The sequence below is a fragment of the Streptomyces sp. NPDC020490 genome, from assembly GCF_044335305.1.
Classification (GTDB): Bacteria; Actinomycetota; Actinomycetes; order Streptomycetales; family Streptomycetaceae; genus Streptomyces.
In genome coordinates this window covers 113,927-159,710 of sequence record NZ_JBIRUY010000018.1, presented here as the reverse complement: position 1 = coordinate 159,710, position 45,784 = coordinate 113,927, and the positions used below count along the sequence as shown (strand labels likewise).

General features: G+C 72.5%; 47 protein-coding genes and 1 pseudogene (1 of these 48 only partly in view). 32 read left to right on the top strand and 16 right to left on the bottom strand.

Features of this window, described 5'->3' with window-relative positions:
- Positions 1-105 precede the first annotated feature (105 nt).
- On the bottom strand, positions 106-1,089 hold the full coding sequence (locus ACH4ZX_RS20520) for a helix-turn-helix transcriptional regulator (protein WP_398274378.1): 984 nt from the start codon (positions 1,087-1,089) through the stop codon (positions 106-108).
- 154 nt (positions 1,090-1,243) lie between these two features.
- On the opposite strand from ACH4ZX_RS20520, the gene ACH4ZX_RS20515 reads away from it, so the two are divergent.
- Both ACH4ZX_RS20515 and ACH4ZX_RS20510 read left to right on the top strand, forming a co-directional pair.
- On the top strand, positions 1,244-1,456 hold the full coding sequence (locus tag ACH4ZX_RS20515) for a hypothetical protein (RefSeq protein WP_351889120.1): 213 nt from the start codon (positions 1,244-1,246) through the stop codon (positions 1,454-1,456).
- Positions 1,453-1,788: a hypothetical protein gene (locus ACH4ZX_RS20510; protein ID WP_398274375.1), complete on the top strand. Its 336-nt coding sequence runs from the start codon at positions 1,453-1,455 to the stop codon at positions 1,786-1,788. The genes ACH4ZX_RS20515 and ACH4ZX_RS20510 overlap by 4 nt, the downstream gene beginning before the upstream one ends.
- 147 nt (positions 1,789-1,935) lie before the next feature.
- On the opposite strand, the gene ACH4ZX_RS20505 is transcribed toward ACH4ZX_RS20510, so the two are convergent.
- A complete protein-coding gene (locus ACH4ZX_RS20505) occupies positions 1,936-2,358 on the bottom strand; it encodes a pyridoxamine 5'-phosphate oxidase family protein (RefSeq protein ID WP_398274372.1) in 423 nt (140 codons plus the stop codon).
- A gap of 127 nt (positions 2,359-2,485) precedes the next feature.
- Between ACH4ZX_RS20505 and clpB the strand changes: the two genes are divergently transcribed.
- Positions 2,486-5,107, top strand: a complete 2,622-nt coding sequence (gene clpB, locus ACH4ZX_RS20500) for an ATP-dependent chaperone ClpB (protein WP_398274369.1) — start codon at positions 2,486-2,488, stop codon at positions 5,105-5,107.
- A gap of 586 nt (positions 5,108-5,693) precedes the next feature.
- Here the strand turns inward: clpB and ACH4ZX_RS20495 are convergent.
- Positions 5,694-5,879 (bottom strand): DUF3817 domain-containing protein, encoded by a 186-nt coding sequence (locus ACH4ZX_RS20495; RefSeq protein ID WP_398274415.1) that lies wholly within the window; start codon positions 5,877-5,879, stop codon positions 5,694-5,696.
- A gap of 23 nt (positions 5,880-5,902) precedes the next feature.
- On the opposite strand from ACH4ZX_RS20495, the gene ACH4ZX_RS20490 reads away from it, so the two are divergent.
- Complete coding sequence (locus ACH4ZX_RS20490; RefSeq protein ID WP_398274365.1) at positions 5,903-6,067, top strand: hypothetical protein; 165 nt, start codon at positions 5,903-5,905, stop codon at positions 6,065-6,067.
- An 18-nt stretch (positions 6,068-6,085) separates the two neighbouring features.
- Here the strand turns inward: ACH4ZX_RS20490 and ACH4ZX_RS20485 are convergent, their stop codons facing one another.
- Both ACH4ZX_RS20485 and ACH4ZX_RS20480 read right to left on the bottom strand, forming a co-directional pair.
- A complete protein-coding gene (locus tag ACH4ZX_RS20485; RefSeq protein ID WP_398274362.1) occupies positions 6,086-6,772 on the bottom strand; it encodes an ABC transporter ATP-binding protein in 687 nt (228 codons plus the stop codon).
- Entirely contained in the window at positions 6,769-7,857 is a 1,089-nt protein-coding gene (locus tag ACH4ZX_RS20480; protein ID WP_398274359.1) for an ABC transporter permease, read from the bottom strand. Before ACH4ZX_RS20480 ends, ACH4ZX_RS20485 begins: the two co-directional genes overlap by 4 nt.
- Positions 7,858-8,029: 172 nt before the next feature.
- Between ACH4ZX_RS20480 and ACH4ZX_RS20475 the strand changes: the two genes are divergently transcribed.
- On the top strand, positions 8,030-9,244 hold the full coding sequence (locus ACH4ZX_RS20475; protein WP_398274356.1) for a sensor histidine kinase: 1,215 nt from the start codon (positions 8,030-8,032) through the stop codon (positions 9,242-9,244).
- Complete coding sequence (locus ACH4ZX_RS20470) at positions 9,241-9,879, top strand: response regulator (protein WP_398274353.1); 639 nt, start codon at positions 9,241-9,243, stop codon at positions 9,877-9,879. Before ACH4ZX_RS20475 ends, ACH4ZX_RS20470 begins: the two co-directional genes overlap by 4 nt.
- A 43-nt stretch (positions 9,880-9,922) precedes the next feature.
- Here the strand turns inward: ACH4ZX_RS20470 and ACH4ZX_RS20465 are convergent, their stop codons facing one another.
- Complete coding sequence (locus ACH4ZX_RS20465) at positions 9,923-10,273, bottom strand: hypothetical protein (protein WP_398274350.1); 351 nt, start codon at positions 10,271-10,273, stop codon at positions 9,923-9,925.
- A 264-nt stretch (positions 10,274-10,537) separates the two neighbouring features.
- Between ACH4ZX_RS20465 and ACH4ZX_RS20460 the strand changes: the two genes are divergently transcribed.
- The gene (locus tag ACH4ZX_RS20460; protein ID WP_398274347.1) at positions 10,538-11,728 is read left to right on the top strand and encodes a pyridoxal phosphate-dependent aminotransferase; all 1,191 of its coding nucleotides are present in this window, start codon (positions 10,538-10,540) and stop codon (positions 11,726-11,728) included.
- Here the strand turns inward: ACH4ZX_RS20460 and ACH4ZX_RS20455 are convergent.
- Entirely contained in the window at positions 11,725-12,279 is a 555-nt protein-coding gene (locus ACH4ZX_RS20455; RefSeq protein WP_398274344.1) for a Uma2 family endonuclease, read from the bottom strand. The two genes, ACH4ZX_RS20460 and ACH4ZX_RS20455, sit on opposite strands and share 4 nt — an antisense overlap.
- A gap of 154 nt (positions 12,280-12,433) precedes the next feature.
- Here ACH4ZX_RS20455 and ACH4ZX_RS20450 point away from each other — a divergent pair, with 154 nt between their 5' ends.
- Positions 12,434-13,621: a hypothetical protein gene (locus ACH4ZX_RS20450; protein ID WP_398274341.1), complete on the top strand. Its 1,188-nt coding sequence runs from the start codon at positions 12,434-12,436 to the stop codon at positions 13,619-13,621.
- A gap of 18 nt (positions 13,622-13,639) precedes the next feature.
- Here ACH4ZX_RS20450 and ACH4ZX_RS20445 read toward each other — a convergent pair whose 3' ends face one another.
- Positions 13,640-14,182 carry a YbjN domain-containing protein gene (locus ACH4ZX_RS20445; RefSeq protein ID WP_398274338.1) on the bottom strand — a complete coding sequence of 181 codons (543 nt, stop codon included), beginning with the start codon at positions 14,180-14,182 and terminating at the stop codon, positions 13,640-13,642.
- Between the two features lie 437 nt (positions 14,183-14,619).
- Between ACH4ZX_RS20445 and ACH4ZX_RS20440 the strand changes: the two genes are divergently transcribed.
- Together ACH4ZX_RS20440 and ACH4ZX_RS20435 are read left to right on the top strand one after the other, a co-directional pair.
- Complete coding sequence (locus tag ACH4ZX_RS20440) at positions 14,620-15,177, top strand: DUF2617 family protein (RefSeq protein ID WP_398274335.1); 558 nt, start codon at positions 14,620-14,622, stop codon at positions 15,175-15,177.
- 188 nt (positions 15,178-15,365) lie between these two features.
- Positions 15,366-17,180 carry a polyamine aminopropyltransferase gene (locus tag ACH4ZX_RS20435; protein WP_398274332.1) on the top strand — a complete coding sequence of 605 codons (1,815 nt, stop codon included), beginning with the start codon at positions 15,366-15,368 and terminating at the stop codon, positions 17,178-17,180.
- Positions 17,181-17,258: 78 nt separating this feature from the next.
- Here ACH4ZX_RS20435 and ACH4ZX_RS20430 read toward each other — a convergent pair whose 3' ends face one another.
- Entirely contained in the window at positions 17,259-17,801 is a 543-nt protein-coding gene (locus tag ACH4ZX_RS20430) for a peptidoglycan-binding protein (RefSeq protein WP_398274329.1), read from the bottom strand.
- Positions 17,802-18,016: 215 nt separating this feature from the next.
- On the opposite strand from ACH4ZX_RS20430, the gene ACH4ZX_RS20425 reads away from it, so the two are divergent.
- From ACH4ZX_RS20425 to ACH4ZX_RS20365, 13 genes are all read left to right on the top strand, one after another.
- Positions 18,017-19,171 (top strand): sensor histidine kinase, encoded by a 1,155-nt coding sequence (locus ACH4ZX_RS20425; protein WP_398274326.1) that lies wholly within the window; start codon positions 18,017-18,019, stop codon positions 19,169-19,171.
- Positions 19,168-19,872: a response regulator gene (locus tag ACH4ZX_RS20420; RefSeq protein WP_398274323.1), complete on the top strand. Its 705-nt coding sequence runs from the start codon at positions 19,168-19,170 to the stop codon at positions 19,870-19,872. The genes ACH4ZX_RS20425 and ACH4ZX_RS20420 overlap by 4 nt, the downstream gene beginning before the upstream one ends.
- A 73-nt stretch (positions 19,873-19,945) precedes the next feature.
- Positions 19,946-20,824 carry an SRPBCC domain-containing protein gene (locus ACH4ZX_RS20415; RefSeq protein ID WP_398274320.1) on the top strand — a complete coding sequence of 293 codons (879 nt, stop codon included), beginning with the start codon at positions 19,946-19,948 and terminating at the stop codon, positions 20,822-20,824.
- A 41-nt stretch (positions 20,825-20,865) separates the two neighbouring features.
- Positions 20,866-21,654: an aldose 1-epimerase gene (locus ACH4ZX_RS20410; RefSeq protein WP_398274317.1), complete on the top strand. Its 789-nt coding sequence runs from the start codon at positions 20,866-20,868 to the stop codon at positions 21,652-21,654.
- A 10-nt stretch (positions 21,655-21,664) separates the two neighbouring features.
- Positions 21,665-22,213, top strand: a complete 549-nt coding sequence (gene pyrE, locus ACH4ZX_RS20405) for an orotate phosphoribosyltransferase (RefSeq protein ID WP_398274314.1) — start codon at positions 21,665-21,667, stop codon at positions 22,211-22,213.
- Between the two features lie 167 nt (positions 22,214-22,380).
- Positions 22,381-23,403: a class II fructose-bisphosphate aldolase gene (gene fbaA, locus ACH4ZX_RS20400; RefSeq protein ID WP_398274311.1), complete on the top strand. Its 1,023-nt coding sequence runs from the start codon at positions 22,381-22,383 to the stop codon at positions 23,401-23,403.
- A gap of 1,039 nt (positions 23,404-24,442) precedes the next feature.
- The gene (locus ACH4ZX_RS20395) at positions 24,443-24,856 is read left to right on the top strand and encodes a DUF3151 domain-containing protein (protein ID WP_398274308.1); all 414 of its coding nucleotides are present in this window, start codon (positions 24,443-24,445) and stop codon (positions 24,854-24,856) included.
- A gap of 151 nt (positions 24,857-25,007) precedes the next feature.
- Positions 25,008-25,838: a tryptophan 2,3-dioxygenase family protein gene (locus tag ACH4ZX_RS20390; protein WP_398274305.1), complete on the top strand. Its 831-nt coding sequence runs from the start codon at positions 25,008-25,010 to the stop codon at positions 25,836-25,838.
- Positions 25,831-27,072 carry a kynureninase gene (kynU, locus tag ACH4ZX_RS20385; RefSeq protein ID WP_398274302.1) on the top strand — a complete coding sequence of 414 codons (1,242 nt, stop codon included), beginning with the start codon at positions 25,831-25,833 and terminating at the stop codon, positions 27,070-27,072. Before ACH4ZX_RS20390 ends, kynU begins: the two co-directional genes overlap by 8 nt.
- Before the next feature lie 277 nt (positions 27,073-27,349).
- Positions 27,350-28,219 (top strand): alpha/beta hydrolase, encoded by an 870-nt coding sequence (locus tag ACH4ZX_RS20380; RefSeq protein WP_398274299.1) that lies wholly within the window; start codon positions 27,350-27,352, stop codon positions 28,217-28,219.
- Positions 28,220-28,325: 106 nt separating this feature from the next.
- A complete protein-coding gene (locus ACH4ZX_RS20375) occupies positions 28,326-29,681 on the top strand; it encodes a sensor histidine kinase (RefSeq protein WP_398274296.1) in 1,356 nt (451 codons plus the stop codon).
- Positions 29,678-30,343 (top strand): response regulator, encoded by a 666-nt coding sequence (locus ACH4ZX_RS20370; protein ID WP_398274293.1) that lies wholly within the window; start codon positions 29,678-29,680, stop codon positions 30,341-30,343. The genes ACH4ZX_RS20375 and ACH4ZX_RS20370 overlap by 4 nt, the downstream gene beginning before the upstream one ends.
- A gap of 65 nt (positions 30,344-30,408) precedes the next feature.
- Complete coding sequence (locus ACH4ZX_RS20365; protein ID WP_398274290.1) at positions 30,409-31,620, top strand: cytochrome P450; 1,212 nt, start codon at positions 30,409-30,411, stop codon at positions 31,618-31,620.
- A gap of 168 nt (positions 31,621-31,788) precedes the next feature.
- On the opposite strand, the gene ACH4ZX_RS20360 is transcribed toward ACH4ZX_RS20365, so the two are convergent.
- Positions 31,789-32,283, bottom strand: a complete 495-nt coding sequence (locus tag ACH4ZX_RS20360) for an RNA-guided endonuclease InsQ/TnpB family protein (protein WP_398274288.1) — start codon at positions 32,281-32,283, stop codon at positions 31,789-31,791.
- A 93-nt stretch (positions 32,284-32,376) separates the two neighbouring features.
- The gene (locus ACH4ZX_RS20355) at positions 32,377-32,898 is read right to left on the bottom strand and encodes a GbsR/MarR family transcriptional regulator (RefSeq protein ID WP_398274285.1); all 522 of its coding nucleotides are present in this window, start codon (positions 32,896-32,898) and stop codon (positions 32,377-32,379) included.
- 73 nt (positions 32,899-32,971) lie between these two features.
- Here ACH4ZX_RS20355 and ACH4ZX_RS20350 point away from each other — a divergent pair, with 73 nt between their 5' ends.
- The 3 genes and pseudogenes from ACH4ZX_RS20350 to ACH4ZX_RS20340 form a co-directional block, all read left to right on the top strand.
- On the top strand, positions 32,972-33,865 hold the full coding sequence (locus ACH4ZX_RS20350; protein ID WP_398274282.1) for an ATP-binding cassette domain-containing protein: 894 nt from the start codon (positions 32,972-32,974) through the stop codon (positions 33,863-33,865).
- Positions 33,862-35,466 (top strand): ABC transporter permease, encoded by a 1,605-nt coding sequence (locus tag ACH4ZX_RS20345; RefSeq protein WP_398274279.1) that lies wholly within the window; start codon positions 33,862-33,864, stop codon positions 35,464-35,466. The genes ACH4ZX_RS20350 and ACH4ZX_RS20345 overlap by 4 nt, the downstream gene beginning before the upstream one ends.
- Before the next feature lie 325 nt (positions 35,467-35,791).
- Positions 35,792-36,004 (top strand): annotated as a pseudogene (locus tag ACH4ZX_RS20340) (Uma2 family endonuclease); the annotation flags it as partial.
- Here ACH4ZX_RS20340 and ACH4ZX_RS20335 read toward each other — a convergent pair.
- The gene (locus ACH4ZX_RS20335; protein WP_398274276.1) at positions 35,979-36,821 is read right to left on the bottom strand and encodes a diacylglycerol kinase; all 843 of its coding nucleotides are present in this window, start codon (positions 36,819-36,821) and stop codon (positions 35,979-35,981) included. The pseudogene ACH4ZX_RS20340 and the gene ACH4ZX_RS20335 overlap by 26 nt on opposite strands.
- Before the next feature lie 196 nt (positions 36,822-37,017).
- Between ACH4ZX_RS20335 and ACH4ZX_RS20330 the strand changes: the two genes are divergently transcribed.
- The 3 genes from ACH4ZX_RS20330 to ACH4ZX_RS20320 all read left to right on the top strand — a co-directional run bounded on the left by ACH4ZX_RS20330 (position 37,018) and on the right by ACH4ZX_RS20320 (position 40,485).
- Positions 37,018-38,301, top strand: a complete 1,284-nt coding sequence (locus tag ACH4ZX_RS20330) for an adenylosuccinate synthase (RefSeq protein WP_360745625.1) — start codon at positions 37,018-37,020, stop codon at positions 38,299-38,301.
- A gap of 129 nt (positions 38,302-38,430) precedes the next feature.
- On the top strand, positions 38,431-39,732 hold the full coding sequence (locus tag ACH4ZX_RS20325) for an ATP/GTP-binding protein (protein ID WP_398274273.1): 1,302 nt from the start codon (positions 38,431-38,433) through the stop codon (positions 39,730-39,732).
- 156 nt (positions 39,733-39,888) lie between these two features.
- Entirely contained in the window at positions 39,889-40,485 is a 597-nt protein-coding gene (locus tag ACH4ZX_RS20320) for an RloB family protein (protein WP_398274270.1), read from the top strand.
- Between the two features lie 20 nt (positions 40,486-40,505).
- Here ACH4ZX_RS20320 and ACH4ZX_RS20315 read toward each other — a convergent pair whose 3' ends face one another.
- Positions 40,506-41,540: a GNAT family N-acetyltransferase gene (locus tag ACH4ZX_RS20315; RefSeq protein ID WP_398274267.1), complete on the bottom strand. Its 1,035-nt coding sequence runs from the start codon at positions 41,538-41,540 to the stop codon at positions 40,506-40,508.
- A 161-nt stretch (positions 41,541-41,701) separates the two neighbouring features.
- On the opposite strand from ACH4ZX_RS20315, the gene ACH4ZX_RS20310 reads away from it, so the two are divergent.
- Both ACH4ZX_RS20310 and ACH4ZX_RS20305 read left to right on the top strand, forming a co-directional pair.
- A complete protein-coding gene (locus ACH4ZX_RS20310; protein WP_398274264.1) occupies positions 41,702-42,505 on the top strand; it encodes an SMI1/KNR4 family protein in 804 nt (267 codons plus the stop codon).
- 28 nt (positions 42,506-42,533) lie between these two features.
- Entirely contained in the window at positions 42,534-43,265 is a 732-nt protein-coding gene (locus ACH4ZX_RS20305) for a dienelactone hydrolase family protein (protein WP_398274261.1), read from the top strand.
- 59 nt (positions 43,266-43,324) lie between these two features.
- Here ACH4ZX_RS20305 and ACH4ZX_RS20300 read toward each other — a convergent pair whose 3' ends face one another.
- Positions 43,325-43,690, bottom strand: coding sequence for a hypothetical protein (locus ACH4ZX_RS20300; RefSeq protein WP_398274258.1), 366 nt, complete (start codon positions 43,688-43,690; stop codon positions 43,325-43,327).
- A gap of 1 nt (position 43,691) precedes the next feature.
- Complete coding sequence (locus ACH4ZX_RS20295) at positions 43,692-44,177, bottom strand: TetR/AcrR family transcriptional regulator (protein WP_398274255.1); 486 nt, start codon at positions 44,175-44,177, stop codon at positions 43,692-43,694.
- 677 nt (positions 44,178-44,854) lie between these two features.
- On the opposite strand from ACH4ZX_RS20295, the gene ACH4ZX_RS20290 reads away from it, so the two are divergent.
- The gene (locus ACH4ZX_RS20290) at positions 44,855-45,700 is read left to right on the top strand and encodes a hypothetical protein (RefSeq protein WP_398274252.1); all 846 of its coding nucleotides are present in this window, start codon (positions 44,855-44,857) and stop codon (positions 45,698-45,700) included.
- Here ACH4ZX_RS20290 and ACH4ZX_RS20285 read toward each other — a convergent pair.
- Positions 45,687-45,784 carry the end of a DUF397 domain-containing protein gene (locus ACH4ZX_RS20285; RefSeq protein ID WP_398274249.1) on the bottom strand. It continues 154 nt past the right edge of the window, so 98 of the gene's 252 nt are visible here — the last part of the coding sequence; its start codon lies off the right edge, out of view; it ends in the stop codon at positions 45,687-45,689. The two genes, ACH4ZX_RS20290 and ACH4ZX_RS20285, sit on opposite strands and share 14 nt — an antisense overlap.

Here is a 45,784-nt window from a genome sequence, read left to right as displayed (position 1 = left end):
CGCATGGTCACTATGGCGAAGAAGAAGCCAAGCACGAGCCCGCATCAGTCATTACCAACGCAGAGGGCATCACGGAGTGTCGTTGCAGTACTAGGCGGTAGGTGGTCAGCTGTCGCGGTCCAGGATCCCCGCCTGGGCGATCAGGAAGCCGAGCTGCGCCCGGCTGCCGCTGCCGAGCGCGGCCGCCAGCTTGGCGATGTGGGCCCGGCAGGTGCGGACGTTCATACCGAGCCGGCGGGCGATCGCCTCGTCGACGTGCCCCTCGATGAGCAGTTTGGCTATGGACCGCTGGACGCCGGTGATGCCTTCCGGGGTGGACTCGTAGGGCACCTCCTCCAGCAGCGGCGTGGCCCGCTGCCAGAGCTGTTCGAAGACCCTGATGAGGTACTGCACGAGGCCGGGGTGGCGCAGTTCCAGGGCGACCTGGCGGTCGTCCTGGGCCGGGATGAAGGCCACGGTGGTGTCGCAGATGATGAGCCGTTCGATGAGCTCCTCGAGGGTGCGGATCTCGACCTTGGCGCCGGCCATCTGGTCCATGTACGCGTAGGTGCTCTGGCTGTGCCGCACGGTGTGCTGGTAGAGGGTGCGCATGGAGATGCCCCGCTCTATCAGCGGCTTGCTGCGCTTGAGGGCCTGACTGAGGATGTGCTCCGGCCGGCTGCCGCCGGGCTGTACCGTCAGGACCTCGGTACGGGCCTCGGCGATCGCCACGTCGAGCGCCGCGTGGATGCGGTCGATGCCCTCCAGCACGGTGATCGCGTGGGTGGTCGCCGGTTTCTGGGCACTGATGTCCAGGAACGGCTGGAAGGTGTCCGCCAGGTCCAGGGTGAGGCGCCGTCGGTCCTGTATCTCCCGTTCCAGGGGCTGCAGTTGCTGGGCGAGCACGACGGAGGGCGGAACCGGGCGCAACCAGCTCGCGTCGTCCGGATCGGGGTGGAGCAGGGCGAACTCGAGCAGACAGGGGGCGCTTTCGACCTCGCCGCGGGCGATACGTCCGGAACTGAGAGCACTGGCGTAGAGACGGGAGCCGTCGGCACACAGATCGGTGATGCCATGAGGATGTGTCGGTTTTGTGCTCTTTGTTGGCAAATCTCCACCCCCCAGGGTCCTGAACGTGCAGGAACATGATGCATCTCCTGTGTGGCATTGACGTGCCTGAATGAGCCATCGTCTTGTTTCACGGGGGAGAGGAAGCCATCAAGTGAGGACGAAGCCGACCATGAATAAGAGAATGCTTCGCTCAGTGCTTGCCACTGCCTTCGTAGTCGCGCTGGCCAGCGGTGCGGCCGGTCCTCTTGACGTCGGCTGGTCGAGCCCCGCCGGCGCGAAGACCGCCGCGCTGGATGTCGGTTGGGACATCTCGGCCGCCGGCCCGGGGGACGTCGGCTGGGTGGTCACCGGCGGTGACGGCGCCCAGGACGTCGGCTGGTCGACCCCGGCGGGCGCGGACGCATGACCACGCCACCCGACGACCGGTCCTTCCGGCGCGAAATGGCCACCGCCTATCGCTCGGGGTGGCACTTCATCGACCTGGTCACCGCGATTCCGCATCCTGGTGACTCGCTGATGGTGACCGTCTTCGGGGAGCCGGTCGTCGTCACGCGGGACGAGGACGAGGACGTGAGGGCGTACCTGTGTCTGCGGCGGCCTCGGGGGGCGCCGCAGCCCGTACGGTGTGCCATCCGGTACGGAATGATCTTTGTGAACCTCGACCGACGAGACCATCGGCTGGTGGAACCGGATACCCCCAATCCACGGACCATCTCAGCCACCCCCCGCAGTGCCTGACGCGATTCCCCCGTCGTAACAGATCGCTCAGGTGCTTCCCCCCGCAGCGGCGTCACCGTGACCTGAACACGGTGACGCCGCTGCAGTTTTCGGCACTTCTCCCGGTACCGCCGGGTTTGGAAGAGGCCGACTTGTGGCCGAAAACAGTCAGTCGCGGCCCGCGTTCCCCATCGCCCGCGTCAGCTCGATCTCGATGACCACGCGCGCCGGATTCGGCCTCGGCGCCCGCTCGTAGCGCTCGGCGAAACGCCGCTCCGCCTCCGCGACCCGCTCCGGCTCGGTCCGTACGAAGGCCCGGCCCTCCAGCGTCGCCCAGCGCCGCCCGTCCACCTGGCACACGGCCACCCGTGCCCCCTCCGGGCCGGCCGCCAGTACGTTGCGCACCTTCGCGCTCGTCCTGCTCGTGATCACCCGGGCCAGCCGTGCCCCGGGGTCGTAGGTCACGCAGACCGGCACCACGTGCGGGCTGCCGTCGGGGCGGGGCGTCGTCAGCGTGCACAGGTGCCGCTCGCGCCAGAAGCTGAGGTACGACGCGTCGGGAGCGCCCGGATCCTGCGGGTACGAGGTCATGGCCGGAACTTAACCGCTCGGGTCTCCCGGACACCCCCTTGAGTGGAATAGACTCAACTTTGTAGACGTTGACCGAGTCAGCACTGGGAGACGTGGCGACAGCTGACGCCAGGAGGAGAAAGCGAACGTGGACGCCGAGCTGACCAACCGGAGCCGGGACGCCATCAACGCGGCCGGCAACCGGGCCGTGACGGAGGGGCACCCCGACCTCACCCCCGCCCATCTGCTGCTGGCTCTGCTCCAGGGGCAGGAGAACGAGAACATCACCGACCTGCTGGCGGCTGTCGAGGCCGACCAGGCGGCGGTGCGCGCCGGCGCGGAGAAGATCCTCGCCGGGCTGCCCAGCGTGACGGGGTCCACCGTCGCCCCGCCGCAGCCCAACCGGGAACTGCTCGCCGTGATCGCGGACGCGTCCGAGCGGGCCGGGGAGCTCGGGGACGAGTACCTGTCCACCGAGCACCTGCTCATCGGCATCGCCGCGAAGGGCGGCGCGGCCGGGGACGTGCTCACCGGCCGGGGTGCCAGTGCGAAGAAGCTGTCGGACGCCTTCAAGAAGGCGAGGGGAGGACGCAGGGTGACCACCGCAGACCCGGAGGGCCAGTACAAGGCCCTGGAGAAGTTCGGCACCGACTTCACCGCCGCGGCGCGGGAGGGGAAGCTCGACCCGGTGATCGGCCGGGACCAGGAGATCCGCCGCGTGGTGCAGGTGCTGTCGCGCCGCACGAAGAACAACCCGGTCCTCATCGGCGAGCCCGGCGTCGGCAAGACCGCCGTCGTCGAGGGGCTCGCCCAGCGGATCGTCAAGGGCGACGTGCCCGAGTCCCTGAAGGACAAGCGGCTCGTCGCGCTGGACCTGGGCGCGATGGTCGCCGGGGCCAAGTACCGCGGTGAGTTCGAGGAGCGCCTGAAGGCCGTCCTGGCCGAGATCAAGGACTCCGACGGGCAGATCATCACCTTCATCGACGAGCTGCACACCGTCGTCGGCGCGGGAGCCGGCGGCGACTCCGCGATGGACGCCGGCAACATGCTCAAGCCGATGCTGGCGCGCGGCGAGCTGCGCATGGTCGGCGCCACCACCCTCGACGAGTACCGCGAGCGCATCGAGAAGGACCCGGCGCTGGAGCGCCGCTTCCAGCAGGTGCTGGTCGCCGAGCCGACCGTCGAGGACACCATCGCGATCCTGCGCGGGCTCAAGGGCCGCTACGAGGCCCACCACAAGGTGCAGATCGCGGACAGCGCGCTGGTCGCCGCCGCCACCCTCTCCGACCGGTACATCACCTCCCGCTTCCTGCCCGACAAGGCCATCGACCTCGTCGACGAGGCGGCCTCCCGGCTGCGCATGGAGATCGACTCCTCGCCCGTCGAGATCGACGAACTCCAGCGCGCCGTCGACCGGTTGCGCATGGAGGAGCTGGCCATCGGCAAGGAGACCGACCCGGCCTCCCGCGAACGCCTGGAGAAGCTGCGCCGCGACCTCGCCGACAAGGAGGAGGAACTGCGCGGCCTGACCGCCCGCTGGGAGAAGGAGAAGCAGTCCCTCAACCGCGTCGGCGAGCTGAAGGAGCGGCTCGACGACCTGCGCGGCCAGGCCGAACGCGCCCAGCGCGACGGCGACTTCGACACCGCCTCCAAGCTGCTGTACGGCGAGATCCCGACCCTGGAACGGGACTTGCAGGCCGCCTCCCAGGCCGAGGAGGAGGCCGCCAAGGACACCATGGTCAAGGAGGAGGTCGGCTCCGACGACATCGCGGACGTCGTCGCCGCCTGGACCGGCATCCCCGCCGGCCGTCTGCTGGAGGGCGAGACGCAGAAGCTGCTGCGCATGGAGGAGGAGCTGGGCAAGCGCCTGATCGGCCAGGAGGAGGCCGTGCGCGCGGTGTCCGACGCGGTGCGGCGCTCCCGGGCCGGCATCGCCGACCCCGACCGCCCGACCGGCTCGTTCCTCTTCCTGGGCCCCACCGGCGTCGGCAAGACCGAACTCGCCAAGGCGCTCGCCGACTTCCTCTTCGACGACGAGCGGGCCATGGTCCGCATCGACATGTCGGAGTACGGCGAGAAGCACAGCGTGGCCCGGCTGGTCGGCGCCCCGCCCGGGTACGTCGGCTACGAGGAGGGCGGCCAGCTCACCGAGGCCGTCCGCCGCCGCCCGTACACCGTCGTACTGCTCGACGAGGTCGAGAAGGCCCACCCCGAGGTCTTCGACGTGCTGCTGCAGGTGCTGGACGACGGCCGCCTGACGGACGGTCAGGGCCGCACGGTCGACTTCCGCAACGCCATCCTGGTGCTGACCTCGAACCTGGGCAGCCAGTTCCTGGTCGACCCGATCAGCTCGGAGGAGGAGAAGAAGGAGCAGGTCCTGGAGGTCGTGCGGGCCTCCTTCAAGCCGGAGTTCCTCAACCGGCTCGACGACCTGGTCGTCTTCTCGGCGCTGACCAAGCCGGAGCTGGAGCGCATCGCGAAGCTCCAGATCGACCGCCTGGCCAAGCGGCTCACCGAACGCCGCCTGACCCTGGAGGTCACCGGCGAGGCCCTGTCCTGGCTCGCCACGGAGGGCCTGGACCCGGCGTACGGCGCCCGGCCGCTGCGCCGCCTGATCCAGACCGCCATCGGCGACCGGCTGGCCAAGGAGATCCTGGCCGGCGAGGTCAAGGACGGCGACACCGTCCGCGTCGACGCCTTCGGCGACGGCCTCCTGGTGGGACCGGCGACCGGCGAGAAGGCCGGCGGGACGGCCGGCAAGACGCTGTAGCCCCCCGACGGCTCGGGCCCGTCACCCCGGTGGGTGGCGGGCCCGTCCGTGTCCGTCGCCGGGCTCCCGGAGGACCCCGGCGACGGAGTGGGCAGGACGGATGCGGCTCCCCCTGCGGGAGCTCAGCTGCCCCGTGTCAGCTGCCTCCACCGCATCCGCCGCCCCCGCCGCACGACGACCCGCCTCCGCAGGACGACCCGCCTCCGCAGGACGACCCGCCGCCGCACGAATGGCCGCCACCGCAGGAGTGACCCCCGTGGTGGCCCCCGTGGTGCCCGCCGTCCGTGCCGCTGCCGCTGTCGCCCCCGCCGGCCCACCAGCTGCTGTCCCCGCCGTACGAGCGTCCGCCCGACCCGCGGGCCGGCCGGACCCGGCCGCCCCTGCGTGCCGCGCTGACGAGGACCGCCACGCAGACGATCCCGGCGATCACGATGATGCCGGTCATGGCGTCACCGTCCTCTCGATGCCCCCGAAGCAGCCCCCCGTGGGTGCCTCGCCGTGTTGCGTGCCCGGGGGATGCCCGGCCCGGCCGTCGGCCAAAGCAGAGTTGAGCGAATTCTGAGCCTCGGCAGCTGGAAGGGCTCCCTCACCGGGAGGCGGTGGGGCGTGAGGCCGCGGCCGCGCTCGGGAGCCGGCCGGTGCGGCGGGCCCACATCTCGAATGCCACGGTCACGAAGGGCAGTACGGCGGCCAGCAGGGCGAAGAAGGCCGTCCGGCCCAGCCGCCACCCGAGCCGGATCGCCACCAGGGCCGTCAGGAGCACGTAGGCGATGAACGAACAGGAGCACGTAGGCGATGAACGAACTCGTCGTCACCCGTGAGTTCCCCGCCTGGATCGAGGCCGTGGAGCGGGCCGTCGCGGCCGAGGCCACCCCCGAGGAGCAGGCGGTCGCCTACGTCAGGGCCAACCTCGAACAGGCCGCGCGCGGCGCCCACGGCTGGCGGGCCTCGTCTCCCTGAAGCCCCGCTCCGGCTGCTCTAGAGGTGCTGCGCGGCCGGAATGCGCAGGCGTCCGTCCTGGACTTCGGCGATCCGGTCGACGGCGGTGAGGTGGGCGCGGTCGTGGGTGACCAGGACGGTGGCGGTGGTCTGCTGGTGGGTGAGGCCGGTGATGAGGTCGATGACGGCGGCGCCGCGTTCGTGGTCGAGGGCGCTGGTGGGTTCGTCGACCAGGAGGACGGTGGGGTCGTTCATCAGGGCGCGGGCGATGTTGACGCGCTGGCGCTCGCCGCCGGAGAGCTGGTGGGGACGGCGGCCGGCCCGGTCGGCGAGACCGACGGCGTCGAGGAGTTCCAGCGCCCGGGTGCGGGCGGTGCGGGGTTTGCGGCCGTCGATCCGGGCCATGACCTGGAGTTGTTCGACGGCGGTGAGGGAGGGCAGCAGGTTGGGCTGCTGGAAGACGATCCCGATCTTGTGGCGGCGCAGTTCGGTGAGTTCGCCGCGGGTGAGGCCGGTGGTGGTCCGGCCGTCGACGGTGACGGTGCCGGTGTCGGGGGTGATCAGGGTGGCGGCGACGGCGAGGAGGCTGGACTTGCCGGAGCCGGAGGGGCCGACCACGGCGGTCAGGCTGCCCCGGGGCACATCGAGGGTGACGTGGTCGAGGGCGGTCAGGCGGGTGTCGCCGTCGGGATAGGTGAGGGTGACGTCGGTCAGTCTCAGGCTCATCGGGCGCTCCCCAGGGCGGTCAGCGGGTCGACGGAGGTGATGCGGCGGATGGACAGGGCGGCGCCGAGCACGCCGAGGAGGACGATCACGACGGCCGGGACCAGCACGGTGCTGGGGGTGAGGAGGAACGGCACGGCACTGCCGGACACCAGGGCGCCGAGGGTGGCGGCCAGGCCGGTGCCGATCAGGGTGCCGCCGGTGAGCAGGACGACGGCCTGGCCGAGGGCGTCCTCGAGCAGGCCCGCGGTGGAGGCGCCCAGCGCCTTGAGGACGGCGACGTCGCCGCTGCGCTGGATGGTCCAGACGGTGAAGAAGGCCCCGATGACGAGGGCGGAGATGGCGAACAGGAAGCCGCGCATCAGCTGCAGGGAGCCGTTCTCGGACGTGTAGGAGCCGATCGCGGACAGCGAGTCCCCGGTGGTGACCGTTCTGGTGCCGGCCTGGTGGTCGAGGGCGGTCACATCGGCCTCGGCGGTGGTGTTCAGGGCGATGACGGTGGCCCACGGGCCCTCCCCGCCGCCGGTGGGCGGCGCGGTCCGCCGCCAGGTGTCCAGACCGGTCCAGATCACCGGGGTGTGGCTGAAGTGGGCGTCGCCCTCGACGGCGGCCACCTTCAGCCGCCGGCCTGCCAGGGTGAGGGAGTCGCCGGCCCGCACGCCGAGGCCGTCGGCGGCCGCGGTGGACAGCACCACCGCGCTGTCGGTGATCTTGTCGCCGGCCGGCGCGAGGCGGGAGTCGGGCTCGACGCCGAAGGCCGAGACCCCGGTGCTCCGGTCCCCGGCGGTGGCCCTGGTCGTGGTGATCCCCAGCGGCTCGGCGTTCTCGACGCCGGGCGCCCCGGACCACCGCTGCCACTGCCGCTCGGTGACGGTGGAGCTGGAGTACGACAGGTCCTGCCCGCCGGTGGGCGCCTGGAAGGCGATCCTGTCGGCGGGCAGGGACGTGATCGCGGAGATGTTCTGCTGCCCCAGTCCGGCCGTCAGCCCGGACAGCAGCCCGACCAGCAGGGTGATCAGCACGATGACGGTCCCCATCAGGGCAAAGCGCCCCTTGGCGAACTTCAGGTCTCTCCAGGCGACGAACACGGCCCCGGCCTGTCCCTTCCGGCGGTGGAATCGGTACGACTCCACCGTCGCCGCCGGCCCCCGGTGCGCGCGTCCGGCGCAGGACGGCACTTGGCGGGCCGAAAGACGGCGCACGGCTTCTAACTTTCGATGGAGGCCGCCGGGCGCCGGCCTTCGTAACCTGGGACGCACTGTGAACACCGCCGCCCCCGCCCTGACCCCGACCACCCGGGCCCTGGCCTGGTGCCTGCACCTGCTGATCATCGGCCTGCTCGCGCTGGCCGCCGGACGGGCCGTGGCCGACGGCCGGCCCCACGCCGGGTGGATCGTCGCCGCGTCGGCGGCGTGCGGCCTGGTGTACGCGGCCGGACCCGCGCTGCCGGGCGTCGGCCGCTCGCGGCGGGCCGCCGCGCTGTGGCTGGCCGCCGTGGGCACCTGTTGGCTGACGGTGCTCGCGCTGTCTCCCGACGCCGTGTGGGTGGCCTTCCCGCTGTACTTCCTCCAGCTGCACCTGCTGCCCCGCCGCGCCGGACTGGCGGCCGTGGCCGCCACCGCCGCCGCGGCCGTCGCGGGCTTCGCGGCGCACCAGCACTCCTTCAGCCCCGCCATGGCCATCGGCCCCGCGCTCGGCGCCGCCGTGGCGGTCGCGGTGGTGTGGGGGTACCAGGCCCTGTACCGGGAGAGCGAAGACCGCCGCCGGCTGATCGAGGAGCTCACCGCCACCCGCGCCGACCTGGCCGCAGCCCAGCACACCGCCGGCGTACTGGCCGAACGCGACCGCCTGGCCCGCGAGATCCACGACACCCTCGCCCAGGGCCTGTCCAGCATCCAACTGCTGCTGTGCGCCGCCGAACGAGCACTGCCCGACGCGCCGCAGAACGCAGCCCGCCACGTCGACCAGGCACGGCAGGCCGCCGTCGACAACCTCGCCGAGGCGCGCCGCTTCGTCGCGGCCCTCACCCCGCCCACGCTGGAAGGCACCACCCTGGCCGGCGCCCTGGAACGCCTGTGCACCACCACGTCCGCCCGGCACCGGCTCACCGCGCGCTTCCACCTCACCGGCGACCCCGCCCCGCTCGCCACCGCCCACGAGGTCGCGCTGCTGCGCATCGCCCAGTCCGCCCTGGCCAACACCGTTCACCACGCCGAGGCCGGCACCGCGGACGTGACCCTCCGCTACGTCGGTGACCACGTCGTGCTCGACGTCGTCGACGACGGCCGCGGCTTCGACCCTGCCCGGCTGCCCGCCCCAGACCCCGAGGCCGGCGGGTTCGGACTGGCCGCCATGCGCGCCCGTGTCCAGGCCCTCGGAGGTACCCTCACCATCGAATCCGCCCCCGGCCACGGAACCGCCCTGGCCGCCCGGCTGCCCCTCGCCCCGCCGGCCGAGACCGAGGTCCGCCCGTGACCGACAGCGCCCCCATCCGCCTGCTCCTGGCCGACGACCACCCCGTGGTACGGGCCGGGCTGCGCGCCGTGCTGGAGACCGAACCCGGCCTCGTCGTCATGGCCGAAGCCGCCACCGCCGAGGACGCGGTCACCCGCGCCGCCGCGGGCGACATCGACGTCGTGCTGATGGATCTGCAGTTCGGGAAGGGCATGGGCGGCGCCGAGGCCACCGCCCGGATCACCGCCCGGCCGGGAGCCCCCCGGGTGCTGATCGTCACCACCTACGACTCCGACGCCGACACCCTGCCCGCCATCGAGGCCGGCGCCACCGGCTACCTCCTCAAGGACGCCTCGCCCGAGGACCTGGCCGCCGCCGTACGCACCGCGGCAGCCGGACGCACCACGCTGGCACCCACGGTCGCCGACCGGCTGATGAACCGGCTGCGCGCGCCGGGCGCCGCCCTGACCCGGCGCGAGACCGAAGTCCTCGCCCTGGTCGCCGACGGCCTTTCCAACCAGGCCATCGGCGACCGCCTCCACCTGACCGAAGGAACGGTCAAGTCCCACCTGGCCCGCATCTACGCCAAGCTCGACGTCGACTCACGCACCGCCGCCGTCGCCACCGCCACCGACCTCGGCCTCATCCGCCGCTGACCCGGGCCCGCGCGGACGCCCGGAGCGGAGCGGTCGCGCGGGTTCAGCAGTGAGCGGTGACGTTGCCGCAGTAGATCCAGCCGTAGAAGTCGTGCGGCCTGCCGTTGCCGGTCGTGTACCGGACGTAGTACCAGAGGTTTCCGGCCGGGTTGCGAGCGTTGTGGTGCCAGTACAGCGACTCGCCGGCGTAGGTCTGCATGACCACGTCGCAACTGGCCCGGTAGCACTCCCTGACCGGGCCCCCGCGCGAGGTGGTCCGGGTCCACGAGGCGGCGGAGACGTCGCTGCCGCCGGGGCCGGCGGCGCTGTTCCCGGCGGCGGCCGGGGTGGCGGCGAGCCCGGTGCCGAGCGCGGCGGAGACGGCGGCGACGGCGAGTGCGCGTCGGATGAGCATGGTGTTTCCCCCTTTGCTGGTCTTCGCCCAGGCTGCCGGTGAACGGCGGGCTTGTCGTTGGCGCTGCGCGCCAAGTACTGGGCGGTGCGCGCCAGGTGCTGGGCGGTGCGCGCTGCTCGAAGTTCCGCGCCAAGTGCTCTGCGGCGCGCGCCAGGTGCCCGGTGATCCGCGCCGGATGCCCGGTGAACCGCGCCGGGCCGGGGCCCCGCCGCGGCTCGCCCGGAGGCGACGGCAGGTTGAGGAAATCCGCGGCTTCGGCGCACGATGACCGGCATGACCTCCACCACCCGCCCGCCGCTCAACCGCCGGCTCGCCGAGTTCGGGACGACGATCTTCGCCGAGATGTCGGCGCTCGCCCTGCGGACCGGGGCGATCAACCTGGGCCAGGGCTTCCCCGACACGGACGGCCCCGAGGAGATCCGCGAGGCGGCCGTGCGGGCGCTGCGCGACGGCCGCGGCAACCAGTACCCGCCCGGCCCGGGCGTCCCCGAGCTGCGCGCCGCCGTCGCCGCCCACCAGCAGCGGCGGTACGGGTCGGCCTACGACCCCGACACCGAGGTCCTGGTCACGGCGGGCGCCACGGAGGCCATCGCCGCCTCGCTGCTCGCCCTCCTGGAGCCCGGCGACGAGGTGATCGCCCTCGAGCCGTACTACGACTCCTACGCCGCCTGCATCGCGATGGCGGGCGGCACCCGCGTCCCGGTCACCCTGCACCCGCACGAGGGAAGCTTCCGGCTGGACCTCGACGAGCTGCGCGCCGCCGTCACCGGCCGCACCCGCCTGCTGCTGATCAACACCCCGCACAACCCCACCGGCACCGTTCTCACCCGCGAGGAACTCGCCGCGATCGCCGAGCTGGCCGTCGAGCGGGACCTCCTCGTGGTGACCGACGAGGTCTACGAGCACCTGGTCTTCGACGACGCCGAACACCTGCCGCTGGCCGGTTTCCCCGGCATGCGGGAACGGACGGTGACCATCGGATCGGCCGGCAAGACCTTCTCCTTCACCGGCTGGAAGGTCGGCTGGGTGACCGCGGCCCCCGGCCTGGTCGCCGCCGTCCGCTCGGCCAAGCAGTTCCTGACCTACGTCGCCTCCGGGCCGTTCCAGTACGCCGTCGCCGAGGCGCTGGCGCTGCCGGACGCCTACTTCGCCGCGTTCCGCGCGGACATGCTCGCCAAGCGCGACCTGCTGGCGGCCGGGCTGACCAAGGCCGGGTTCCAGGTGTTCAAGCCCGCCGGGACCTACTTCATCACCACCGACATCCGTCCCCTCGGCGAGAAGGACGGCTTCGCCTTCTGCCGCGCCCTGCCCGAGCGGGCCGGCGTCGTCGCCATCCCCAACGCCGTCTTCTACGACCACCGCGAGGCGGGAGCGCCGTTCGTCCGCTTCGCGTTCTGCAAACGCACCGAGGTCCTCCAGGAAGCCGTGGAGCGACTCATGGGCCTCGGAGGTTAGCGGGCGTCCGTCTCGGGCTCCGGGCGCGGGAGCTCGTCGAGGTCGAGGGTGAAGGTGCGGCCGTCGGCCAGCGGGATGGGGAGCTTGCCCGTGCCGTACTTGTGGGTGTGCGCCGCGATGTAACCGGTGGTGGTCGGCTGCGTGTGGACGACGACTTCCTGGGCGTAGGGGTCCACGACCAGGTAGACGGGGATGCCGTAGCGGCCGTACTTCGCGGTGCAGTCGTCGTAGTCCTTGCGCGCGGAGCAGGTCGAGACGACCTCCGAGATCAGCAGGACGTCCTCGAAGCCGTAGCGCTTGCCCTCCCGGCGGGCGTCCTCGCGAAGGATCGCCAGATCGGGGGCCGAGTTCTCGTCGGCGGGGAAGTCGATGCAGACGTCGGAGGCGGTCTTCGCATGGCGTCCGAGGGACACGATCGTGTCGTACTGCATCGACTTGATCGTGCTGGAGTGCTCGAAGCTCTGCGGAGTCATGATCACCTTTCCGTCGGCTCCGAACAGGACCGTGTATCCCTTGGGGAACTCGGTGTGCACGATCGCGTCGACGCTCATGGACCGCTCCTTCCCGTGTGCGGTCAGGATACGACGGAGAGGGGCGCGGCCCGGAGCCGTCACGTCGCCGTGCCGGGCGGGCGGACGGGCCGGGGCGTACCCGGCCGGACGCACACCGGTCGCGGGGTTCGCGGGCGGGCTGCACTGTGCCGGTGTGACCCACGCCAGCACGCTCGCCCGACCGTCCGTCACCCGGCCCGGCGCCCGGGGCCGCGCCCACCTGCCGACGGCGGCGGCGCTGGCCGGTGCCGTCGGCCTGTTCGCCGCCGCCCGGCTGCTCGGCGTCGCCGTGCTGGCGCTCGCCGCACGGGCGACCGGGCAGCAGCCACTCGCGCTGCTCGGACGGTCCTGGGACTCGGTGTGGTACCTGGGGATCGCCGCCCACGGGTACGGCCGCACCCTGCACTTCGGGGACGGCACCGTCCAGAGCGACCTGGCGTTCTTCCCGCTCTACCCGGCGCTCGTGCGGGCCGTGACCGCCGTCAGCCCGCTCGGCTGGGGCGCGGCCGGCCTGGCGGTGTCGTGGCTGGCGGCGGTCGTGGCCGCGGGCGGCATCCACGCGCTCGGCGACCGGCTGTACGGCCGGACGCCGGCCACCGTGCTGGTGCTGCTGTGGGGCCTGCTGCCGCACTCGGTGGTGCTGTCGATGGCGTACACCGAACCCGTGCTCACCGCGTTCGCCGCCTGGTCGCTGTACGCGGTGCTCACCGGGCGCTGGGTGTGGGCGGGGGCGCTGGCCGCCCTCGCCGGGCTGTCGAGGCCCAACGGGCTGGCGGTCGCGGCGGCGGTGCTGGCCGCCGCGGGGCACGAGGCGTGGCGGCGGCGCGGGAAAACCGTCCACAGGCTGTGGACGGGCGCCGCGCTCGCGCCGCTCGGCTGGACGGCGTACGTGCTGTGGGTCGGCCTGCGCACGGGCGACGTGCCCGGCGGCTACTTCCGCGTCCAGCGGCTGTGGGGCTCCCGCTTCGACCTGGGGCGCGGCTCGCTGCGGTTCGTGCGGCACCTGCTGCTGCACGGCGACCGCTTCGTCTTCCCCGTGGCGCTGCTGACCGTCGCGGCGGCGGCCGTGCTGTACGCCCTCCTGCTGGCCGACCGCGCCCCGCTGCCGCTGCTGGTGTACGCCGGCGTCCTGCTGCTGATCGCGTTCGGCGGCTCGGGGTTCTTCGAGTCCAAGCCGCGCTTCCTGCTGCCGGCCTTCCCGCTGCTGCTGCCGCTCGCCCGGGCCCTGGCGCGCACGGCGAGAGCCCGGCCGTGGCACGCGACCGTGGTGGTCGGCGCCCTGGCCGGGCTCTCGTTCGGCTACGGGGCGTACCTGGTGGTACTGGCCCGGGTGCCCCTGTAGGGCGAGGCGGCGGGAGGACTACTCCTCGTCGTCGCCGGGCTCGTCGCCGGGCTCGTCCGCGTCGTCGATCTCCTGCTCGAGGCCGAGCTGCTCCACGAGCCACCGGTCGAACTCGATGGCGGCCCGCACCCAGCTGACCGTGGAGGAGACGAAGTGCTCCAGGCTCACCCCGGTGCCGATCAGCATCTGCGCCTCGCCGATCAGGCGGACGGTGCCGTCGTCGTGGGTGTGGCTGTACACCTTGGGCCAAAGGGTCCGGCGGTTCCAGTCGTCGATGGACTCCAGCAGCTGGGCCTTCTCCTCGATGCCGTGCGGCCGGTCGTAGAACGTCCGCACCGAGAAGACCTGCTGGTCGCCCTCGCCGCGGAACATGAAGTACGTGCGGAACTGCTCCCACGGAGCCGCGAGGTCACCCTCTTCGTCGACGACGTACTTGAGCTCCATCTGGTCGAGGAGCTGCTTCACGAGGTCCTGATCCGGGATGACGGGGCCCGCCGGTCCCTGGTTCTGCGGCTCGGGCTGGCCCCCGAAGTTCGGAATCGAGGACGGGTCGATGGACATACTTGGACACTCCTGCGGTCGTCTGGCTCGTCCGGCCGTCGCTGAGACCAGACGTACTGCCCACCCTCTCTCTCTTGGCACGTGACCGGCAACCTTGCCTGGCGGGCGGCGCCGCCCGCCAGGCAAGGTTGCCGGGCCCACGGCGCTCGGGCCGCCGCGCGGGGCCCGCGGGCGCGCTCCTCGCGCGCTCCGGCGCGCGCCATGGTTGAACAGTTGAGCTGTGCAGCCCTCTCAGGGATGGAAACGCCACGAAGTTGGGTAAAAACGCTGTGGCGGCGCCACAGTTCATGATTCCCTCTAAAACACCAACGCGGCCCCCGGACGTCCCGTGCACATCCTCCCGACGTCCCGACCGGGCCGGCCGGTCCGGTCTCCCGGTGCCGACCGGCATGCGCCGGACCCAGACCTCCTTGTTTGCGTGCTTGCGGAGCCGATCCATGCTCACGACCCTGAACACCGCCTACACCGACACGTCCGCGGCCGACCTCGCCTGGGCCCTGGGGCGCGAGCCGCTTCCGGCGCTGGCCACACTCGATCTCGAACTGACGGGCGCCAAGCTGCAGTTGAGGCTCCTCGGCGCGTCGCACCAGGTGCTCCTTGAGGAGGCGCGGGGCACCTGCTCGGAGACGGTCGCCTGCATCGCGGGCAGCAGCACCCCGCTGCCGCTGGGCGTCGCCAAGCGCGTCGACGACTGGGAGTACGAGTTCGCCGCCCGGGTCGAGGTCCTCTCGCCCGGCTCCTTCGCGGGCCGCGCCCAGGAGTTGCTGGCCCTGGTCTCCGACCACCCGCACGGCCTGGCCGGCGTCTTCCCGGGCAGTCCGCACGCGTTCACCGCGATGCTCGCCCACCACCACGAGGGGCAGGTGCACTGGCGGACCTGGCACGCCTATCCGCAGGACGGGCAACTGGTGGCGACCCGCACCCGGGTCGGGGTGCGGACGCCGGCCGCCCGGCTCGCCGCCCGCCGGGCCGACCGCAGCCCGTCCTGGGTCTGACGCGAAGGTCCTACGCGAAGGTCCTACGCGAAGGTCCGACGCGGAGGTCCGACGCGAAGGCCCGACGCGAAGGCCCGACGCGAAGGCCCGACGCGAAGGTCCGACGCGAACGTGTGAATCCCGGCGGACGGTGGTTCCACACGTGTGGGTGACAAAACGTGACCGCTCCGTGACGTAACGTCGCAGTCGTGATCGAACAGCACGCCCCGGCCCCGCCCCGCCGCCCGCTCCCGCGCCCGCTTCCCTGGGCGGCGCCGGCGCGGCTGCCCGTCCCGCCGCGGACGGGACGGTTCCTGGTCCTGGCGTGCGCCTTCGTCTGCGCGGCCTGCGGGCTCGTGTACGAACTCGAACTCGTCGCCCTCGCCTCCTACCTGACCGGGGACTCGGTCACCCAGGCGTCCGTGGTGCTGTCGGTCATGGTCTTCGCGATGGGCGTCGGCTCGCTCGTGGCGAAGAGACTGCGCCGGCACGCCGCGGCCGGCTTCGGCGCGATCGAGGCCGTGCTCGCCCTCGTCGGCGGCTGCAGCGCGATGGCGCTGTACGCCGTCTTCGCCTGGACCGGCGCCTGGGGCGGGCTGTGGGCGAGCGGACCCCGCTGCCTCCTGGTCGCCTTTTCCCTCACCATCGGCCTGCTGATCGGCGCCGAGGTCCCGCTGCTGATGGAGCTGATCCAGCGCATCCGGCGGCAGGACCCGGGCGGCGCGGTGGCCGACCTGTTCGCCGCCGACTACGTCGGCGCCCTCGTCGGCGGCCTGGCCTTTCCGTTCCTGCTGCTGCCGCTGCTGGGCCAGCTGACCGGCGCCCTGATCACCGGCACGGTCAACGCCGTCGCCGGCGGCGCCCTGGTCCTCGGTCTGTTCCGCGGCGACCTCAGCCGCCGCGCCCGCCGGCTGCTGCTGGCCGCCAACGTCGCCGTGCTGGGCGTCCTCGCCTCCGCGGCCGTACTCGTCGGCGACTTCGAGACCGCCGCCCGGCACGCGGTGTACGGCGACGACGTGCGCGTGGCCCTGCGGACCGGCAGCCAGGAACTCGTCCTCACCGGCGGCACCCATGGCCGCCCCCTCGCCCTCTTCCTCGACGGCCGGCTGCGGGCCGGCGGCCGCGACGAGCGGCGCTACCACGAGGCACTGGTCCACCCCGCGATGAACGGCCCCCACGCGCGCGTGCTCGTCCTCGGCGGCGGCGACGGACTGGCCGCGCGCGAGGTGCTGCGCCATCCGGGCGTGCGCCGGGTGGACGTCGTCGAACCCGACGCCGACGTCGTGCGGCTGGCCCGCCACGACCCGGCCCTGTCGGCCCTCAACGGCCACGTCTACGACGATCCGCGGGTGCACGCGCGCGCCGCGGACGCCTTCCGCCGCCTGCGCGGCGCGCCCCGGGCGGCGTACGACGTGGTGATCTGCGACCTGCCCGACCCGGACATCACGGCGAGCACGAAGCTGTACTCGCAGGAGTTCTACGGGCTGGCCCGCCGGGTGCTCGCGCCCGGCGGCCGACTGGTGGTCCACGCCGGCCCGGTCGCCACCCGGCCGCGCGTGTTCTGGACGGTGGACGCCACGGTCCGCGCCGCCGGACTGCGCACCGCCGCCTACCGCGTCGTCGGCCACGACCCCGGCCTCACCGCGGGCCCCGGCCTCACCGCGGGCCCCGGCCTCACCGCGGGCCCCGGCCTCACCGCGGGCCCCGGCCTCACCGCGGGCCCCGGCCTCACCGCGGGCCCTGGCCTCACCGCGGGCCCCGGCCTCACCGCAGGACCCGACGGCTCCACGGGACCCGCCCGCTCCACGGGCCCCGCCCGCTCCACCGGCGCCTCCCGCGCCCCGCGCGACTGGGGTTTCGTGCTGGCCGCCCGCGCGGCCCCGCGGCTCGGCCTGGATCCCGGCGCCCCGCGCCCGCGCACCCTCACCCCCGCACGCCTGGCGGCGGACGCGCGGGCGGCGGCCCGCACCCGGGTCGGCGGCCTGCGCCCGTCGACGCTGGTGCATCCCCGGTACGCGTACTGAGCGGCACGCGCGTGGGCGGTCCGTCCCTCCCCCGTACAGGGACGGACCGCCGCGCTTCCCCCGCCCCCCGTCCGTGGGTCAGACGACGTTCAGCGTGTTGTACGAGGCGACCTTCCAGCCGCGGCTGTTGTTCACCTTCAGCGAGTACTTGCCGCCGCCGCGCTTGAACGTCACGGAGTGCTTGTCGCCGATGTAGGTGACCGTGCCGTTGCCGTTGTCGGCGAGGAAGAAATCGGCGGCGCCGAGCGTCTTCGGGCCCGCCTTGCCGTCCACGGTCAGGCGCGCCCCGAGGACACTGTTCAGCATCTTCTGGAGCTGCTTGACCGCGTAGGTCGTGTTGGGGCCGTACTTCCCGTCGATGTCGGACCAGTCGAACGCCGTGCCGTTCTGCTCCTTGACGCCCTCGGCCCACAGGATCTGCTGCACCAGCGCGGTGGCGTTGCTGTGCGAGTGGCTGGAGGCGGAGAGGGTGCCCTCGTCGCCCCAGTCGTTCATCGTGTCGCCCGCCCCGGAGACGTAGCCCTGGGCGATGCTGGCCGACGCCGGCGAGGCGGTGAGGGCGAGAGCCCCGCCCACGGCGGCGACGACGGCGAGCGAGACGGCCTTCGTGCGCAGTGCCATGTCAGATGTCCCTTCCGGCCGCAAGGCGGGGCTCCCCCGTTGGTCACCCCTCTTTGCGACCCGCACCGAGAAGCTACGGGCCCGCGGTCCCCGGCCGAATCCCGCCGAAGGTGGATCCGCGGGCCAACTCCTGCGGTAACCGCGCGGTTCCTACGACTTCCGCGGTACCCCGGCAGACTGACGCCCCGTCCGCACCCCGCGGCTACCCTGCGGCAATGCGGATCCGCCCCTTCGTGGCCGACGGCCTGATCGCCACGGCCCTGACCACCGTGGCCGTCCTGCTCGGCAGGGAGGCCGTCGCCCAGGGGTGGGACGCGCTCGACCCGCTCGCCTGGACGCTCGTCGCCCTGGCCAACCTGCCCCTCGTCTGGCGTACCAGGGCCCCGCTGGCCCTCTGCCTCTTCGTCCACGCGGTCATGGCCGTCTACGTCTCCCTCGGCTACTGGCCCGTGGTCGGCTCCTTCGGCCCCATGCTCGCCCTCTACACCGTGGCGTCCCTGCGCCCCACCCGCACCACCGCGTCCTGCGCCGCGCTGATGGCCGGCCTCTGGATCTACGCAGGGCTGGTGACCGACGGCAGCTCCATGGCGTCCGTCGTGGCCCAGGCCGTCGCCTGGCCCCTGGTGCTGTGGCGCTTCGGCTACCTCGCCCGCAGGTCGGCCGACCTGACCCGGCACCTGCGCGCCGAACAGGCCGAACGGGCCCGCCGCGAGGTCGCCGAGGAGCGGGTGCGCATCGCCCGCGAACTGCACGACGTCGTCGCCCACCACATGGCCGTCATCAACGTCCAGGCGGGCCTGGCCCGCTTCGTCTTCACCTCCGACGCCCGCACCGCGCGCGAGGCCCTCGACACCATCGAGGGCGCGAGCGGCGAGGCACTGGCCGAATTGCGCCGCATGCTGGGCCTGTTGCGCGCCGACGGCGTCCAGGGCGCCGACCGCGGGCCCGCCCCCGGCCTGGACCAACTGGCCGACATGGTGGACCGGATGCGCGCGGGCGGCGTCCCGGTGGACCTCCGCGTCACGGGCGAGCCGCGGTCGCTGCCCCCCGGCGTGCAGCTCTGCCTCTACCGCGTGGTCCAGAAGGCCCTGACCAACGTCCTCAAGCACGCGCCCGGCGCCCGGGCCGGCGTCGAACTCGCCTACCGCTCGGGCGAGGTGGCGGTGTCGGTCACCGACGACGGGAGGGGGGTGGATCCGGCCACATCGAGCGAGCAGGGCGGCCACGGCTTGATCGGGATGCGGGAGCGGGCCAAGCTCTACGGCGGGACGATCGTCGTCGGCCCGCGCAGCGAGGGGGGATTCGGCGTGCACCTGACCCTGCCGACGCCGGCACGCACCGCACGCCGTGGGGACGCCGTCGCGGAATGACCGACACCTTCACCGGTGACGAGGCCCGCCCGATCAGGGTGCTCGTCGTCGACGACCAGTTCCTGGTGCGCAGCGGACTGGTCGCCCTGCTGCGGGCAGCCCCCGGCATGGAGGTCGTGGGCGAGGCCGCCGACGGGACGGAGGCGGTCGCGCTGGCCGCGAAGACCCGCCCCGACGTGGTGCTGATGGACATCCGCATGCCCGGCACGAACGGCATCGAGGCGACCCGGCGCATCCTCGCCGAGGCGTCCGACCCGGCCCCCCGCGTCCTCGTCCTGACCACCTTCGACCTCGACGACTACGTCTACGGCGCCCTGCGCGCCGGCGCCTCCGGCTTCCTGCTGAAGGACGCCGGGCCCGAGCGCCTCCTCGCGGCGGTGACCGCGGTGCACGGCGGCGACGCCCTGTTCGCCCCCGCCGTCACCCGGCGCCTGGTGGAGGCGTTCACCCGCACGGCCGACGGCCCGCCCGGCGCGGCGACGCCCGGCCTGGGAGCCCTCACGGCGCGCGAACAGGAGGTGCTCCGGCTCGTCGCCCGGGGCCTGACCAACGCGGAGGCCGCCGACCGGCTGTTCATCAGCGAGGCCACGGTCAAGACCCACCTCAACCGCACGATGACCAAGCTGGGCCTGGCCAGCAGGGCGCAGGCGGTCGTCGTGGCCTACGAGACGGGTCTGGTGACGCCGGGGAGCACCTCCTAGAGGTCTCCCGGAGGGCGGTCGTTTTCGCTCGACGGGGGTGCAGGATCCGGCCTCCTGGGTAGGCTCCGCTTCCATGGAGCATGAGGTGTTCGTTCCGGTTCCGGCCCAGCGGCTGAGGGACGCCCTCGCTGATCCCGCGCAGGTGGCCCGGGCGGTTCCCGGGCTCCAGCAGGACGCCGGCAGCGAGCTCGTCGCCGGGCGGCTGAAGGTGCGCGTCGGCAGCCACTCCGTCACCTACCGCGGCTCCGTGCGCGTCACCGCGCGGGACGACGGTTCCTACGCCGCCGAGGGCGAGGCCACCGAGAGCCGCGGCACCGGCTCGGTCAAGCTCGCCCTCACCCTCCGCGTCCGGGACGCGGACGGCGGCTCGACGCTGTCCTTCGAGGGGACGGCCGCCGCGGACGGCCGCGTCACGGAACTGCCGGCCGAGTCGGTCGCCGCCGCCGTGACCCGGCTGCTGAACCGTTTCGCGGAGAACCTGGCCGCGGCGGAGGAGGAGCCCCGGCCGTCCGTCTTCGACGTCGAGGTCCCGCCGCCCTCCCTCGCCCCCGACGAGGACGAGGAGGGCGACGAGGGCGAGGGGCGTGAGGCGAAGGGCGAGGGGCGTGAGGCGGAGGGCGAGGGGCGTGAGCCGGAGAGCGCGGCCGGGGACACGGACGCGGACATGGACGCGGACCTCCCCCTGCCCGCCCCCGCCCCCGACGCGTCCGAGGTGTCCGGCGAGTTCGCCGACGCCGCCGAGCCCCCCGCCGAGGCGGCCCACGCCCGCCGGACGATGATCGGCCGCAGCGCGGAGGAGGTCGACCACGCGCCGCCCCGCGGCCGCTACGCCCCCGTGCCCGCCCCGCAGACCGTCACCGAGGGCTCGGCCCTGCGCTGGGCGGCCCCCGCGGCGGCCGTCGTGCTGGCGTCGGCCATCGTGCTGGGCCGGGCGCTGCGCAGGCGTCACTGAGACGCCCACGGGGGCGCGATCACCCCAGTAGGGTCGTGGTCGTGAGCAACGACGACATCACGCTGACCGCGGGCGACGCGGAGGTGACCGTGCAGCCGGCCAACGGCGGCCGGGTCGGGGGACTGCGCGTGGGCGGGACGGAACTGCTCCGCCAGGGCGAGCGCTACGGCTGCTTCCCGATGGTCCCCTGGTGCGGCCGGATCAGGGACGGCCGGTTCCGGGACGGCGCCACCGTCCACCAGATGCCGCTCAACGCCCCGCCGAACGCCATCCACGGCACCGCACGCGACGGCGCCTGGCGCACCGCCCGCGTCACGCAGGACGAGGCCGTCCTCACCTACGACCTGACCGAGCCGTGGCCCTACCCCGGCCGCGTCACCCAGGTGATCGCCCTCGCCCCCGACGCCCTGACGCTGACCATGTCCGTCGAGACCTACGAGTCGTCCTTCCCCGCCCAGATCGGCTGGCACCCGTGGTTCAACCGCAGCCTGGACGGCGCGGACGTGCGCATCGGCTGCACGCCCGCCTGGCAGGAGGAGCGCGGCCCCGACCACCTGCCCACCGGCAACCGCGTCGAGCCGCGCCCGGGCCCGTGGGACGACTGCTTCGGGATGCCCGGCGGCGTCGACGTCACCCTCACCTGGCCCGGCCGACTGGAGCTGAAGGTGACCAGCCGGGAGGAATGGGTCGTGCTCTACGACGAGCAGGAGGCCGCCGTCTGCGTCGAGCCGCAGACCGGGCCGCCGAACGGGCTGAACACCCTGCCCCGCCTGGTCACCCCGCTCCAGCCGCTGGAAGCCGCGACCACCTGGACCTGGCGCCCCGCTTAAGCTGGCCGGCATGAGCGATGTGAGAGCCGCGCTGTTGCAGCAGATCAAGGACAAGGCCGTGGTGCACGGCAAGGTGACCCTGTCGTCGGGTCTGGAGGCCGACTACTACGTCGACCTGCGCCGCGTCACCCTCGACGGCGAGGCCGCCCCGCTGGTCGGCCAGGTGCTGCTGGACCTGACCGCGGACCTCGACTTCGACGCGGTGGGCGGCCTGACCATGGGCGCCGACCCGGTCGCGGGCGCCATGCTGCACGCGGCCGCCGCGCGCGGCAGGCGGCTGGACGCCTTCGTGGTCCGCAAGGCGGCCAAGGCGCACGGTCTGCAGCGGCGCGTGGAGGGCCCGGACATCGCGGGCCGCCGGGTCCTGGTCGTGGAGGACACCTCCACCACCGGCGGCTCCCCGCTGGCCGCGGTCGAGGCGGTGCGTGAGGCGGGCGCCGAGGTCGTCGCCGTCGCCACGATCGTCGACCGGGCGACCGGCGCCGCCGAGAAGATCCAGGAGGGTGCGGGCGTGCCGTACCTCTTCGCCTACTCCAAGGACGAGCTGGGGCTGGACTGACGGCTGGACCGGCCCCGCCCGGTGGCGCCCGGCCGGTGCGCCCGGCGTCCGGGGCTGGATCACCGGCTCATGTCTGGAAAGATGGGGACGACGACGACGTCACCCCCTAGGTCTAGGTCAGGGCCGTAGTACGCAGAACACAACCCGCACAGTCAAGGAGCGGACACATGCCCATCGCAACTCCCGAGGTCTACAACGAGATGCTGGACCGGGCGAAGGCAGGCAAGTTCGCCTACCCGGCCATCAACGTGACCTCCTCCCAGACCCTGCACGCGGCCCTGCGCGGTTTCGCGGAGGCGGAGAGCGACGGCATCATCCAGATCTCCACGGGTGGCGCCGAGTTCCTGGGCGGCCAGCACAGCAAGGACATGGTCACCGGCGCGGTGGCCCTGGCCGAGTTCGCGCACATCGTCGCCAAGAAGTACGACGTCACGGTGGCCCTGCACACCGACCACTGCCCCAAGGACAAGCTCGACGGGTACGTGCGTCCGCTGCTGGCGATCTCCGAGGAGCGGGTCAAGGCCGGCCAGAACCCGCTGTTCCAGTCCCACATGTGGGACGGCTCCGCGGAGACCCTCGCCGACAACCTGGCCATCGCCCAGGAGCTGCTGGAGCGCGCCCGCGCCGCGAAGATCATCCTCGAGGTCGAGATCACCCCGACCGGCGGCGAGGAGGACGGCGTCTCCCACGAGATCAACGACTCCCTCTACACCACGGTCGACGACGCGATCCGCACCGCCGAGGCGCTGGGCCTGGGCGAGAAGGGCCGCTACCTGCTGGCCGCCTCCTTCGGCAACGTGCACGGCGTGTACAAGCCGGGCAACGTGGTGCTGCGTCCCGAGCTGCTGAAGGAGCTGGCCGACGGCGTCGCCGCCAAGTTCGGCAAGGCGTCGCCGTTCGACTTCGTCTTCCACGGCGGCTCCGGCTCCACCGAGCAGGAGATCGCGACCGCGCTGGAGAACGGCGTCGTGAAGATGAACATCGACACGGACACCCAGTACGCCTTCACGCGCCCGGTCGTGGACCACATGTTCCGCAACTACGACGGCGTCCTGAAGGTCGACGGCGAGGTCGGCTCCAAGAAGACCTACGACCCGCGCACCTGGGGCAAGCTGGCCGAGGCCGGCATGGCGGCGCGCGTCGTCGAGGCCTGCGCCAACCTGCGCTCGACCGGCACCAAGATCAAGTAACCGCTCGTAGTACCTCCCCAAGAGCCCGGCGCCCACCCACGGCGCCGGGCTCTCGCACGCCCGGCCGGCCTCACCGGGGCCGTGGACGCCGCGGGCGAACGGACCCGGCGGACGGCGTCGGCTGTCCGCCGACAGGCGTCCGTCCACGTGGCCGGACGGATCGCAGGCGCCGCGGTGCTCGTCGGCGGCACCTGTCCGGGAGCCGAGCGCCTGCCCACGGTGCGGGGCTCCTGCGTGCCCGGGCGGTGGCCGTTGTCCGGCGGGCCTCACCGGCGGGCTGGCCTCACCGGTGTGGCCGTGGACGCCGCGGGTGGACCCGGCGGGCGGTGTCGGCTGTCCGCCGGCAGCCGTCTGTCTGCGGTCCGTCCGACGGGCGGCGTCCGCGCGGCCGGGCGGATGCAGGGGCCGCCGTGCCGTCGGCGGTACTTTGCCGAGAGCCGGGCGTCCGCGCACGGCGTCTGGCTCCCGCGTGCCCGGGCGGTGCCTGCCGGTCGCCCCACAGTGGTGCCGGCCTCACCCCGGGAGGTCGTGGACGCCGCTGGTGGGCCCGGCGGGCGGTGTCGGCTGTGGGCCGGCAGCCGTCCGTCCGGGGTCCGTTGAAGCGTGGTCGTCCGCGCGGCCGGACGACTGGCAGCCGTCCGTCCATGGTCCGTTGAAGTGTGGTCGTCCGTGCGGCCGGACGACTGGCAGCCGTCCGTCCGGGGTCCGTCGAAGTGTGGTCGTCCGCGTGGCCGGACGGATCGCTGGGGGGCGCGCCGTGCTCGTCGGCGGTGCCTGGCCGTGAGCCGGGTGCCCGGCCACGGCGTCGGGCTCCTGCGTGCCCGGGCGATGGCCGTTGTCCGGCCGGCCTCCCGCGGTGTGTCCGCGGCGTGGCGGCCCGCGCGGCCGGACGGATCGCCGGGGCCGTCGTGGCGGCGGCCGCCGGGCCGGACGGTGTCGTCGCGGCTCCGCCCGTGGTGGGCGGGCGGGGGCGCAGGCACTTGTGGCGGGCGTGGTGGGCGCTGGGGTCCGCCGGAGGCGGATGGCGCAGACTGGGGGCATGGCCATTCACGAGAACCTTCTCGGGGGTCCGCCCCCGACCCGCCTCCCCGACGACCCGGAGCCGCGTGAGCTGCTGGCGAGCGGCGCCGCGCCCGCCGACGTCGCCGCCAAGTACCCCACGTCGTCGCTGGCCTGGGCCCAGCTGGCCGACGAGGCGTTCGAGCGGGGCAGCGTCGTGGAGTCGTACGCGTACGCCCGCACGGGCTACCACCGGGGCCTGGACGCGCTGCGCCGGGCCGGCTGGAAGGGGCACGGGCCGGTGCCCTGGGAGCACGAGCCGAACCGCGGCTTCCTGCGCGCCCTGCACGCCCTCGCCCGCGCCGCGCAGGCGATCGGCGAGCAGGAGGAGTACGAGCGCTGCACCCAGTTCCTGAAGGACTCCTCACCTGCGGCAGCCCAGACCCTGGGCTGACCGTCCGGCCCACGCCCGGCCCGCCTGACGTGTTCGGGCGGGCCTTGCCTTTTCGGCGGACCATCGAAGAAGATGCCCGGCGGGGACCGGGGCCCCCGTGTCGGTAACGGCAGGGGCGGACCGCTACCCGGAGCAACAACAGGAGACAGCGATGTCACACGAGGCCCACGCGCCCGAGACCCCGCATCTCGACTTCGCAGGTACGACGCCGTACGAGGACTACGTCAAGGCGGACGTGCTCACCCACCTCCAGCACACCCTCTCCGACGATCCCGGAGAGATGGTCTTCCTGGTCACGACCCAGGTCATGGAGCTGTGGTTCACCGTCATCGTCCACGAGTGGGAGACTGCGGCCCGCGCCCTGCGCGGCGACGACGTACCGACCGCGATCGCCGCGCTGAAGCGGTCCGTGCGGGAGCTGGAGGCGCTGAACGCCTCCTGGAAGCCGCTCGGGCAGCTGACGCCCGCGCAGTTCAACTCCTACCGCGGCGCCCTGGGCGAGGGGTCCGGCTTCCAGTCGGCGATGTACCGCCGGATGGAGTTCCTGCTCGGCGAGAAGTCCGCGTCGATGCTGGTGCCGCACCGTGGCGCGCCCCGCGTCCACGCCGAACTGGAGAAGGCGCTGCACGAGCCGAGCCTCTACGACGAGGTGCTGCGGCTGCTCGCCCGGCGCGGCCACGCGATCCCCGACGCGGTGCTGGACCGCGACGTCTCCCTGCGCCACGAGCCGTCCGAGGCCGTGGAGGCCGCCTGGGCCGTGGTCTACGGCGGCGACGAGAGCGACGAACTCGCCCGGCTGGGCGAGGCGTTGTCCGACGTGGCGGAACTGGTGTGGCGCTGGCGCAACGACCATCTGGTCGCCACCCGCCGCGCGATGGGCGCGAAGCCCGGCACCGGCGGCTCGGCCGGGGTGGCCTGGCTGGAGAAGCGCGCGCAGAAGAACGTCTTCCCCGAGCTGTGGACGGCGCGGTCCCATGTCTGAACTCACTTCTCAGGCGGCGGAGTTGGATGCCGCCGACGAACTGGCCGGGCTGCGCGAGCGGTTCGTGCTCGAGGACGCCGGCGACACCGTCTACCTGGACGGCAACTCGCTCGGCGCGCTGCCGGTGACCGTCCCCGGGCGGCTGGACGACGTCGTGCGGCGGCAGTGGGGCGAGCTGCGCATCCGGTCCTGGGAGGAGAGCGGCTGGTGGACGGCGCCGGAACGGATCGGCGACCGGATCGCCCCGCTGGTCGGGGCGGCGCCGGGGCAGGTCGTCGTCGGCGACTCGACCAGCGTGAACGTCTTCAAGGCCCTGGTGGGGGCGGTGCGGCTGGCCGGTGAGGGCCGGGACGAGATCCTCGTCGACGCGACGACCTTCCCCACGGACGGCTACATCGCCGGTTCGGCGGCGCGCCTGACCGGGCGCACGCTCCGTCCGGTGGCGCCCGCGGACGTGCCGGCGGCGCTGTCCGACCGTACGGCCGCCGTCCTGCTCAACCACGTCGACTACCGCACCGGACGGCTGCACGACCTGCCGGCGCTGACCGCGGCCGTGCACGCGGCGGGCGCGGTCGCGGTCTGGGACCTGTGCCACAGCGCGGGCGCGCTGCCGGTCGGGCTCGACGAGCACGGCGTCGACCTGGCGGTCGGCTGCACGTACAAGTACCTCAACGGCGGCCCGGGTTCGCCCGCCTACCTGTATGTGCGCCGCGAGTTGCAGGACGGCTTCGACTCGCCGCTGCCCGGCTGGAACTCCCACGCGGAGCCCTTCGGCATGCGGCCGGACTACGCGCCGGCCCCCGGCGCCGTGCGTGGCCGCGTCGGCACCCCCGACATCCTGTCCATGCTCGCCCTGGAGGCGGCGCTGGAGGTCTGGGACGGGGTGCGGATGGAGGCGGTGCGGGCCAAGTCCCTCGCGCTGACCGACTTCTTCCTGCGCTGCGTGGCGGAGTACGTCGCGCCGGGCCGGGTGGAGTCCCTGACGCCGGTGCGCCACGAGGAGCGCGGCAGTCAGGTCGCGCTGCGCTGCTCCCCCACTCTCGACTTCGCTCGAGCGGGAGGTGCCCCCATCGCCGGTGACGCGATGAAGCGGCTGGTGGAACGAGGGGTGGTGGGCGACTTCCGGCACCCGGACGTGCTGCGTTTCGGTTTCACGCCGCTGTACGTCGGGTTCGGGGACGTGGAGCGGGCGGCCCGGGTGCTGGGAGAGGTACTGGGAGAGGTGCCGGCGTAGCGGCCGGCGGGCCGGTCCGGGCTCGTCGGAGTCCGGCCGGTCCGGGCCGGCGCCGGTTCTGGCGCGTCCGCGTCCGGGCCGGCCCCGGCGGCCGTTCGGCGGCGGACGGGACGGGACAGAACCGTGCATCCCTGACCGGGCGTCACATCCCGGTGTCCGCCCATGTCACCGGCCTGATACCGTCCCCGCCAACGGCCGAACCCCACCTGGTCCGTCAAAGCCTCCCCCAGCGCCGCAAGCCTGGGGGTACCCCCCATCGTCGCTGAGAGGTTGGAGCATGCCGGACGCGTCCGCAGCATCCCGTGCCGCCGCGGAAGAGGAGTCGGCCTTCTCGCACCCGGCGGTCGATCCCGACGCCACCGCCGCGTACGGTGACCACCCCGATCAGGTGATCGACTTCTACGCCCCGCGCCGCGAGCAGGTCCCCGGCTCTCCCGCCCCGCTGGTCGCCGTGGTGCACGGCGGTGCCTGGCGGGCGCCGTACGACCGCCGGCACATCTCCCCGTTCGCGGCCTTCCTGGCCCGCCGGGGCTTCGCGGTGGCCAGCGTCGAGTACCGCAGGGGCGAGGCGGGCGGCGGCCCCGCGGCCGGGCGGTGGCCCGAGACGTTCGACGACGTGGCGGCGGCGCTGGACGCGCTGCCCGGGCTCGTACGCGAGGCGCTGCCGCAGGCCGACCCGCGGCGCACGGTGGTCACCGGCCACTCGGCCGGCGGGCACCTCGCCCTGTGGGCCGCGGCGCGGCACCTGCTGCCCGACGACGCCCCCTGGCGCACCGAGCGTCCCGCGCCGCTGCGCGGCGTGGTCGCCCTCGCCCCGATCGCCGACTTCGAGGTCGCCGACAAGCTGGACGTGTGCGGCGGTGCCGCGCGCCAGTTCCTGGGCGGCGACGACGCGTTCGCCGAGCGCCGCCCGTACGCCGATCCGGCGCTGCTGCTGCCCACCGGCATCGCGACCACGCTGGTCCAGGGCCGCACCGACGTCGACGTGCCGCAGGCGGTCGCCGAGTCCTACGCGGACGCGGCGGCGAAGGCCGGCGAGGTGGTGGGCCTGACGCTCCTGGAGGACGTCGGCCACTTCCCGCTGATCGACCCGGCGGCGGACGCCTGCGCGGTGGTGGCGGAGGAGATCGCCCAGCTGGCGTGGTGACGCGGTCGCCCACGGCGCTGACCTCCCGTAGTACCTGAGGAGGACGGGGCAGGACCCTTCTCACAGGGGACGACGGCGCTTGCCGTCCCCGCCTACCGTGTGCGGCGTGACCGAGACGACACCGACGCAGACGCAGCCGACGCCGGCTCCGGGCGCGGGCGGGCCCCGCAGTGCGGAGTTCCGGCTGGCCGCGGACGCCCTGCGCGGGCTGCGGCAGGACCTGTTCCACGACGCCTTCGCCTATCGCCCGCTGCCCCCCATGGCCGTCGACGGCCCGCTGACCAGGCGGCTGCCCGCGCGCATCCGGCGGGAGTACGCGGTCTGGACGCCGCACGCCCTGGTGGTGGCCGTCGGACTGCTGGGGGCGGCCGTCGCCATGGTCTCGGCGGACGTCGGGAACGGCCTCGGCGCGCTGCTGGGGGCCGTGCTGACGCTGGGCCCGGTCCTGCTGACGCTGCTGCGGCCGGTCGGCGCGTTCTGGTGCTCGCTCGCCGCCGCCCCGGTCTCCGACCTGTTCGCCAGCGGCGGGGGCGGCTGGCCGTGGCAGCCGGGCAGCATCGTCTGCCACCTGGTCGTGCTGACGGTCGTGGCGCTGCGCACCAGGCCGCGCACGGCGGCGTGGATGTGGCTGGTGACCGCGGTGTACGGATTCGGCGTCGAGGCCTTGTTCGGCTCGCCCTACACGTCGGCCACCGGACCGCTGCTGGTCGTCTCCGCGCTGGTGCTGCTGGCCGTGGCCGTCCTCCAGGTGCGCCGGCAGGCGGTGCGGGAGGTGACCGCCCAGCAGACGGTGACCGAGCACGAGCGTTCCCGGCGCACGCTGCTGGAGGAGCGCACGACCATCGCCCGTGAGCTGCACGACGTGGTCGCCCACCACATGTCGGTCGTCGCCATCCAGGCGGAGGCCGCCCCGTACCGGGTGGAGAACCCGCCGCCGGAGCTGGAGAAGGCGTTCGCGACGATCCGGGAGAACGCGGTGGCGGCGCTGGCCGAACTGCGCCGCGTCCTGGGCGTGGTCCGCGCCGAGGACTACCAGGCCCCGGACGCCCCGCAGCCCACCCTCGCCGACCTGGACGCGCTGCTCGCCAATGTGCGCGAGGCGGGTCTGGGCGTGGAGAAGGCGGTCACCGGCGCGGTCCGCGAACTGCCGCAGGGTGTGGAGCTGTCGGCGTACCGCATCGTGCAGGAGGCGCTGAGCAACGTCCTGCGCCACGCGCCCGGCGCGGGCGCCCGGGTGGAGATCGGCTACGTGCTGGGCGGCCTGGGGCTGCGCGTGGTCAACGGCCCGCCGCCCGAGCCGTCGCTGGTCAAGCCCTCGCCCGGCGCGGGACACGGCGTCACCGGCATGCGCGAGCGGGTCTCCATGCTGGACGGCGAGATGACCGCGGGCCCGTCGGACGACGGAGGCTACGAGGTGACAGTGTTCCTGCCGGTCGCCCAGGCCGGCGAGGACGGAGCATGACCATCCGCGTCCTGGTCGCGGACGACCAGATGATGGTGCGCGAGGGCTTCTCGGTGCTGCTGAACGCGATGCCGGACATCGAGGTCGTCGGCGAGGCCGTCAACGGGCGCGAGGCGGTGGACCGGGTGCGCGAACTGGCCCCGGACGTGGTGCTGATGGACATCCGCATGCCCGAGATGAACGGCATCGAGGCGACGCGGGAGATCGTGGCCGCGGACGGCGCGGCGAAGGTGCTGGTGCTGACCACCTTCGACCTGGACGAGTACGTGTACCAGGCGCTGCGGGCGGGCGCGTCGGGCTTCCTCCTCAAGGACGCATCGGCCCGTCAACTCGCGGAAGGCGTACGGGTGGTGGCGTCCGGCGAGGCGCTGCTCGCGCCGTCGGTGACCAGGCGGCTGATCACGGAGTTCTCGAAGCTGTCCGAGGCCCCGCGGCCGTTGTCGTCCGCGCACGCGGCCTACGGCGACCTGACGGAACGGGAGACGGAGGTGCTGGTGCTCATCGCGCAGGGGCTGTCCAACGCGGAGATCGCCGGGCGGCTGGTGGTCGCCGAGTCGACGATCAAGACGCACGTCAGCCGCATCCTGGTGAAACTGGGGCTCAGGGACCGTACGCAGGCGGCGGTGTTCGCGTACGAGGCGAGGCTGGTCACGCCGGGCTGAACGGGCCCGGTGCGGCTGTCCGGGCGCCTCTGGTCAGCGCGGGGCGGCCGGGCTAGCGTCGCCGTATGGCAGCCTTCGACCCGTGGGACCCGGCGTTCGTCGCCGATCCCTACCCCGCCTACGCCGAACTGCGCGCCCGGGGCCGCGTGCACTACTACGAGCCCAGCGACCAGTGGCTGGTGCCGCACCACGCGGACGTCTCGGCGCTGCTGCGGGACCGGCGCCTGGGCCGGACCTACCTGCACCGCTTCGGGCACGAGGAGTTCGGCCGCACGCCGCCCCCGCTGGAGCACGAGCCGTTCCACGTGCTCAACGACCACGGCATGCTCGACCTGGAGCCGCCGGACCACACCCGGATCAGGCGGCTGGTGTCGAAGGCGTTCACCCCGCGCACGGTGGAGTCACTGCGCCCGTACGTCGAGCGGCTGGCCGGTGAGCTGGTGGCCGGCCTGGTGGCGGCGGGCGGCGGCGACCTGCTGACGGACGTGGCGGAGCCGCTGCCGGTGGCGGTGATCGCGCAGATGCTGGGCATCCCGGAGGCGGACCGGGCGCTGCTGCGGCCCTGGTCGGCGGACATCTGCGGGATGTACGAGCTGAACCCGTCCGAGGTGACGGCCGGCAGGGCGGTGCGGGCGTCGGTCGAGTTCTCCGACTACCTGCGGGACCTGATCGCCGAGCGCCGCGAGCACCCCGGCGACGACCTGATCTCCGGGCTGATCGCCGCGCACGACGAGGGCGACCGGCTGACGGAACAGGAGATGATCTCGACCGCGGTGCTGCTGCTGAACGCCGGCCACGAGGCCACGGTGAACGCCACGGTCAACGGCTGGCGGGCGCTGCTGCGCGACTCCGGCCAGCTGGCGGCGCTGCGCGCGGACCACTCCCTCGTCCCGTCGGCGGTCGAGGAGCTGATGCGCTTCGACACCCCGCTCCAGCTGTTCGAGCGCTGGGTCCTGGACGACATCGAGATCGACGGCACGACGATCCCGCGGGGTGCGGAGATCGCCATGCTCTTCGGCTCCGCCAACCACGACCCGCAGGTCTTCGCCGCGCCGGAGACGCTGGACATCACCCGCCGGGACAACCCGCACATCTCCTTCAGCGCGGGGATCCACTACTGCATCGGCGCGCCGCTGGCCCGCATCGAGCTGGCGGCATCGATGCGGGCCCTGCTGGAACAGGCCCCGACCCTGACCCTGGCGGCGGAACCGGAACGCAAACCCGACTTCGTCATCCGCGGCCTGAAAGCCCTGCAATTGACTTCCTCTCCGCTCTGAAGGACGGAGATTCCCGCCTGCTTGCCGGTGGTCACCGGCTGGGGCTTCGGGTGGGTTCCTGTTTCACCGCGCTGTGCCGGGACGAGTCCCGGTCTTACCCGCGCTCCGCAGGCTGACACGGCCAGTCCGGCCGCCTTGGCGACGTTGACCGCCGCGTTGATGTCACGGTCAAGGACGGCCCCGCAGGCAGCAACGACCGGCGCTGTCCTTGATCACGGTCACCGTGGTGGGGGTGGACGGCAGGGTGCGCGACCACTTCACGGCCACGTCGCCGACCTTCGGAAGCCGCAGCTTCCCGCCGGTGGCGATCTTCCATCCGGCGTTCGCGGTGAAGCGGATCGCCTGCCGCGTGTCCCGCTCGGACTTGAAGCGGGGCGGTCCCGTCTTGGGCCGCTTGCCCTTGAGGCCGTCGAAGAAGCTCCGGTAGGCGGCGTCCAGGTCGCGAAGGGACTGCTGGAGGATCACCGAGGAAACCTCGCCGAGCCAGGCCCGTTCCGGTGTCTTCTTCGACGCGGTGAGCCGCCTGGACAGCTCGCCGGAGGCGACGAACGGCAGCCCGGCGGCGCGGGCGTCCTCACGGACGTGAAGCGCGTCGTCGAAGACGACCCGAGCACACCCGAACGCCCTCGCCGGCGCCGTGCGCTGACCGGCACTCGGGTACACGCACTCATCAAGGTCATGATGCGCCCTCCCTCTGCCGCAGACCAGCCGGAACTCGGAGTAGCCGACCGGTCACAAGGAATTGAAACCGTCCCGTCACTCTCCGTACAGCTTCTCGCGGTGGGCTCGCCAGCGTTCCATCATCTCGGCGATGTCCTGCTCGACGAACTCGAAGAAGGCGAGGGTCTCGGCGAGCCGGCGGCCCGCCGGGGTCTCCGCGCCGAGGCTGGTCACTCCCTCACGCATGGCGTCCTCCCAGCGTTTGATGATCGCTCCCCGGTTGGTGAGCGCCTGGTACCACTGGTCGCTGTGCACCCGGTACCGCTCCCGCCGGGAGCCGGGTTCCCGCTCGCGGGAGAGCATGTGGACCTGCGCCAGGTAGCGCACCGCCCCGGACACCGCCGCGGGGCTGATCTGCAACTGATCGCCGAGTTCGGCCGAGGTCAGGGCGCCGTCGTCGGAGGCGAGCAGCGCGGCGAAGACCCGGGCCGGCATGCGTGACAGCCCCGCCTCCACCATTTGCGCCGCGAAGTGCTCGACAAAACGCGAGACCCCTTCAGGGTCTCGCTCCGTCGCGTTCGGGATCGCGTCAGGGACCGCCTTCGAGTAGTCCGTCATCCTCTTAGCTTACCGAGCATTCAGACCATTCTGTATCTTCACAAATTTCTGAAGGTAGCGTATCTTCTGAAGCATGACGAAGGCCATCACCGTCTCCGGACTGCACAAGTCGTTCGGCAAGACCCACGCCCTGGACGGGCTCGACCTGGAAGTGGCGACCGGCGAGGTCCACGGGTTCCTCGGCCCGAACGGCGCCGGCAAGTCCACCACCATCCGCGTCCTCCTCGGCCTGCTGCGCGCCGACTCCGGCGCCGCGCAGGTGCTGGGCCGCGACCCGTGGCGGGATGCCGTGGAGGTGCACCGCCGCATCGCGTACGTCCCCGGTGACGTGACCCTGTGGCGCAACCTCTCCGGCGGTGAGGTCATCGACCTCTACGGCCGTCTGCGCGGGGGGCTGGACCCGCGGCGGCGCGCCGAGCTGATCGAGCGCTTCGAGCTGGACCCCACGAAGAAGGGCCGCGCCTACTCCAAGGGCAACCGGCAGAAGGTCGCCCTGGTCGCCGCCTTCGCCTCGGACGTCGACCTGCTCGTCCTGGACGAGCCGACGTCCGGCCTCGACCCGCTGATGGAGGAGGTCTTCCAGAGCTGCGTCCAGGAGGAGCGCGAGCGCGGCCGGACCGTCCTGCTGTCGTCGCACATCCTCAGCGAGGTCGAGGAGCTCTGCGACCGGGTGAGCATCATTCGCAAGGGCAGCACCGTGGAGAGCGGTTCGCTCATCGAGCTGCGCCACCTCACCCGCACCAGCGTGATCGCCGAACTCGCGGGCCCGCCCAACGGGCTGGCGCACCTGCCCGGCGTGCACGACCTCGACGTCCAGGGCCGCCGGGTCCGCCTCCAGGTCGACAACGACAAACTGGACGGCGTGCTGAAGCAGTTGAGCGAGTCGGGTGTGCGGTCCCTGACCTCGACCCCGCCCACGCTGGAAGAGCTGTTCCTGCGGCACTACCAGGACGAGGTGTCCCGATGACCACTCTCGCGGTACGGGCGCCGGGCGGTGGCTCCCGCCAACTGGCGGGCACCGGAACCCTGTTGCGCTTCGCGCTGCGCCGCGACCGGGTGATGATCCCGGCCTGGGTCGCGGTCAACGCGATGATGATCCTCTCCATGCCGAACACCCTGAAGGGCCTGTACGGCACCGCGGCCGAACGCGCCGACCTGGTCCGCCAGATCACGACCAACACCTCCTTCCGCGCGCTGACCGGCCCGGTCTTCGACACCTCCATCGGCGCGCTGACGGCATGGCGCGCCGGCGCCTACGCGGGCCTCCTCGCGGCGGCGACCAGCCTGCTCGTCGTCGTACGGCACACCCGGGACGAGGAGGAGAGCGGACGCCAGGAACTGATCGCGTCGGGGATGGTGGGCCGGCGGGCCCCGCTGACGGCGTCCCTGCTCGCGGCGGCGGTCGCGAACGGCGTCCTGGCGCTGCTGGTCGCGGGCGGTCTCGCGAGCCAGGGAGCCTCCGGCGCCCTCGCGTTCGGCCTCGGCCTCGCGGGCGTCGGCATGGTCTTCGCCACCTTCGCGGCGATCGTCGCCCAGCTGACCGAGAGCGCGCGGCTCGCCCGCGGACTGACCTCGGCGGCCCTGGGCGCGGCCTTCGTGCTGCGCGCGGCGGGCGACTCGGCGACCGACGACGGCTCGTCGGTGCTGACGTGGCTGTCGCCGCTGGGCTGGCTGGAGAACCTGCGGTCCTTCGCCGATGAACGGTGGTGGGTGCTGCTGGTGTTCGTGCTGGCGGCCGCCGTGCAGGCCGCGGTCGCCTACGAACTGGCCGGCCGCCGCGACATCGGCATGAGCTTCCTGCCGACCCGGCCGGGACCGGCGCAGGGCCGGATGGGCACCGCCGCGGCCCTCGCCTGGCGGCTCCAGCGCGGCAGCCTGCTGGGCTGGAGCATCGCCTTCTTCCTCGCCGGGGTCGTCTACGGCGGGCTGACGGACGGTGTGGCCGACCTCATCGGCGACAACCAGGGCGCCCGCGACATCTTCGAGCGCATGGGCGGCCAGTCCGGGCTGACGGACGCCTTCCTGGCGTCGATGATCGGGATGCTGGGGCTGGTCGCCTCCCTGTACATCGTCGCCTCCGTGCTGCGTCTGAACAGCGAGGAGACGTCCGGCCGGGCGGAACCCGTCCTGGCGAACGCCGTGGGCCGGCTGCGCTGGGCCACCGGCCACCTGCTCGTCGCCTTCGGCGGCTCCGCCCTGATCATGCTCATCGCCGGGCTCGGCTTCATCGCCGGCTACGGCAAGGAGGCCGGACCGATCCTCGGCGCCTGCCTCGTGCAGCTCCCGGCGGTGTGGGTGATCGGCGGACTGGCGGTCCTGCTGTACGGGGTGCTGCCGCGGGCCGCGATGGCGGCCTGGGGCGTCGCGGGCGCGGTCCTGCTGATCGGCTGGGTCGGCCCGGCGCTGGACGCGCCGCAGGCGGTGCTGAACCTCTCCCCCTTCGGCCACCTGCCGAAGCTGCCGGGCGCCGACATGGAGTGGGCGCCGGTACTGATCCTGCTCGCCCTCGCGGTGGCCCTGCTGGCAGCGGGCCTGGCGGGCCTGCGACGCCGCGACATGACGGCCTGAGCCCGGAAGGCCTACGGCCCGCTCGGCCTGGGGCCCGTGGCTCACGGCCCGAGCCCCGTGGCTCACGGCCCGACGCCTGCGGCCTGCGGCTCGGTGACTCGGCGGCAGAGCAGGCCGCCAGGCCGGAAGGCCGGAAGGCCGGAAGGACAGCACAGCCTCCAGCCAGCGGGCTGCCGGTCCAAGTGCAGGCTGGCTTCTCGGTGGCGAGTTCAACGCCGAGAAGCCAGGCGTCGGCCGGTGCGGCGAGGTAGCCGGTGCCGACAAGCGGGAGCGCTGGGCTGGTGACCGGCCAGGTACCGGATGCCGGGCGGCCCGGTGGTCAGGTGAGTTCTACGGAAGGGCGGGCATCCCCGTCTATCTGCTGCTCGACATGCAGGAGAAGCAGGTCACCGTCTTCTCGACCCCGTCCGCCAAGGGCTACGAGTCCCGCTGCACCAAGCCGTTCGGCGAGAAGCTGCCCCTTCCGCAGCCCTTCGACTGCCTCCTCGACACCGCCGGCTTCGAGCCCCCCGCTACGCCGCCGGCCCCGGCAGTGTGAGACGCCAGGCGCTCTCCCAGACCGTCCACGTCCGCCGGCGCACCGGGCCCGCCACCGCCGCGTCCGCCCGGTAGCGGAAGTCCACGCCGGACACGGTCACCGTGCGGCCCTCCGACCGCAGCGGCGAGGCCTCCGCGCCCACCGACAGCGGCCGCACCTCCACCTCGGCCACCCCGGTGCAGCCCGGCGTCACCGACACCGCCTCCAGCGGCTGGTCCAGGTCCACCAGCGTCACCCCGTCGACCTCCACCCGCAGCCGGGCGGGCCGCGGCGCCGGGAGGGGCGTCTCGCGGGCCGGGCGGGCCGGCACCAGGGTCCGCACCAGGGACTGGCAGGTCCGCAGCCAGGGATGTCCGGCGACCGCGGCGGGCGGCTGCCGCAGCACCGGCGGGATCCGCAGCGCGCCCAGCACCACCCCGTCGCTGTCGTCGACCAGCAGGTCCAGCCGCCGCTCCGCCCCGTCCAGCACCGCCCGCGCCGCCGCCACCGCCCCCGTCGGCACGCCCAGGGACCGCGCCACGGAGAGCGTGCCGCCCACCGGCACCACCGACAGCACGCACCCGGCCAGCTCCCGCTGCCGGTGCAGCACCGTCACCGCGCGCATCAGCGCGCGGTCGTCACCCACCACCACCGGCCGCCGCGAGCCCCTGCGCAGCAGCGCCCGGGCGAATTCCTCGGGGCCCTCCGGAAGGCACAGCTTCGTCGACGCACCCGCGCTGAGCACGTCTTTCGCGATGCGGACCGACTCTCCGTCGGTCCGCCGGGCGACCGGATCGATGACCACCAGCAGCTGATCGGGAGTCGCTGAAGTCGCCACCTCGGTCCTGCCTCGCTTCCTCGGGTAGCATCTTTGTGCAAGAGCCCCTTGCGCTATTGCGCCAGGGGCTTCGTCTATTCCGGGGCATCCGGTCCGACGGTTGTGCGACCACGGCGGTCGCGGTGGTACGCGGCGGTGAACCTTACGCCCACGCCCCCGACCTTGGACATGCCCCGCCCGGAAGGGGTGTACGCGCGTGCCCGCACTTGTGCTGCTCGGTGCTCAGTGGGGTGACGAAGGCAAGGGAAAGGCGACCGACCTGCTCGGTGGCTCGGTGGACTACGTAGTGCGATACCAGGGCGGCAACAACGCCGGCCACACGGTCGTCGTCGGCGACCAGAAGTACGCACTGCACCTCCTCCCTTCCGGAATCCTGTCTCCCGGCTGTACGCCGGTCATCGGTAACGGCGTCGTCGTCGACCCGTCGGTCCTGCTCTCCGAGCTGAGCGGTCTGAACGAGCGTGGCGTCGACACGTCCAAGCTCCTGATCAGCGGGAACGCGCATGTCATCACGCCGTACAACGTGACGGTCGACAAGGTGACGGAACGCTTCCTCGGCAAGCGCAAGATCGGCACGACCGGCCGCGGCATCGGCCCGACCTACGCCGACAAGATCAACCGCGTGGGCATCAGGGTCCAGGACCTGTACGACGAGTCGATCCTCACCCAGAAGGTGGAGGCGGCCCTCGACGTCAAGAACCAGATCCTCACCAAGCTCTACAACCGGCGTGCGATCGCCGTCGGCCAGGTGGTCGAGGAACTGCTCGGCTACGCCGAGAAGCTCGCGCCGTACGTCGCCGACACCGTCCTGGTCCTGAACCAGGCGCTGGAGGAGGACAAGGTCGTGCTGTTCGAGGGCGGTCAGGGCACCCTCCTCGACATCGACCACGGCACGTACCCCTTCGTCACGTCGTCCAACCCGACCGCGGGCGGCGCCTGCACCGGCGCCGGCGTGGGCCCGACGAAGATCAGCCGGGTCATCGGCATCCTCAAGGCGTACACGACCCGAGTCGGTGCCGGCCCCTTCCCCACCGAACTCTTCGACGACGACGGCGCCGCGCTGCGACGCATCGGCGGCGAGCGGGGCGTCACGACGGGCCGCGACCGCCGCTGCGGCTGGTTCGACGCGGTGATCGCCCGCTACGCGACCCGGGTCAACGGCCTGACCGACTTCTTCCTCACCAAGCTCGACGTCCTCACCGGCTGGGAGCAGATCCCGGTCTGCGTGGCGTACGAGATCGACGGCAAGCGGGTCGAGGAGCTGCCGTACTCGCAGTCCGACTTCCACCACGCGAAGCCGGTCTACGAGATGCTGCCGGGCTGGTCCGAGGACATCAGCAAGGCGAAGACCTTCGCCGACCTGCCGAAGAACGCCCAGGCGTACGTGAAGGCGCTGGAGGAGATGTCCGGCGCCCCGATCTCCGCGATCGGCGTGGGCCCGGGCCGCGACGAGACGATCGAGATCAACTCGTTCCTCTGAGTCATCCCTCCCAGGGGTCCGGAGATCTGATGGGATGGCCGGTGCGGAGAACCCGCCCGGCCGTCCCGCCCTCCGCGGTGCCGACCGGGCCGGGGAGGCGCCCACTCTGTCCGTCGTGAAGGATGCGGGATGCTGCTGAGATTCCGGGTGGCCAATGTCCGGTCCCTGCGCGACGAGCAGGAACTGTCGTTCGTCGCACCCGAGGACGACGAGAACGAGCGGGCCACCGCACGTGACACGGAGCTTTCCGACGGCCGACGGCTCCCCGTCCACACCGTCCTCGGTGTCTTCGGCGCCAACGCCTCCGGCAAGTCGAACCTGATCGCCGCGCTGCGGAACATGCGCCGCTGTGTGCTCCGGTCCTACGCCGACTGGACCTCCTACGACAACATCCCCCGCGAAGAATTCGCCCTGGACCCCAAGGCCGCCGCCGAGACATCCCTGTACGAGGCGGACTTCGTCCTCGCCGATCGGGTGCGCTGGACGTACGGCTTCGAACTCGGGCAGCGCAGGGTGGAAGCCGAGTGGCTCTACGCCTATCCCAAGGGCCGCCGCCAGGTGTGGTTCGAACGGGACGCCGGCCGGGAGAAGGAATTCGACTTCCCCGGCGACCGGCTGCGCGACCGGGCCCGCCTGGCCCGCACCACCCGCCGGGACGCCCTGCTCCTGACCCGCGCCGCGAACGACGGGCACGAGCAGCTCACGCCCGTCTTCGACTGGTTCAAGAACAACTTCTGGGACGTCACCCCCGAGACCGAGCGGACCCAGCGCGAGGAATACACGGCCCTGCGGCTGCTGCGTGACGCCGACTTCCGACGCCGGGCCGAAGAGCTCCTGAAGGTCGCGGATCTGGGCATCGCCGGGGTGGAGGTCGAGCAGACGTCCTCCGGAAGGCCCTTGGTACGGCTCGTCCACGAGGGTGGCGGTGAGCAGACCGTGCTCGACTGGGAGGCGGAGTCCTGGGGGACCCGCTCCTGGTTCGCTCTGATCGGCCCGCTGCTGCTCGCCCTCGACACCGGGGCGGTCCTCCTCGTCGACGAGCTCGACGCAAGTCTCCACTCGCGCTTCGCCGCCGAGGTCGTACGCCTCTTCCAGGCTCCGTGGCTCAACCGCAAGGGCGCACAGCTCGTCTTCACCGCCCACGATCTCTCCCTCCTGCGAACACCCGCCGGCGGACGGCTGCTGCACCCGGGCCAGATCTGGCTCACCGAGAAGAACGAGCGCGGCGCCACGACCCTGACCTCGGTCGCCGACTGGGAACCGACGGCCGAGGAGGACCTGATGTCCTCCTACCTCGCGGGATCCTTCGGCGCCGTTCCAAGGGTGTCGGAGGGGCAGGTCGGGCGGCGGCTGCTGCGCACGGAGGAGACAGCCGCGCTGGGCATCGGCCCGGCGGACGACGACGTACGGACGGGGACGGAAGGGCTCTGATGGCGAGGGCACGGGGAGGGGACAGCGTCTCCCGCAGGAAGGGCGGCGGCGCGAAAGGCAGGGTCGGCCGGGCGCGGCAGGTCTACGTCTACACCGAGGGCGAGGTGACCGAGCCCGAGTACATCGACATCATCGTCCGAAACGGCACGTGGGCCGATGCGGGCCGGACGGGTCCAGCACCACATCGCGAACCCCAACGCCGAGGGCAAGCATCGCAAGCCCTTACGGATGGTCGAGGAAGCCGTCCGCACTCTGCGCAAGGTCGAGCGCGAGGCCAAGGACGCAGGACTCAGGCGCGACAAGGACTGGAACTGGCCCCAGGTGTGGGTCCTCTTCGACCGTGACGACCACCAGGGCATCCGCGAAGCCCTGAGTCTCGCGGAGAAGGAAGGCGTCCACGTCGCCTACTCGCACCCGTGCTTCGAACTGTGGAGGCTGCTCCACTACACCAACTACACCGCCACCTTCGGCGGGGTCTGCGGCGACGCCAACAGCCGGCTGCGCTCCCGCCCCGGCTTCGCGGCGACGTACGGGCGCGGCGTGCGGACGGTCACCGAGCAACAATCGAAGCACGTCCGTGATGAGCAGGTGCTGACCCCCGTCACCGAGGACGACCTCAGCCGGTACCGAACCGCCAGAAAGCATGCTCAGAAAATCAACGACGGTCACTCCACACCCCACCCGAACGCCTGGGACCCGTACACGGACGTCTGGCGCTTCGTGGAGGAGGGACTGCTCCTCAGCGGCTACTAGTGAACCTCCTGCCCAGTGCGTCAAAAGGGCAGACCCAGCAGGTCCACGCTCACGGTGGGCCGAGGCAGCTCGGCCAGGTCGTACGTCATGGTGGTCAGGGGACAGAGCCGGGTACCGGCGGGCTGCCGCAAGCTGACCGGCGCAGACACCTGGCGCCATCCGAGCTGCGTGTAGAACGGGACCAGCTCCGGGCGGCACAGCAGCATCACCGTCTCGGCCCCGGCGGCCCGTGCGTGTTCCACCGCGACGCTGAGCATGGTCCTGGCAATGCCCCGGCCCCGATGAGCAGGGTGCACCAGCACACTGCCCAGCCCGGCGACACGGCGCGGTGTGCCATCGAACGCCATGTCCCGCAGCAGCCATCCCAGAGAAGCCACCGGCCGACCCTCACAGACGGCCGTGAGCGTGTGTTCCTTGTCCGCCCGGACCAGACCGAGTCCGCTGACGTCGAAGGGGTCGGGCAGACCGCTGCGGAGTGCGGCGTCGTCCTCCCGATCGCCCGGGCCGGGCGCATAGCGCAGTCGGAGCTCCGCATCACCGCCATCACCGTCGCCCAACGCACGCCCCGTCGCTGCCGGTTCGGCGGTGGGGTCGAACCGGTACCGCAGACAGTGCAGGCCGCTGGACCGGACGGTCCCTGCCTCCTGAGCACCCAGGCGGCGCAGCACGGCGATCGAGGCCGCGTTGCCGGGCAGGACGAACGCGAAGACGGCCGGGAGCGCGAGCCGATGAAACGCCAGATCCAAGCAGGCGCGGCCTGCCTCTCTCGCGATGCCGCAGCCCTGCGCACGTGGATGCACGGCGAAGCCGAGGTCGGTCCCGTACCGGGCCCGGTTGCGCAGTCCCACCCGTCCGAGGAAGGCGTGGGTTGCCGCGTCCCTGACCGCGAAGTCGCCGTAGCCGTGCCTTGCCCAGTGCGCGACGTGGTCGTCGCACATGGACTCGGCCGCGGACCGGCTGTCCGCCCGGCCGGTCGCCAGCCACCGCATGACGCCGTCCTGACTGACCACAGCCTCGAAGAGATCGTCGCTGTCCTGGCGACGGATCGGCTCCATCACCAGTCTCTGAGTGCGCAGAACAGGTCCACGTAACCGAACCACTCGGCAACTCCCCTCAGCCAACGCGAGAGTACCCGGCAACGGCTTGGAGGGATCTGGTCGGCAACCGGTGGCCGGTACGGTGTACCGGCCGGCCCAGCTCGCTACGTGAGGAAACCGTGGATCTCCAGTACCACCAGCAAGCCCTCCAGTTGGCCGGCCACTCGGCCGCTGTGTCAGCCGCGGCGGTCGCCGCGCTCGACGAGCTGGAGACCAGGCACGACATCACCCTGCCCGCGTCGGTGCGGGAGTGGTACTCGCTCGCCTCGGCGGTGGAGATCCTGCGGCGTTACAGCAACGACGACCGCCCTTACCGGATCGAAGAGCTCGGCCGGCCGGCAGACGAGGAATCGGACTGCCCCGACCCGGTCGCGTCGCAGGGTCTGCTGCCGTTCATGGTCGAGAACCAGGGTGTCTGCTACTGGGCCGTGCGGCTCGACGGCTCCGCGGACCCGGAGGTCCTGGTGTCGTTCGAGGACCTCGACCCTGACAGCTGGCTGCCACACGCCCGGAGCTTCTCCGAGTTCGTCCTGACCCAGATCTGGGACCGGCCGACCGGAGACGGGAACCGCCACGTCCACTCGAAGGGGGAACAGCCGACACCAGCCGACCTGACGGCCCTGGGAGAGCTGTTCGAACGCCTGCCGAGCACCGCCAACAGCACCACTCACCGGTTCGTCGGAGCTGCGGGCGACCAGCGAATCACTCTGATCGAGGAGATGTGGGGCGGCTGGGCCTGCTACCTGTGGGCCGCGACGGACCAGCTGCTCCGCGAGCTCATCACCACGCTGCGGACCAGAACCAGCCTGGCACAGGCGCTGCGCTCGTACGATGACCAGTCGGCCGGGGCTCGCCTCCTTGCCGCGCTGCCCACGACTGCCTCGGACCCGCGCCACGTTTCCTCCACCGGCGGCCTCGGGTAGCGCAGGGCGGTGAACCAGGCCGAACGCTATGCGCTTCACTTCTGAGACGTCGTCCGACGGCGTCCTCGAACAGGTCTTCCTCCTCGGCGACATCCCTGGCGTGCTGTGGACTCCACGAGGTGCCGGCGGGGCGCGCCCCCTGATCGCCATGGGGCACGGCGGCGGCCAGCACAAGAAGGCCCCTGACATCGTGGACCGTGCGCGCCGTTTCGTGGCCGAGTGCGGGTTCGCCGTGGTGGCGGTCGATGCGCCTGCCCACGGTGACCGGCCGGAACATGAGGAGTTCATCCGGATCGCGACCGAGTACGAGGCCCGGCTCGCCGCCGGTGCGGAACTGGCCCCGCTGATCGCCGGCTTCCAGGCGCTCGTCGTCGGCCAGATCGTGCCGGAATGGCGGACAGTCCTCGACGCGGTCCAGAAGCTCAGTCATGTCGGCACCGGCCCGGTCGGCTACTGGGGTGTGTCGCTGGGCTGCGTGATCGGTGTCCCGCTCATTGCCGCCGAGTCCCGGGTCCGGGCGGCGGTGCTGGGCCTGGCCGGTGCCGAGGTGCCGGCCGGGACCGCCGCGCGGATCACCGTCCCGGTGGAGTTCCTCGTGCAGTGGGACGACGAGCGAGTGCCGCGGACCCGGAGCCTGGCACTGTTCGACTCCTTCGCCTCGACCGAGAAGACGCTGCACGCCAACCCCGGCATGCACGGTCAGGTCCCGGCCTTCGAGACGGACAGCACGCTGCGGTTCTTCGCCCGGCACCTCGGCTGACACCGTCGGTGACAGGGCGACAGGGCCGTCGGGAACGGCGTCCAAGCCGGAAGTCACCTTCAGGCGCGGGTGATGGACTGTTCGATGAGGGCCACGGTGGCGCGCGGATCGTCGACCTCGATGACGAGGCGGTCGTAGCTCTCGCCGTCGGCGAGTTCGATGACGACCGCCTTGTCCGGGTTCTTCACGTCCCAGAAGAGGCGTTCACCGTTGTGCCGGAAGCGGCCGGCGGTGATCACACCGGGGAAGTAGGTGCCGGCGACGCGCATGCCCTTCGGCTCGCGGGCGATGCCGGGGTCGTGGGTGGCGCCACGCACGTGGGTGAGGGGGATCTCCAGGCGGCTCTTGAGAGTCCAGAGCTTGTCGAGGCCCTGGAACTCAGCTATCAGCAGGCCGCGTTCACGGTCGATGGAAATCAGGGCCATGTCAGTGCTCCTTGGGGGCGGTCGGCTGGGCGCGCAGCCGCAGGCGGGTGCCGAGGACGGTGGAGGCGAGTTGGGGGGCGGCGTCGCCGTGGGAGGGGCGCAGGGCGTTCTCCAGCGCGGTGATGCCTTCCGCGACCAGCGCCGCGACCTCCGGGTCGTGGGCGGCGCGTTCGGCGGCGGCGAGGAGGAGAAGTCCGGCGGCCGGGCCGCTGTCGTACGAGGCGATGGCTGCCGCCAGTGCCTGCGCGGGGTCGGTGAGGGCGGCGATGGCGGCGGTGGTCGGGTGGATCTCGTGGTCGAGGTGGTTGCGGAGGGCGGTCAGGTGCAGGCCCCGCTTGGAGCCGAAGACCTTGTAGAGACTGCCTCGGTGGATGCCGGTGGCGGTGACCAGGTCGTCCACCGAGGTGCCCTCGTAGCCGTGAGTGGCGAAGACGGCGGCCGCGGCACTGACGGCCTGCTCGGTGTCGAAGGCGCGTGGTCGTCCCATGCCCATGACCGTATGCGATTAAAGAACGATCGGTCAAGAACGAGCGTTCTTAAATGGGAGGATCAAGGAATGGTGAGGGCGACCCGGGTGACGAGGCCGTGCGTTCTTGTCGGCGTCTCCACGCTGCTCATGGCGGTTTCCGCCTGTGGCTCGTCCCAGCCGTGCCGGTGTGGGCGTCGTCGGCGGTGTCGGCGTGTTCGTCGTGCACGAGGGGTACGGTGATCTCGCCGGAGCCTCCGTGGAACTGTGCGCGCAGGGCAAGTGCGTCAAGGGGCGGCTGCCCGATGAGGACATCAGCAAGGCCGATCTCAATCTGCCGGACGACGTGGGCCCCGAGATCGGCACGGTGCGTCTGCGGATCACCCGCCCGGGCGCCGGCAGCCTCTCGTCGACGCCTCGGCCGAGGAGAGGCTCACCACCAGTCCGACGGTTGCGGCGGCGGTGCCTACCGCGGGGCGCTCGCCTTCACCAAGGAAGAGGGCCTGACGGCCAAGGTCCCGAAGAGCGTGGGGGCGGCCTGGTACGAGCAGGTCATGGAGCGGGCCACCGCGGAACCCACTTCCTCCGATCCCCCTGACACGGCAGCACCCGGCACCCCCTAGGCTCACTCTCACCAGCGGACTCTGGTTCTGGAGCGCACTCGCCCAGGGGCTCGCTGCCGAATGTGGGGGGAACACATGCGAAAGCTCGCCATAGGCGTCGCCCTGTCCGGTGCCCTGGCTCTGACCGGCCTCACCGCGCCGCTCGCCTCGGCCGCCACCACCAGCCCGGACCTGGTCTTCTCCGACGTCACGGTGAACCTGGGCAAGGGGATCGTGGTCGGCACGACCGCCACGGTGGAGGTGCCGGTGACGTACACGCTGACCCGGCCGTCCGACCTGGTGATCGACTACAAGACGACCTTCGCCGGCGTGCTGCTCTACCGCGGCAAGCTCAGCGACATGGCGAACGGCCTCGATCCCGACAGCGCGCCGGCCTGCGCCACCATGGCCACGACGGACACCACGGTGACCGAGGCGTGCACGGAGACGATCACCGTCGACCCGCAGGACAGCCTCTACGCGGCCGCCGACGCCACCACCTGGACGGCGGGCGGCTTCTACAGCCACATCGAGCAGGACAGCGACGACTCCGACGGCCACATCAGCTTCGGCTCCGGCTACGACATCTGGGGCAACCTCGGCACCCTCCAGATCAAGCGTGCCGCGAAGCTCACCGCCGACGCGACACCGGAGCCCGTGGTCAAGGGCAAGACCCTCACCGTCAAGGGCAAGCTGACCCGCGCCAACTGGTCCACGGGCACGTACACGGGCTACCAGGACCAGTCGGTGAAGCTGCAGTTCCGCCCGGCCGGCAGCACCACGTACACGACCGTCAAGACGGTGACCTCCGGCACCGGCGGCGCCCTGTCCACCACCGTGAAGGCCACCAAGAGCGGCTACTTCCGCTACCAGTTCGCGGGCACGGCCACGACCGGCGCGAAGACGTCCACCGGCGACTACGTCAAGGTCAACGCCGGCTGAGCGGACGATGGAGGAAGGCGGCCCAGGCCTCACCGGAGACGGTGAGGTGTGGGCCGTCGGCCTTCTTGGAGTCACGGACGTGAA

What these genes read in the sequence shown, in the direction of transcription:
- ACH4ZX_RS20420 (WP_398274323.1), top strand. Translation starts at nt 19,168, where the DNA reads ATGACCGACACCTTCACCGGTGACGAGGCCCGCCCGATCAGGGTGCTC.
- pyrE (WP_398274314.1), top strand. Translation starts at nt 21,665, where the DNA reads ATGAGCGATGTGAGAGCCGCGCTGTTGCAGCAGATCAAGGACAAGGCC.
- ACH4ZX_RS20455 (WP_398274344.1), bottom strand. Translation starts at nt 12,279, where the DNA reads ATGAGCGTCGACGCGATCGTGCACACCGAGTTCCCCAAGGGATACACG.
- ACH4ZX_RS20365 (WP_398274290.1), top strand. Translation starts at nt 30,409, where the DNA reads ATGGCAGCCTTCGACCCGTGGGACCCGGCGTTCGTCGCCGATCCCTAC.
- ACH4ZX_RS20355 (WP_398274285.1), bottom strand. Translation starts at nt 32,898, where the DNA reads ATGACGGACTACTCGAAGGCGGTCCCTGACGCGATCCCGAACGCGACG.
- ACH4ZX_RS20460 (WP_398274347.1), top strand. Translation starts at nt 10,538, where the DNA reads ATGACCGGCATGACCTCCACCACCCGCCCGCCGCTCAACCGCCGGCTC.
- ACH4ZX_RS20290 (WP_398274252.1), top strand. Translation starts at nt 44,855, where the DNA reads ATGCGAAAGCTCGCCATAGGCGTCGCCCTGTCCGGTGCCCTGGCTCTG.
- ACH4ZX_RS20305 (WP_398274261.1), top strand. Translation starts at nt 42,534, where the DNA reads ATGCGCTTCACTTCTGAGACGTCGTCCGACGGCGTCCTCGAACAGGTC.
- ACH4ZX_RS20370 (WP_398274293.1), top strand. Translation starts at nt 29,678, where the DNA reads ATGACCATCCGCGTCCTGGTCGCGGACGACCAGATGATGGTGCGCGAG.
- ACH4ZX_RS20440 (WP_398274335.1), top strand. Translation starts at nt 14,620, where the DNA reads ATGCTCACGACCCTGAACACCGCCTACACCGACACGTCCGCGGCCGAC.
- ACH4ZX_RS20325 (WP_398274273.1), top strand. Translation starts at nt 38,431, where the DNA reads ATGCTGCTGAGATTCCGGGTGGCCAATGTCCGGTCCCTGCGCGACGAG.
- fbaA (WP_398274311.1), top strand. Translation starts at nt 22,381, where the DNA reads ATGCCCATCGCAACTCCCGAGGTCTACAACGAGATGCTGGACCGGGCG.
- ACH4ZX_RS20350 (WP_398274282.1), top strand. Translation starts at nt 32,972, where the DNA reads ATGACGAAGGCCATCACCGTCTCCGGACTGCACAAGTCGTTCGGCAAG.
- ACH4ZX_RS20465 (WP_398274350.1), bottom strand. Translation starts at nt 10,273, where the DNA reads ATGCTCATCCGACGCGCACTCGCCGTCGCCGCCGTCTCCGCCGCGCTC.
- ACH4ZX_RS20490 (WP_398274365.1), top strand. Translation starts at nt 5,903, where the DNA reads ATGAACGAACTCGTCGTCACCCGTGAGTTCCCCGCCTGGATCGAGGCC.
- ACH4ZX_RS20300 (WP_398274258.1), bottom strand. Translation starts at nt 43,690, where the DNA reads ATGGCCCTGATTTCCATCGACCGTGAACGCGGCCTGCTGATAGCTGAG.
- ACH4ZX_RS20505 (WP_398274372.1), bottom strand. Translation starts at nt 2,358, where the DNA reads ATGACCTCGTACCCGCAGGATCCGGGCGCTCCCGACGCGTCGTACCTC.
- ACH4ZX_RS20485 (WP_398274362.1), bottom strand. Translation starts at nt 6,772, where the DNA reads ATGAGCCTGAGACTGACCGACGTCACCCTCACCTATCCCGACGGCGAC.
- ACH4ZX_RS20395 (WP_398274308.1), top strand. Translation starts at nt 24,443, where the DNA reads ATGGCCATTCACGAGAACCTTCTCGGGGGTCCGCCCCCGACCCGCCTC.
- ACH4ZX_RS20510 (WP_398274375.1), top strand. Translation starts at nt 1,453, where the DNA reads ATGACCACGCCACCCGACGACCGGTCCTTCCGGCGCGAAATGGCCACC.
- ACH4ZX_RS20390 (WP_398274305.1), top strand. Translation starts at nt 25,008, where the DNA reads ATGTCACACGAGGCCCACGCGCCCGAGACCCCGCATCTCGACTTCGCA.
- kynU (WP_398274302.1), top strand. Translation starts at nt 25,831, where the DNA reads ATGTCTGAACTCACTTCTCAGGCGGCGGAGTTGGATGCCGCCGACGAA.
- ACH4ZX_RS20295 (WP_398274255.1), bottom strand. Translation starts at nt 44,177, where the DNA reads ATGGGACGACCACGCGCCTTCGACACCGAGCAGGCCGTCAGTGCCGCG.
- ACH4ZX_RS20415 (WP_398274320.1), top strand. Translation starts at nt 19,946, where the DNA reads ATGGAGCATGAGGTGTTCGTTCCGGTTCCGGCCCAGCGGCTGAGGGAC.
- ACH4ZX_RS20345 (WP_398274279.1), top strand. Translation starts at nt 33,862, where the DNA reads ATGACCACTCTCGCGGTACGGGCGCCGGGCGGTGGCTCCCGCCAACTG.
- ACH4ZX_RS20380 (WP_398274299.1), top strand. Translation starts at nt 27,350, where the DNA reads ATGCCGGACGCGTCCGCAGCATCCCGTGCCGCCGCGGAAGAGGAGTCG.
- ACH4ZX_RS20320 (WP_398274270.1), top strand. Translation starts at nt 39,889, where the DNA reads ATGCGGGCCGGACGGGTCCAGCACCACATCGCGAACCCCAACGCCGAG.
- ACH4ZX_RS20445 (WP_398274338.1), bottom strand. Translation starts at nt 14,182, where the DNA reads ATGTCCATCGACCCGTCCTCGATTCCGAACTTCGGGGGCCAGCCCGAG.
- ACH4ZX_RS20430 (WP_398274329.1), bottom strand. Translation starts at nt 17,801, where the DNA reads ATGGCACTGCGCACGAAGGCCGTCTCGCTCGCCGTCGTCGCCGCCGTG.
- ACH4ZX_RS20425 (WP_398274326.1), top strand. Translation starts at nt 18,017, where the DNA reads ATGCGGATCCGCCCCTTCGTGGCCGACGGCCTGATCGCCACGGCCCTG.
- ACH4ZX_RS20315 (WP_398274267.1), bottom strand. Translation starts at nt 41,540, where the DNA reads ATGGAGCCGATCCGTCGCCAGGACAGCGACGATCTCTTCGAGGCTGTG.